The sequence below is a fragment of the Sporolactobacillus sp. CQH2019 genome (assembly GCF_028765345.1).
Taxonomy (GTDB): Bacteria; Bacillota; Bacilli; order Bacillales; family Sporolactobacillaceae; genus Sporolactobacillus.
This window is the reverse complement of the sequence record NZ_JARAJZ010000008.1, coordinates 115,344-173,014: the sequence shown is the minus strand read 5'-3', so window position 1 is coordinate 173,014 and position 57,671 is coordinate 115,344. Positions and strand designations below refer to the sequence as shown.

Genomic DNA, 57,671 nt, shown 5'->3' with positions numbered 1-57,671 from the left:
ACGACAGGGGGCTTTTCTGTGATCGTAAAAATAACGGATATGAAAGAAACGGATTTCCTTCCTTATATGCACCGGATGGTACAGCAATATGCAGTTGAAAAACAGCGGAGCGGAGCGTGGACGGCGGAAGACGCGCCGCATAACGCGATCGACGAGTTCAACCGCCTGCTGCCGCGCGGTTTCTTCACACCCAATAACCATTTTTTTACTTTTCTGGACGGCTTCGGAAGAAAAATCGGGAGGCTGTGGCTTTATTATCATCTGAATGAGTCAAACAGGAACGCCTTCATTTATGACTTCGAGATCTTCGATACCTTTCAGAATCAGGGGCTCGGCCAGGCAGCGCTGAATGCGCTTTGTGATTATTGCCGAAAGGCCGGCCTGGAGAAACTGAGTCTGCATGTCTTTGCCCATAATCAACGTGCGATGCATGTCTACCAAAAGCTGGGCTTTGCGGCAACGGACGTTAACATGCTCAAGTATCTGTAACCCGTCCGGACGGACGCATAATACGGACCCCGGCAGCGCAGCTTATGACCGGGGGGAGGTGTGCTATGCGTGGCTAAAACAAGGGACAAGGAATACAGGACAAATAAGGGAAAAACAGCAACCAGCGTCAATCCTGCAGGACGACCGCCGGATACGTCCGCGGCTCCGGTCTCGAAACTTGAAGATCGTGCACGCAAGGGAAAATAGCAAATGAACGGGTCATAAAAACCGCGATGAACTGATTTCCATCGCGGTTTTTTTATCGGCCCTCTTTCAAATGAGCGCCGGAACGGAATCCCCGTCTTCACTCTGAATATACAAATAGGGATGTTTACTCACACGAATCAGCAGTCTTTCGTTAAAGATAAGCGATCATTCAAAAAAAGATTGCTGCCCCGGGCAGCCAATGATTGACATGCAGATGTGCTGAAAATAAAAGCCCCTTACTGCACCAAACTTAGGAAGCCGAACCCGATGAACGGTTGCCCCGGATCAGAGTCGGGCGATCAAACTGAATTTGAACAGTCGCGCCGAATCAGGCCTAGGTCGCTCCGAATCGGGCTAGACTCGCTCCGAATTGCCAGAAAGTCGCGCCGAATTTCCGAAAACTCGCTCCCAATCGCCGGAAACTTGCTCTGAAGCTGGACGATCGAGCCGCAGCGCCGGGAAGCTTGGTTTATCAATCGTCTGGAACAGTTTATCAGTCGTGGCGCTTGGTTTATCGGCCGTCGGAGGCAGCTTCTCAGTAAGGGACTGTCCGGCAATCAACTCTGCTTGCAAATAGGAGTACGCCTAATCAAGTGCTTCAAGCAGCAGATCGGCAATGTGCACGGCCCGGACCGAACCTGTTTTATTTGCACGTTCAATCCCCAGCTTCATTTCAAGCAGGCAGCCCGGATTTGCCGTGACAATCGTCCGTGCGTGTGTTTTTTCAACCTTTTCCATTTTATGGTCGAGAATCTGCATCGCCATGTCCGGTTCCACAATATTGTAGATACCGGCTGAACCGCAGCATGTATTCGCGCCTTCCATTTCTTCATAGTGCACACCTTCGATCGCCTTCAGAAGCGCGCGCGGTTCTTCGAACGTCTGCATTACGTTGCGCAGGTGGCAGGAATCCTGATACGTGACCGTCTGCTCAGGCAGATGAAGCCTGTTCTTTTTCAGAAAATCCAGATCCATGAGAACCGCAGAAATATCTTTGAGCTTGGAAACAAAACGCTTCGCCCGATCGGCCCACTCAGGCTCGTCCTTTAAAAGGTGATCGTATTCAATCAAAAAGGCGCCGCAGCCGCCGGCATTGGTAACAATGTAATCTGCCTCTTCTTTCTCAAATGCCTCAATATTCTGCTTGGCCATCTGTTTGGCCCTCTCCAGCTCCCCGCCGTGCCCGTGAAGCGCACCGCAGCACAACTGATTTTCGGGAATCACCACGTCGCAGCCCGCTTTCTGAAGCAGCCGGATCGTTGCATTATTTGTAGAAAAGAACATGGTGTCCATCAGACAGCCGGCAAACAGCGCCGCCGTCGCTTTTTTTTCTCCTTCATGTTCAAAGAAACGCGGGCGCCGTTTTATTTCCCTGCGCTTCGGCACTTCCGGCAGCACTTTCTCCATCGTCGCCATGCTGGAAGGAAAGAGTTCCATAAATCCGATCTTGCGGGCCGCTTTGGACAGGCCGCTCCGCTGGTAAAATCCGAGCAGACTGGTCGCCTTCTCCATTCTGTTCTGATGCGGGAACAGTTCTTCAAAAATTCCTTTTCTCAGCATTTTCACCGGTAGCGACTGTTTCTTGTTCGCCTGGATGATACTGCGGGCATCCTCCAGCAGGCGGCCGTATTTTACTCCGGACGGGCAAACCGGTTCACAGGCCCTGCATCCGAGACAAAGATCGAGTGAATGCGCCATGTCGTCGTCCGGTTCAATAATCCCGTCGGCAACGCCCTTCATCAGTGCGATCCGGCCGCGCGGCGAATATTTTTCCTGCCGGCCGGTTTCGATGTAGGTCGGACATGACGGCAGACAAAAACCACAGCGCATACAGTTGAGCAATTCATCATAATCCATCTTTTCTTTGAATTCTTTCTGGATTTTCTTTTTCACCGATGCCGTCATCATTTTGCCGCCGCCATCCTTTCTTTCGATTCTTCCGCAAACACTTTGCCGGGGTTCATAATGTTTTTCGGATCAATCGCCTGCTTGATTCCGCGCATCACTTCAAGCCCCGCTTCCCCGATCTTCCACTTCAGATAGGGCGCTTTCGTCATGCCGATCCCGTGTTCTCCGGTAAGCGTGCCGCCCAGCTCAATCGCCTTCTCGAATATTTCGGCGAAAGCCGACTCGACACGCTGCATCTCCTCTTTGTTCCGTGAATCGGTCAGACAGGTCGGATGGAGATTGCCGTCGCCCGCGTGCCCGAATGTCGAGATCCGTACTTTGTATTTTTCAGCAATTTCCGCAATTGCCCGGACCATCGTTGCGATTTCCGAACGAGGCACCGTGGCGTCTTCCAGAATCGTTGTCGGTTTCAGCCTGGCGAGCGCGCTCAATGCCGACCTTCTCGCCGTCGCCAGTTTTTCCGCCTGTTCTGCGGAAGCGGCAAGCTGAACATCCACGGCCTGCTCGCTGCGGCAGATCTCCGCAATTTTCTTAATGTCCCGGTCGACGATCTCCTGCGGGCCGTCCTGGACGATCAGCAAAATGGCTTTAACATCGGTCGGCAGTCCGATGTGGGCAAAATCTTCGACTGCCCGTAAAGTATCCTGATCGAGAAACTCCAGTGTGACCGGTATCATCTTGTTGGCAATAATCTTGGAAACCGAGCGGCCGGCCGCCTCGATATCCTGGTACAGCGCAAGAATAGTCTTCTGCGATTCCGGTTTGGGGATGAGTTTCAGCGTGGCTTCCGTGATTACGCCCAGCGTCCCCTCCGATCCGATAAAAAGGCGCGTCAGATCATACCCCGCAACGTCTTTGGTCAGCTTTCCCCCCGTGCGGATCAGCTCCCCGTTCGGCAGGGCAACCTGAAGCGCCATGACGTAATCGCGCGTCACGCCGTATTTCAATCCGCGCAGGCCGCCCGAATTTTCACTGATGTTTCCGCCGATTGTCGATACTTTCATGGAACTCGGATCCGGCGGATAGAACAGCCCTTCTTTCTCGACCCTATCGCAGATGGTTTTTGTGATCACGCCCGGCTCTACCGTCACCGCCAGATTTTCTTTATCCAATTCCAATATTTTGTTCATACGTTTAGACAGCAGAACAACCCCGCCTTTGACGGGGCAAGTATCCGCGCATAGATTGGATCCTGATCCTCTTGAATAGACAGGTGTTTCCGTCTCGCTGCACATTTTTAGAACCGCAGCGGTTTCTTCGGCGTTACCGGGTGCGACCACCAGGTCCGGAAGCGACTGATAATTCGGCGTCGCGTCATAGGAATAGACCAGCCTGCCGGTTGTTGTATCGTCGACATTTTCCGTTCCGACAATATCGGCGAGCCCTTCTTTAAGTTTGTTCAGCTTCTTCTGGAATTTTCTTGAAGACATGCTCTCTCCTCCGTTTCTTTACCGTAAAGCTTGTATCCGTCAAATCTTGTTTAATCTATGAATTTTTCATGGCGATATTGTGATTGTTTAGTATTATTATAATTTAATAATCCTGTTTTTTCTATGTGTAAATCGCTAAAAGTAACGCTTTCATTCATGGCATTATTGTCTGATCATCCAAAAAAGTCAGAGCAAGAAAAAGGACGACACGGCTGCGCATATCTTTTGTATCAAGCCCCGTTTCCAGCTGCAGCTTTTTCAAACGATAATGCAGGGTATTGATGTGAATATGCATGACAGCGCTGGTTTCTTTGAATGAAAATCTGTGAGCGAACAGATTTCTCAATGTATCGAGCAGTTCCCGGTCCGACAGTATTTGACCGATCACCCGTTCGGTAAACAGCTGCTTTGTTTCTTTATCCAGGCCGTCGCTGATCATTTCCAGCGTCAGATCTTTGTCATAGATGATCGGCTGCAGTTTACCGGTGACGTTCAGGGCGCGTTTCGCCTGATGGAAGGAATACTTCAGCTTTTTCGCGGGGAGAGCCGAACCGACGCCGATCGTCGGCTGTTTTCCTATCCGCTTTTTAATACGGGACGCCCATTCTTCGATCTGACCCGGCAGATCGCGCCGGCGGTCGGATACGTCGATCAGCAGCAGCAAATGATCGTTCCCCCAGCGAACAAAGATATCGTCCTTATTCGGGCTAAGAAGTTCCCGCAGTACGGCACCGGGCCGGCCGTCTTTCTTTCCGGCCGGCCGGAGGATGCGCACGAATACAACCTGGCGGTCACAGCGGAGATTGATATTCAGTATCTTTGACAGGCTGATAAATGAATCATCCCATTCACGATTGTTCAGCCAGTCAAATACAAATTGTTCAAGCATCCGCTCATGAAAATCCTGTTGTTCCTGATAGTAGCTTTCCTGAATGAGCAGTTCTGTCATTTTCTGCAGAAGATGCCCGTAATGAGCGGCCTTTTCCGGTTCTCCGGTGATGCCGATCACACCGACAACGGCATCCCGGAAAAAAATCGGCAGATTGATGCCGGCCCGGACGCCCTGCCACTGTCCGGCCGTCGCTTGTGTAATAGTCAGCGTTTCCCTTCTGACAATCGCCCGGCGTGCCCCTTCATGAAGCTGCCCCAGCCGTTCCCCGTCGGTGCTTGCAATAATAATGCCGTTCCGATCCGCAATAATGATGCTTTCCTCGGTAAGCAGCCGGACTTCCCCGACGATTTTTTGTGCAAGCTGAGCATCCAGCATCGTCAACCTTGTCCCCCTCCGATTTCTCCTTCTATTATTATATATAGGATAAAACATTTTCCTCCGAATAGAGAGTGCTTTCGGCAAAAAAACAGAGAATAATAGATCAGCGGCGGTTTTTTTACATTAAAAAACGTCTCTCTTGTATGCACGCACGGCATACAAAATAGAGACGTTTTTCCAGCGTGATTTTCCGATTCCGCTATCTTTGCAGCAGTTTATTTAACCACATCATAACCTTGGTCTTCTACAGCGTCTTTCATCTGTTCAAAGCTTACTTTTTTCTCGTCATAACTGACATCCACTTTGCCGGCTGCCAGATCGACAGAAACGGCAGAAACGCCGTCCAATCCATTCAATGCACCCGAAACGGCCATTTTGCAATGGTCGCAGCTCATGCCTTCGACTTCAAGAGTCCTTTCCGCCACCTGTTATCACCTCCTTCCGAACCGCAACGAATCAATGTATCGGATCAGATGCGCATGCGTTTCAATCTCAGACTGTTTGAAACGACCGAGACGGAACTGAAGGCCATCGCTGCTCCGGCTACCCACGGAGCAAGCAGGCCGAGGGCCGCGACGGGAATGCCGATCGCATTGTAGAACAAGGCCCAAAACAGGTTCTGGCGTATGTTCTGCATTGTTTTCCGGCTCAGATCCAGCGCCTTGGCTACATGCTTCAGATCGCCGCCGACCAGCGTTATGTCGGCAGCCTCAATCGCCACATCGGTTCCTGTGCCGATCGCCATGCCGATATCGGCCACAGCCAGGGCGGGAGCGTCGTTGATGCCGTCGCCGACCATGGCCACATTCAGCCCCTGTTTCTGGAGTTCTTTAACTTTTTCCGCCTTTTCTTCAGGAAGAACTTCGGCAATGACATGGCTGATCCCCGCCTTTCGGGCGATCGCCTCCGCCGTTTGCCTGTTATCACCCGTGATCATGTAGACGCCGAGGCCCCGTGCCTTCAGATCGGCAATAGCCTGTCTCGATGAATCCTTGATCGTATCGGCCACGGCAATAATCAGCTGCAGCCGGCCGTCTGCCGCGGCAAACATGACCGTCTTTCCATCGGATTCGAGTCTCCGCGCCTCTTCCGAAGCCATGCGGATATCAGTCTTTTGCTGGCCCATCAATCGCCGGGTGCCGACAGCCAGCTTATGGCCGGCAACTTCGGCGGTAATACCGTACCCGGCGTGCGCCTCAAAATTTTCGGGTGCGGGGAAGGTATAGATGCCCTGATCCTCACCATAAGAAACGATTGCCCGGGCAAGCGGATGCTCGCTGGCGTTTTCCGCCGCCATGACCAGTATCAGCAGCTCGTGCCGATCCATCTCGCCGAAAGGAATGAGATCCGTGACTTCAGGTTTTCCGTTTGTAATCGTTCCGGTCTTGTCAAACATGATTGCCTGAAGATTCTGAGTGGCCTCAAGGTATTCGCCGCCCTTGAAAAGAATACCCTTCTCGGCCCCCTTGCCGGTTCCGACCATGATTGACGTCGGCGTTGCCAGGCCGAGTGCGCACGGGCAGGCAATGACAAGCACGCTGATTGCGGCCGTCAGCGCGGGCGCCAGTTCGCCGGGATAAATAGCCGATATCCAGACGACAAAGACCAGCACTGAAATGGCGATCACAATCGGGACGAAAATGCCCGAGATACTGTCGGCAAGCCGCTGAATCGGCGCTTTCGATCCCTGCGCTTCTTCGACGATCCTGACGATTCCCGCCAGAGCCGTATCCTTGCCGACCCTTTCCGCCTTCATGGTCAATAGGCCATGAGCATTGACGGTGGCGCCGATCACTCTGTCGCCCTCATTTTTTTCTACCGGCAAAGATTCGCCGGTAATCATCGATTCATCCACTGAAGAATGTCCGTCGACGACGATTCCGTCAACGGGAATCTTCTCGCCTGGACGGACCCGGAGCCAATCGCCGCATCTGACTTCATCGACAGATACTTTCCGTTCACGGCCGTTTTCAATCACGGTCGCTTCTTTCGCCTGAAGTTTCATCAAATCGGTGATTGCCGTTGTCGTCTGTTTTTTCGCCAGGGCTTCAAGGTACTTTCCAAGTAAAACAAGCGTAATCAGAATCGCGCTTGTTTCAAAATAGAGAGCGGGATTTTTGACGCCGGCAAGCTGATAGCGGAAAGTCCCGACCACACTGTAAAGGTAGGCCGCACTCGTCCCGAGCGCCACGAGCACATCCATATTGGCGCTTTTATTGAGCAGTGCCCGCGCTCCCCCGCTGTAAAACTGCCAGCCGATATAAAACTGAACGATGCTTGCAAGCAGGAACTGGAACCATGGATTCATCAGCAGCGCCGGCATCGGCATGCCCGTTTGAAAGGGAAGATGCCCGATCATCGTATATAGAAGCGGAAGCGAGAGCAGTGCCGACAGAATCAGCTTGTTCCTTTTCCCAACTAGTTCTTTATTTTTTTCACTGTTTCCCGTATCGTGAAGGGGAACGGCCTCGTAGCCGAGTTTTTTCACTTTATCATATATTGAATCCGGTTCCACAATTCCGGGCTGATAGATAATCGTGCCGGTTTCTGTCGCCAGATTCACCCGGGCGGAAGAGATGCCGGCAATCCGATTCAATCCTTTTTCAATCCGTGCGGCACATGACGCACAGGTCATGCCGTGAATCGCAACATCGAGACGCTTCTCGAGGACGCCGTAACCGAGTTTCCGAATTTTTTCAGCGATATCCTCCGGTTTTGCCTGATCCTCATCCAGAGTGACCTGCGCGTTCTCAAGCGCCAGATTGACATTTGCCGTCACTCCGTCCATCCTATTCAGCACTTTCTCAATTCTATTGGAACAGGATGCGCAGGTCATGCCTGTGATGCCGATCTGCATTTCTTTTTTCTTAGTCACATACACCCCCCCGATCCTCTATATTTAAAAAAGTTTCAGGACTTTTAACAGTTCATTGACCTGATCGGTCCCCCGGCCTTCTTCTATGGCCCGGGAAACGCACGTCCTTGTATGCCGCTCAAGCACGGAATAGCCGATTTTTTTCAGAGCAGCCTCAACGGCGGACAGTTGGATCAGAATATCGACACAATAACGGTCTTCTTCAATCATCTTCTGCAGCCCGCGAACCTGGCCTTCCACGCGCTTCAGCCGGTTGATAATCTTTTGCTTCTCTTCGGCTGTCCGCGGTTCAACGGGCGATTTTCCCGGCTGCATGCCGAGTTCAGTATGGGAGCAGCGGCAGTCTTCATCCTGATTCATCGCTTTTCCCTCCTTTGTATATTTATTATACCCCTGCAGGGTATCTATATCAAGCCGGATCCTCCGCCGCATCCGTCTGAACAGACGAAAGAGCGCCCGTTCTTTTTGAAAGCCCGCCCTCAGCAGGCAAAGATCATCGTCCGGCGCCGGCCGAAAAGATCCGAATAAACACCGATTATAGGCCTATATTGATTTTTTGGGTTTTAACGATAATTGTCAACCGCCGACCGGCAATTTTTGGGGCGCTGCCGCCGATTCTCAGTCGTTTATTACCGTTTCTCGGTCGATTACCGTCGATTTGCGAACTTTTACGGATCGATCGTTCAGAGCCGAAGATCGCTCCGGAATACAAAAAAAGTCCGCAAGAATCACTTTCCCTGCGAACGTTGTCTTATTCTGTTCCGCCGGATCGTTGTCCGTTTCACCGGAACCGGCCGATTTCTCTAATCTTCTGCCCGTTATTTTGCAAAGACAGATCCTGATCCTTTTTTTTACCTGAAATACCCGGCTCTGTCATCTCATAAGGGTTCAGCATTGCATTCAATTCTTCTTCCGAGAGCAGACCGCTTTGAGAGCAGATTTCACGGACCGGTCTTCCTTTCAGAATTGCTTCACGGGCAAGCCGGGAAGCCGCTTCATAACCGATATGCGGACTGAGCGCCGTGATGACCCCCACACTGTTCTCAACGTAGGCTTTCAGACGTTCTTTATTCGCTTCAATCCCGTTCAGGCAATAATTTGTAAATGAAAGAAAGGCATGATCCATAATCGTCAGCGATTGCAGCAGATTGAACACCAGGACCGGTTCCATGACGTTTAATTCCAGCTGCCCGGCTTCGGCGGCCATCGAAATGGTCAGATCGTTGCCGGCTACCTGAAATGCAACCTGATTGATCACTTCGGCAATGACCGGATTGACTTTTCCGGGCATGATCGAGGAGCCCGGCTGGCGGGCGGGCAAGATAATCTCACCGAAACCTGCCCGCGGTCCCGAAGCCATCAGGCGTAAATCGTTGGCTATTTTTGACAGGCTGATCATGCATATCTTCAGCGCCGCCGAGACTTCGGTGTAAACATCTGTATTCTGTGTGGCGTCGACAGGATCCTCGGCTCTTCTTAAAGGCAGGCCGCTGATCTCCGCCAGACGGACCACGACGTGTTCCCTGTACTTCCGATCGGCGTTCAGACCCGTTCCGACCGCTGTCCCGCCTATATTCACCTGATAGAGGCCGTCGGCCAGACCCCTGATCCGTCCGATATCCCGGCCTATGGCCCGGGCATAGGCTTCGAATTCCTGACCGAGCCGGATCGGTACGGCATCCTGCAGATGGGTGCGGCCAAGTTTAATAATCGAGTCAAAGGCCCGCGCTTTTTTAAGAACCGCCTCATGCATCTGCTGCATCGTCTGCAGCAGACGCTTCAGCAGCCGCAGCGAGGCAATATGGGTGGCTGTGGGAAAGACGTCGTTTGTTGATTGGGACATATTGACATGGCTGTTCGGACTGATTACGGCATATTCGCCCTTTGCTTTTCCGATTAATTCAAGGGCCCGGTTTGCAATGACCTCGTTCGCATTCATGTTGATCGACGTTCCCGCCCCGCCCTGAATCGGGTCCACGATAAACTGATCATGCCAGCTGCCGTTAATGATTTCTTCCGCGGCCTGTGCAATAGCCCGGCCAATTTCCGGATTCAGGAGTCCGGCATCCATGTTCGCAAGAGCCGCCGCTTTTTTTACGACAGCCAGAGCTTTAATCAGTTCATCTTGTATTCGATATCCGGTGATTGCGAAATTCTCGGCAGCGCGCAGTGTCTGAATGCCGTAATAGGCATCGGCCGGCACTTCCCGTGCGCCGAGAAAATCGCGCTCCGTCCGCACATTGATCGTTGGCATGGCACTCTTTCCCTTATATAAATTTTATATCAAGTTACATAAAATAGCTTCATCTATCTTCATCAGCAATATACGCGCTCAATATCGCTTCAGTGATTCCCATACGGAAAAAGCGGCAATTTCTCCACGGCTGTTCGGTAAAAAGACAGATCAGGCAAAACAAATACTTCATTATTAAAGTCAAAAGACTTTTAACGGAAGCCAATCCGAAAAAAGGAAGGGGAGGCCCTGTTCCGATGTTACTGAAGAACGAGCGGTGCCCGCTATGCCTATTTAAAAATAAAGGAAGCCGCGACGAAGAGGACAAGAGCAATTCCCGCGGCAATAGTTGTCGGAATCAGCTTCCACCTGCAATAGTCCATGACATCCATATCCATCATGGTGCACAGAGTCACACTGTTGTCACTGAGCGGAGAACAGGTGGCACCGTAAGTCCCGCTTGCAAAGACGGCGCCGATCACCAGAAAAAGATTGGCGCCGGACTGATGGGCCAGTGTGATTCCGAGCGGCATTAAGAGGCCCCATGTTCCCCAGGAAGAGCCAATGAAATAAGAGAGAAAGGCACCGAGGATAAACAGGATCGGAGCGACAAAATGAGGCGGAATCCACCCGCCGACAGAGCCGGTTATATACTGTGAAAAACCTAAATCCGTGGAAACGTCGGAAACACCCCAGATAAGTGTCAGAAGGACAATGACGGACATCAGCTGGTTGCCCCCGTTTATGAAGCGGGTAACCACTTTGGCAGTCGGGAATTTTTGCAGCATGACGAGAACGATTGTCACGATCAGCGTGATCAGCACAGACTCAAGCATGACATCCAGTTCGTCCACTTTCAGGAAGGCATCTACAAATGAATGGGCATGATAATGACCGTTCCACCAGCTCAGAAAAAGTGTCAGAGAAATTAAAAGCAGGATCGGGACCAGCAGATTATACGGCCGCGACGGCTCATTCTCCTCTTCGCCATTCCGATTCCCCGAATCGCTTAGCGCGGAGCGATCGGCCGCGTCCAAATGGCGGGCGTATTCTTCACGATACAATCGCGAATAAGGATTGCCGGTTCCCGGCGGTTTCGGATCAGGCGTATTTAATGAGCGATCGGCTGTTTCCCTCTTTCCGGTTTGACTAATACCGTGCATGGCTTCCGCCGTCGGATCTAACGGTAATGAAGAATCGGACATTTCAGCCTGCCCCGACGCCGGACTGATCCGTTCTGTTTCTGTTTTATTGTATTCATTCGACTGCAAAGCCGTCTGTGCCGTTTTCGGATGACGCCGAGCGGAAAATGCATCTGATTCCGATGCCGCGTCCAAACGCAAATTATCGGCATAGGACTGCACACCGTCTGATTTTTTCCGATTTTGACCGGCCCCGGCGCCCTTTTTATTTTCAGGCTGTGTAAAAAAAGTGTAGTAAAGCCCGACCAGTATGATCGCAAAAGAAAAGAAGTTAAAGGGAATGCTCTTGATATAGACCGTATAGGGCTGTCCGCCGATTCCGTTTTGTTTGAATGAGGTATTGATTAAACTGACCATGTAGCCGACAAAAGCCGTTGCAACCGGGACCAGGGCCACAACGGGGTTCGAGGTCACATCGATGATATAGGCGGCACTTCGCCTGGACATTTTCAGCTTTTCCTGAAGGGCCTTAATAATGGGGGCCACGGTGACAATCCGGAAGTCGGGATCGCTGAAAGTTCCGAGTGTAGAGATCCATATAAGCGCCATGGCGCCTTTTTTCGTTTTAATTTTTTTTGTAACCCAGTCAACAAAGCCCTTAATTCCGCCGGCCATTTTAACGACGCTGAGAAGCCCCGAGAAACCGTACAGGAATAAAATGATTTTCATATTGTTGGGCTTGACAGCGGCCAGGAAGACGTAATCAAGAAATTTATGAATGCCTCCGAAAAGCGTCGGTTCGATGATATAACTGCCGACCAGCAAAGCCACAAATAAACCCGGCTGGACCTGACGTGTAAAAATCGATATCGGAATCACTAAAAAGAACGGGATGAGCGATAACCAGGAGGGATGCATACAGGCCACCTTCCGCAAATAAGATTCTTTAAATAAGTCTGCCATTAAAAATGCGGAATTATGCAATACAGCGGTTCTCCGCCAGTCCTCTCCCATTCTCGGCATCCCTCTGACTAAAAACAAAATAAATGCCCCATCGTCGAAAAATCGATGATGGGACGGCCTTATCAGGCTTTACGATTCATTGACCTCGCTCCCCGGTTTGCAGGTCTTGCTTTCCGGCTCATACACTCCGCCATTCCCTGCGGCCGAAGATTCTCTCGGTTCGGCAAACTGATTTTTATCCTGATCGGCCGGGGTTTGTCTGTCTTTTTCAGCCGCTTTATTCTGCAGGCCTTCTACCGGCAAACACGTCCGAAAGACAAAAAGCCGCACAGCAAAGGGAGAAAACGGTTCTGTTTTTGCAGCCTGATCCGAACTCTGCCCGTTCTTTCAGGCCGGAAAGCGGATGAAAGCCGTCATTGCGGATTTGAGGCCTCGTCAAAAGCGGCTTCCAGCGCTTTTCGATAGCGGAGGGTCTGTTCTTCGCTCCAGGATAATCGGGCAGCCAAAAAATCGATGACGTGTTCCTCCCATTCCCTGGCCCACTCGATGTTAAAGAGCGTCGTACCTGTTCTTCGCGTGAAGTAGTCGACTGGCAAAACAGCCATTTCCTCCGTCACAGCATATTCGAGCGTCGCGTAAATAAGCGGCGGGAGATGGTGCGCCTCCGCTTCGTCACGATGCGAACGGATCAGTTCCAGCAGCAGATCCGTATTGGTTCCGTATTTGCAGGCCAGCCAATGTGCTTCCGCTTCTGTCAGTCCCAGCCCGATTCCTTCCGCGGTTTTCTTCTTAATAAAAGCCGGAAAATGCTCCGCCCCGCCGAAATGGCCGCCGGACAGTTCCACCTGTTTTGTTTCGCATGCCGGATAGTCCTTTGCAGTTTCCCTGTGCAGCTGGCCGACGACTTCATCAACCACACGTTCCGCCATCTTCCGATAACCGGTCAGCTTGCCGCCGGCTATTGAAATCAGTCCCGATTCAGAAAGAAAAATTTCGTCTTTCCGGGAAATTTCGGAAGGAGACTTGCCCTCTTCCTGGATCAGAGGGCGAACGCCGGCCCAGCAGGACTCGACATCGCCGGCCGTCAGATGGACGGACGGAAACATGCCGTTGATCGCTGCAAGGATATAATCCCGGTCCTCCGCCGCCGGCTTGGGATCGATCGGTTTGTCTGTGTAGGTCGTATCCGTGGTACCGGCATACACTTTTCCTTCGCGGGGAATGACAAAAATCATCCGTCCGTCTCCGTTCGTTGTGTCAAAATAGAGAGACTGATCCATCGGGAAGCGCTTGCCGTCAATGACGATGTGTACGCCTTTAGTCAGATGAAGATGCTTGCCTTTCTTTGAATGATCCCTTTCACGGATGGAATCCACCCACGGGCCGGCGGCATTGACAATCTTATTGGCATAGATACTGTATGTCCTGCCTGTCAGGCGGTCGGTGACTCTGACCCCGGTCAGCCGGTGTCCCGAACTGTAAATCAGATCGTCGACTTTCGCGTAATTGACGGCGACAGCACCCCGTCGGACGGCTTCTTTCATGACTTCGATCGTCAGCCGGGCATCGTCCGTTCTGTATTCCACATAATAGCCGCTCCCTTTCAGCCCTTCCTTCTTTAAAAGCGGTTCTTTATCCAGTGTCTCGCTCCGGCTGAGCATGACCCGGCGTTCGCTCTTTTTCACACCCGCCAGATAATCGTAAAGTTTCAGACCGAGCGAGGTAGAAATTCTGCCGAAAGTTCCATGTTTATAGATAGGCAGCATCATTTTCTCGGGACTCGTGACGTGGGGCGCATTTTCATAGACAACGGCCCGTTCCTTGCCGACCTCCGCGACGATTCTGACTTCCAGCTGTTTCAGGTAGCGCAGCCCGCCATGAACCAGTTTCGTCGACCGGCTCGACGTGCCGCCGGCGAAATCCTGCATATCGGCCAGCCCGACTTTCAGTCCGCGCACCGTAGCGTCGAGAGCAATGCCGGCACCGGTAATGCCGCCGCCGATGACAAACAAATCGAGCGGTCCGTCCGCCATTTTATCAAGATACTGTGTCCTGTTCAATGTGGAAAAAGCCATCCGTTCATCCTCCGTTTTTTCAGATTAAATAAAAGCAGACCGCCGGTATACCCCGGTTTCCTGAAAATGACGGATTCTTCGGGCATACTCAGCGGCCGCTCCAGATTCATGACCGATTTATTAACTTTTACATATTCCATTCTCCCGCAAGTCCTTGCAAAATACCAATGAATTGCTCTCAGTCGGCATTCGTAACCGGATTCTTATCGGCAGCGGCCGGCTTAAACACCCGTGTTGCTTCCACTGCCTTTTTCCAGCCGCTGTAAAGTGCCGCACGTTTTTCCACACTCATCTGCACATGAAAGTTTTTGCCCAGTTTCCATATTTTCGCGATCTCGCTGCGGTCTTTCCAGATACCGACGGCAAGCCCTGCCAGATAAGCGGCCCCCAGCGCCGTGGTTTCACTGTTTGTCGGCCGTTCGACCGGTACGCCGAGAATATCGCTCTGAAACTGCATTAAGAAATTATTCAGCGAAGCGCCGCCGTCCGCCCGCAAGGTTTTCAGCTTGATTCCGGAATCTTCCTCCATCGCATTCACCACATCTTTGGTCTGGTAGGCGAGCGATTCGAGCGTGGCCCGGATAAAATGTTCTTTGGTCGTCCCCCGTGTCAGCCCGAATACCGCACCCCGGGCATCACTGTCCCAGTATGGCGTTCCCAGACCGACAAATGCCGGCACGAGGTAAACGCCTTCGGACGATTTGACCCGGACGGCGTACTCTTCGCTTTCCGGCGAAGTCTTAATCATCCGCAGGCCGTCGCGCAGCCATTGGATCGCCGAGCCGGCGACAAAAATACTGCCCTCCAGCGCATAGGTGATTTTGCCGTTCAGGCCCCAGGCAATCGTCGTCAGCAGGCCGTTCTTCGAGCGGACGGCATGTTCTCCGGTGTTCATCAGCATGAAGCAGCCGGTTCCGTACGTATTTTTCACCATTCCTTCATCGTAGCAGGCCTGGCCGAACAGGGCGGACTGCTGATCGCCGGCAATTCCGGCAATCGGCACTTCCGCTCCGAAAAAGTGATACGGAATCGTTTTGCCGTAAACTTCGGACGAAGCATGGACTTCAGGAAGCATTTTTTTCGGGACGCCGAGCATATCCAGCAGTTCATCGTCCCACTTCAGATCATAAATGTTGAACATCAACGTGCGCGAAGCGTTCGTATAATCCGTAACATGGACGCGTCCGCCGGAAAGTTTCCAGATCAGCCATGTATCGATCGTACCGAAAAGCAGTTCGCCGTTCTCTGCTCTTTGTTTTGCGCCGTCCACATGATCCAGAATCCATTTCACTTTTGTTCCGGAGAAATAGGCATCAACCAGCAGCCCGGTCTTGCTGCGGACCATCGGATCATACCCTTTCTCCTTCAGTTCTTTGCATATATCCGCCGTCTGGCGCGACTGCCAGACAATCGCATGATAGATCGGATGGCCTGTTTCTTTGTCCCAGACAACGGTCGTCTCCCGCTGGTTGGTGATGCCGATTCCGGCAATTTCCTGCGGATCGATTTCGCTCGTGGACAGAGAGTCGGCGATCACTGCCAGAATGGACGCCCAGATCTCATTGGCATCCTGCTCAACCCAGCCCGGAGTGGGAAAAAATTGTTTAAACTCTTTCTGCGAAGTCTGAACTATCGCACCGTTTTGATCAAAAATCATTGCCCTTACACTGGTCGTTCCCGCATCAAGCGCCATAATATATCTTTTCATTGCTCATTCTCCTCTCATCTTGATGATTATTGACCCGCAGCGGATTCCTGCGCTGAAACGGTTTCAATCAGCCGCTTTCGTTCACTGACAACGGCTGAAACAACAATAACGGCGACAATCACAGCAAATATCCAAAAAGCAGGTGTCGTTGTGCCGGTAAAAAATGTCTGATAGAACAGAGCCCCGAAAACACCGCCGATGATCGGCCCGAATACGGGGATCCATGCGTATCCCCAATTCGATCCGCCTTTCCCCGGAATCGGCAGCACGGCATGAGCCAGCCGCGGGGCAAAATCACGGGCCGGATTAATTGCATAGCCTGTCGTCCCGCCCAGCGACAGCCCGATGACGACAATTAGAAAACCGACAATCAGCGGATTCAGACCGAAGGCGAATTTATTCGCTCCGATCGACATAATGCCAACGACAAGTACAAATGTTCCGATCACTTCGCTGAGCAGATTCGACCACTTATGCGGAATCGCCGGGCCCGTGCAGAAAACGCCGAGCTTTACGGACGGGCTGTCCGTCTCACGCCAGTGCGGGAGATAGTGGAGATAAACGACGCAGCCGCCGAGGAATGCTCCGATCAGCTGACCGGCCAGATAAGCCGGCACCTTGCTCCATGGAAAAGCGCCCACAGATGCAAGCCCGAGCGTCAATGCGGGGTTGAGGTGCGCGCCGCTGAAACGGCCCACTGCGTATGCGCCGATTGCAACCGCGAGTCCCCAGCCCAACGCGATGACAATCCAGCCGGATCGATTCGCATAGGATTTCTTCAGATTCACGCCGGCGCACACACCGTCTCCAAGAATAATCATGATCATAGTGCCGATTAATTCGCCCAAAAAACCGGACATAAATGCCCCTCCCTTTCATCCTCCGATGAAATCAGGCATAAAAAAACACTCCAGAAAGATGCATGCATTCCAAGAAACGCATGAATAAACTGAAGTGGAGTAACCCGATCTCAACATCCAGAGATTATGAATTAACTTTTCGTAACTAATGATAATCCCTGGTGAAAACGCTGTCAATAATGAGAGCGGAAATTATTTATTTTTTTTTCAGCTTCCTAAAATGATTCCATTGAACCTCTGCCTTTTTACATGAAATCCCACAGCTCTTTGTTCGATGTCGAGACAGCGACCGCTCCCGCGTTAAATGCGTTTTCTACTTCCTCTCTTGTACGGATCAATCCGCCGGCGATCACGGGGATGCCCGTTCGGCGGCGAACCTCGCCGATCATAGAAGGAATCAGCCCCGGAAGCACTTCGACCATATCCGGCCGCATCTGATCGAGCTGGCGATAACTTGTTTCAATCGATCGCGAGTCCAGCAGGAAGATTCTAAGGACCGTGACGAGGCCCCGTTTCTTCGCGACGTCAAGCATCGCGCTTCGCGTCGAAATAATCCCGGCCGGGCGCACATCCTGACAGATAAATTCCGCGGCATAGAGATCGTTCTTCAATCCCTGAATCAGATCGGCGTGCAGGAACAGATGTTTTCGGTGCCGCTTCGCCATACGAACCATCTCAGCAATCTGAGAAACATAACTGTCGAGAACAACAATAGAACGAATCGGCATTTCAAGCAATTTCTCGTAATCTTTCATGTTATTGACTGCCGGTATCACACTTTTTTCCGCAAATAGCATCCTTCATACAGCTCCTTTCGGCCGTTCCTTATCATAGCACACTTAAATATTCTCCTTAAGCGCCGGCCGGGCCTTCTCCGGCATGATTGAATCAAAAAAGCCTCATCATTATTCGATGAGGAAGCCGGATACGGAAGCCCCGGCTTTTCCTGCTTTTTTTATACGGAACGTCTGATCGGCAGACAGCCTGCTCCCGATCAGACGGCCTGCTTTGCCCGTTCATAGGATTCGGCCAGAATCTGCATCGGATGCTTCACGGCTTTGTCCGTCAGCTGATCAAGCTGATTTTTACACATGCCGCATTCCGTCACAGTATAATCCGCATTGAGTTCTTCGACGGATTGAGCCATTGCACGGCCGAGTTTCATCGATACATCGTATTTCTCTTTTTTAAAGCCGAACGTGCCGCATTGTCCGCAGCAGCCTGCGCCCAGATCCTGAACGGTGTATTCGGGGATGAGTTCCAGTATATCCATGGCCGGACTGCCCATCCCCTGATCTTTCATGTGGCAGGGCGCATGATAGCCGGCCGTTTCTTTCAGCGGCGCCAGATTCATGTTCAATTCTCCGTTTTCTTTCAGCATCCGCAAATATTCGCCGGCATCGTACACGTGCGCAGCCAGTTCTCGCGCTTCATCGGTCCCGTCGATCGACAAATATTCCTTTTTGAGCGCAAGGCTGCAGCTCGTACATGTCGCAACGACATCGTACCCCTGACGTACGTAGGGGAGGAGGCTCTTAATATTATAATCCGCATTTTTCCGTGCCTGTTTCATACGGCCGTTGGCCAGCATCGGAATGCCGCAGCATTTCTGACAGGGCCTGACGACTTCAATGCCGTTGAACTTCATCACCTTGACAAAACTCTCAGCCACTTCCGGCGCGTTGTATGTTGCGTAACAGCCGACAAAATAAGCAACTTTTCGTTTGCTGCCAGCCGTTTTATTCTTGTATATCCGCTTAAAATTTTTGAATCGATAGCTTGGAAAACGGCGGTCTTCGGGAATGTCCATCATTTTGTCCATCATTTTGCGTATGGGCTTCATCTTCATGGCCAGGTTGGTAACAGGGGCAAAGGCGGAAGCCATTTTACCGACCAGCTCCGCATTGCTTAAAACAAAATCACGAAAACCGGATCCTGATTTTTTGGTATGAATCGCTTTTGCATAGGCCGTCAGAGTCGAAATATGAACATTTTCAGGGCAGGAAATATCGCAGTTGCCGCATAATGTGCAGAATTCGATCCGTTTATCGTCAATAATCTGCTGATTGTCGATCAGCCTTTTTAATTCCGGACCCATATGCTTCGGGCCGCCGAAATCAAAGGTCACAGCGGAAACAGGACAGCTGGCAACACAGGCATTGCATTTCAGACATTTATCATAGCTGGTCTCCAATTGATTCAGATCAAACATTTTCGACGCCTCCCGCAACGGAGCGGCGAAGTCCGGATACCGCCTCATAACTGGACAATAGGGTGTACGCGCCGCCGACGATTCCCGGGCCTGCCGTCCGCTCTCCCCTGCTCGCACCCGCCGGATGCAGATTGATCGGAGGACGGACTGCTTTCCCGGATGCATCCGTTTCAAGATGCAAGGCGCACTCTTTTATTCCCTGCGAAGTGACTTCCAATCCGCCGCCGAGAATGCCGCCGGTCGCCAGAATAAAGTATTCGCCGCTCAACTCGCTCACGCGGCCCGGCGTTTTGATCTTCACAGATTTGATTGCTTCTCCGTCGATACTGGCTCCGACTACTGTCGTATCGCTGTAGAAGCGGACACCCGACCGGACGGCGGCCCGCTTCAGCCGTTCGTAGAGGCGGACGGCCGTTGCATTCGGCGGCAGGCCGGGCGCTTCCGTCACTCTTGCTCCGAGCTCGATATGAAACTGTCCGATTGTTTCTTCCCATCTGTTTTCCCCAAGAGAAGCAGGAAAAATGAAAAGATCGGGCCGGCCGATATGTTTTTGAGCCATCTGTCTTTTAATCTGCCGAATACAATCTTCACGAATATCTTTACGATCGAGAAGCCGTGCCGCGTCCAGCTGAGTCATCAGGCGCTGTGAATGCATTCCCAAATGGATCCTGATCGATTCAACGGACAGCTGCGGGCGTTCTCTTCGCAGATTTTCCCGGACAAAGAGCGGCTGAAAATCGGCCAGTTCGTCAAACCCGACGACAATCGCCGATCCCCGGTCCGGGACCGGAACAACGGTTTGCGGGTACAAAGCCGTGCGTTTGACGCGGCCCGATCCGGTCACAATCGGTGCAGGATCTTCTATGTCGCCCGTATAAGGATAACCCAATCGATTCATCAGTTTTTGAAACTTTCCGACCGCCTCCGCGAGCTGCAATTGCTGCCGCGGACCGACGTGGTAATGCTCCGTCCACTCTTTCAGTTTTCCGTCCGATCCCGGAATGAGATCGATCACTCCGGTCGACTGCATGATTTTGCCGGCGCCGGCCGCCACCAATGCCGTTCGGCGCCCTTCTTCTCTTGCCCAGATGGCAGACAGCAGACCCGAGAGCCCTTGTCCGATAACGACCACATCATACATGTTGCTGTTCCTCCTCTCTGAAGCCTAAAGAAACCCGGTAGATCGTCTTCATTAAGCACAGTTGCCGGGCGGTTTCCCCCGTCGCGACGACGCCCATTCCCTTTTGCCTTTCAGCAACGGCATCAAGAAGTGCGCGGTCCGCTTCCCCGACCGTGGCCCGCCCTTTTTCAACGGCGAGAGCACTGGCCCGGAAATTACAGAACGTTCCCTGGCACGGCCCCATCCCGAGACGGGTCCTGCGCCGGATATCGCCGAGGCGGAAGCTGCCCTTTTCAGGCATCGCCGCCTCAATTTCCGCCCAGGTAACCTGCTCGCATTCGCAGACAATGTGGCCCGACTCCTCATCCTTCAGAGAGGACTCGATCCTCGCCGCGCGCACACCGGCCCAGTTTTTCAATTTATGTCTTGCCGCCGGTGCGAGATCGGCCTGATCGAACGCGTCCTTTCTCCTTCTATCCGGAATCGGTTCTGTATCCGTCGTGCACTTTGCCTGAATACCCAGTTTTTTACAAACGAGGTCGGCTGTCTTCTCTGCCATGAGCCGGAATGTCGTCAGTTTGCCGCCCGTAATCGTTATAAATCCGTCCAGTCCGTCGCGCTCACGATGATCGAGCAGAGCCATTCCCCGGGTTACGTCTCTGCCGCCGGAATCATGGCCGGCGGATTCCTGATAGAGCGGACGGCTGCCGCTGTAGGCACGGATCAGGCGCATCTCATTGATCGCGGGAATGATGGTCTTCCCGGCGGCCAGCATACGCTCCAGTTCAGGCCTGCTCAGGGAAAAATCGTTCGGATCTTCCGTGTTGATCCCGGTCGTGCCGAAAATCGTTACATCGTGAGCCGGGACAAAAATATCTCCATCGCCCGGCATGCGCAAGCGGTTAATCACCCGCTTATTAAAACGGTGACTGAAAACAACCAGCATCCCTTTATTATTGATAATCTTTAGCGGCACTCCGGCCATTTGAGCAATTTCCATCCCCCAGGGTCCGGCCGCATTGACAACAACGTCGGCACGGATCTCTTTTTCGGTTCCGCTGAGCAGATCGCGGATGCGGACGCCGGCAGCACGGCCCTGTTCGATCAGCACGTTCGTTACTTTGTGATAAGTCAGCGCTTTTGCTCCGCGGCGGACGGCATCGGCAACCACATCCACCAGCAGGGTAAAATCGTCCACGGCTCCGTCGGGCACACGAAAAACAGCCTGAATCTTTTTGTCCAGATAGGGCTCTTCCTGCAGTGACTGCCCGACCGGGATTTCGTCAGCCGGTATACCCAGTTTTTTACAGGATGCCAGCCACTTGCGCGCATATTCATCATCGTCTTCCGGCACTTTGACAAACAGGCCTCCTGTCCCTTCGATGGAACCGGGAACCGTTTTTTTCAGAATCAGATTTTCATGATAACTTTCCGCCGCTGCTTCCGGATCACGGACGGCATAACGGGCTCCGGAGTGCAGCAGCCCGTGATTCCGCGTCGATGTTCCGTGACCGAGATCTCCCTGTTCGATTAAAACGGCCTTGATCCCGCGTAAAGCCAGGTCACGGAGGATTCCTGCGCCGGTGATTCCTCCTCCGATAACAGCCACCTGTGTTTCCAATCTTTCTTCCATTTCTTCTCCCCCACTTTCCCCGGTTTTCATAGGTCCCGGCACAACTTCCTCCAATCAGTCGATTAAACTCTCGGGATGCCGATCCATACGGTAAAATGTAAGCGGATTCACAAATAGAGCGGATCGGCGCTCTGCCGGACTCAGGCCCGACAAAAAAGCACAAAAAAAGCCACAGAAAACACGCCTGGGGTTCGCCCCTCGGCAGTTTTCAAGGCTTTTTCCATATCTCCGAGCCACTTATTATATTTTCCATTTCTATGATACATCAAAAGGCTCTGCCGGTGATAAAATATCGGCTGCAAGTTTTGAACTTTTGATGAATTTTACATAACTTTCGTTTAATAACATGGTTACAAAATAAAGAAGCAGGTGAACGGCCCCATTCGCCGCCGGAATGAAATGAGCCACCGGTTGTGCCGCGGCTTAGAAAGCTTGGCTTCATCCGAATGAAGCCTTTGTTGCGTCAGTCGGTGCAGCTGCAGGACAGAAGGCTGCGTTTATACTATAAAGGCTCTGTACTTTTAACACAAAAAAAGCGGCATCAGGCTGCCGCCTTTTTTGCTTCGTATGAGTGAGAGGAGAGTGGAACGGCGCCGGTCTGAAATTCATATCCATTTTCGGCAACCGTCATGAGGAAGAAGATAGTGATTTACAGGCTGCAGGAGAATCTTTCGGACGCTGAATGCCGGGCGCTACACGGTCCCGGGTCCTCGCCGGCCACGTGATTCTGAGCTTCGCCCCTCCGGCACTGTACCTGACTTCTTTTTGTTGAACCGGACAAGACCGTTTGGCCGGTCGAGCCGCTGGAAAACATACATCGCTTTCAGGCGCTGCTTCAGGCCTCGTGATCTCTCGTTCATCGGCGGATCATTGCTGCTGCAAAAAACAATGACGCGCCGGCAAATGTTCAGGGTGAGTTCTTTTACAAGTATTTGCCGTATCTGGGTTCCCCGCTTCGAAATTCCCGGCCGGCGGACAGCTCCCTTATTCAGTGCCGGCCGCTTCCTGCCTATTGATCATAACCGGACAGCCATGGGCGTGCAAAGCCGCAGATTACGAATTATTGCCGCATCCAGGGCCGTTCTTCTTTTATTATTTCATTTTCAGCAAGGTAAAAATAGCATTTTTAATCATTTCCACCCTTTTCGATCTCATGAATAATCAATCCGGAAAGGAAATCATAGCCGGCACTGGAAAAATGCAAGCCATCGGCCTGCAGCATCGGCCTGTAATCCGCTTTTTCCAGCATACGGCGCTGCAGATCGACCAGCGCACTTCCCGTTTCCGCAGCAACGCGCCGAACCGCTTCGGCGTATATTGAGATCCGGCCATTCGTTCTTTTTCCCTTCTGCCTTTCTTCAATGACCGGGGAAGGGGTAATCAGAATCGTCCTTCCGCTTCCGCAGCTCTTGGCCATGATAGTCATATTGTCCATAAATTTTTCTAGAGAGATCCCCTTATGAAGAGAAGAATCATTAGCGCCGAATAAGATCGTCACCCGGTTATAATTCCGGCTCAGGACATCTTTGTCGATTCTTGTCAGCGCCTGCTCCGTCGTTTCCCCGGGGACGCCGGCGTTGCGGATCAGCCATTTAAGTCCTTTTTCCAGCCTTCTTGTCAGTGCGGGCCGTTCCCTGCTGCCGTCCCAGCCCGCGGTAATGCTGTCCCCGAAACAAATTAATTTTTTTTTCAAAGTTTATTTCCCTCATTTCAAGATTCATCCGTTACCGCCTGATGAAAAGCCCCGTGGCCGCTCTTTTCATCCGTTATTTTACACGTTTCGCCGGCTGATCTCCAATCATTGAGGGGACGGTTGCGCACGATCTGTAACGCCGTGCGCAACGAATTTTTTGATTCTGCCTGCTTTCTCCCTTTATAATAAATAATAAAGGGAGAATGAAAATTTTTCAGAAAACAGAGGCGATCTGTTTGGAAAGAACGACAATTTCGGGAACGATGCAGTAGCCGCGCGTTGCTCCCGGAAGGTGGGCAATCGGAGAATGGATGCGGGGCGGACGACAAAGAACCGATACGGCTCCGACCTACGGACAGGGACACGCCGAGAAGGTTGGCAGCCGGGCACTGAAAGAATCCGGAAAGCGCGGCGACAGGGGGGGATCGCGCAAAGGTCTGCCCTGACTGGGCCGGAACGGATCTGCAAAGAGATCGACGACTCGCTGACCAGGCCTGACACGGATTATATCGATATCTATCAGGTTCACCGGCCGGACCCCGCCCGTTCCTATTGAAGAAACGGTATAAGCAATGGGCGGGCTGTACAAAGAGGGTAAAATCCGTGCCAGCGGCGTCAGCAATTTTACGGCCGAACAAATGCGGCATTTCGCAAAGCTGCGCCGATCCACACCGTTCAGCCCCCTTAGTCTATTTGAAAGAAAGATCCTGCCTTACAGTCAGGAACACGAATTAACGGCACTCTATCTATTACGGGAATCTGTGCAGAGCCCTGCCGAGCGGAAAAATGGCGGGAGACCGCACGTTCACAGGGGACGATCTCCGGCTTGCCGCTCCGAAATTCCGAGCACACCCATTTGGTGCATTACCTCGCAGCCGTGCAGGATCCGGAAAATTATGCGGAGGAACGCTATAACAGATCCGCTCGCGTGCCGGCCATCCGCTGAATTTTCGATCAGGGCATCGCTCGGCGGCGCACGCCATCCCGAGCCAATCACGGCGGCGGCCGAAGCGGCGGATTTCAAACGGGACGAACAGGCATTGGACGCTATCGACAGCATTCTTGAAAGGCATATTAAAAAAGCCATTAAGCTCTGAGCTTATGGCTTCCCCGACTCGCCGGGAATATGAACAACACCGCGGTTAAAGAACGTCTTTCTCATTTATTCCATCGATTTCATTGGCCGGCAGCGGGTGCTGCCGGGCAGCGCTATTATTTGCCGGTTTTTTAAACTGTTTACCGACTCAGTCCTCTTCGAAGAAACCGGCCGGAACATCTGTGCAGACAGCCGGCTGCCTTTACACTCCATCATAATCATCGAAAGGTGCGATTCCGAATATGGAAAAAGAAGATACTGCTGCCCAGACAGCATTGATGCAAAAGCAGCAGCATAAAAAATTGACCGTTCATCAACTTATTCTGCGTTTTTTATTAATTATCATCGGTGTCACGCTTGATGCAATTGCTCTTGAGGCCTTCCTCGTTCCCAATAAAATCATTGACGGCGGAGTAGTCGGCATCTCGATTATGCTCGCTCAACTGTCAAGTCTGCCGATCGGCATTTATTTACTGGTCATCAATCTCCCCTTCTTTGTGATCGGCTACAAGCAAATGGGGAAAACATTCACCATTACATCCATTGGCGGTGTCACTCTGCTCGCCGTCCTGACCTCTCTGTTCGGCCGGATTCCGACATTTACCCACGATCTGCTGCTCGCCGCTGTGTTTGGCGGAGTGATTATGGGAATAGGGGTCGGCCTGATCCTCCGAAACGGCGGTTCCTCCGACGGCACAGAAATCCTCGCTGTGCTCTTTAACGAAAAGGTTCCCTTTTCCGTCGGTGAAACGGTCATGTTTTTCAACATTTTCATTCTAGGTTCAGCAGGTTTTGTTTTCGGCTGGAACTATGCCATGTACTCATTGATTGCCTACTTCGTTGCATTCAAGATGATCGATGTGACGACGACCGGCCTCGAGTCCTCTAAAGCGGTCTGGATTATCAGCGACCGCCATACCGAAATCGGCGATGCGCTCAACGACCGGCTCGGGCGAGGCGTCACCTATCTGAACGGATCGGGGGCCTACACCGGGGACGACAAAAATGTCATTTTCACCGTTATCAGCCGTCTTGAGGAGGCAAAAGTAAGAAGCATCGTCGATTCGCTTGATAGAAACGCCTTTCTCGCCATCAGCGACATTCATGACGTCAAGGGCGGCCGTTTTAAAAAACGGCGCATTCACTGACGGGCAGGCATTTTCCTGCCCGTTCCGGAAAAGATCGTACTACCGGAACCGGGCTTCGACCCGTTTCCCTTTTTTGGCCAGATGAGCGGACACGACGACCCAGCCGGCGTTAAGAAAGAGGAGCGCGCTTGTCGAAAAAAAGACATACTTCATCCCGAATTGGGCAGCCATATGTCCGCCGAGCAGCGCTCCCCCCAGAGTGCCGAGAAACTGGGCCGACTGATTATAACCGAACAGCTGGCCGGTAATAGCTGGCGGAGCCATTTTCTTGACGATGGTATTAATCGACGGCAGGATGCCGGCAATCGCCAGGCCCATCAGGAAGCGAAGACCCATCAGCTGCCACGGGCTGGAGACAAAAGCCTGGGGAATGAAAATAAAACCGATAAAAATCAGTGCACTAAGCAGGACGCGGCGCGGGCCGATCCTGTCGGACAGCTTGCCGAGCAGCGGTGCGGAAATTACGCTCGCCAGTCCGGCGGCAGAAACAACGATTCCCGAAATCATTTCAAGATTCCGGGAAGAAGGCATGAGGATCTTTACGTACACAGTGATAATCGGCTCAATCGACATATTGGCCAATTGAACCATGAACGTCGTGATAAACATAGCGACAAACATGCCGGGGCTGGGAACGATCTTCCATACCTCGCGAAAGGACGGCATTTTTTTCTCTGTACGGACAAATTTTTCTTTGATAAAAAACAGCGAGGCGAGAAATGCGCAAAAAAGCAGAATGCTTGTGTCGATGAAAACCATGCGCATCCCCATGAATTGCGAGAGGAAGCCGCCGATCAGCGGGCCGACCAGCGAACCGCCGATGCCTCCCGTCGAAAGCATGCCGAGCGCCCAGCCTGAATGGCTTCTCGGAGTCTGAGTCGCAACAAGAATAATGGAGGCGGGAATGAACCCGGAAACCAGTCCCATAATCAGGCGCAGTGCAAACAGTTCATAGACATTCTGCACAAAGGCCATGGACAGCACGACCAGGCTCATGCCAAGGCCGGCGCGGATCAGCATCGGTTTTCGTCCGTATTTGTCCGCAAGCGATCCCCAGATCGGCGACACAATGGCCGACACGAGAAATGTCGCACCAAAAATCAGACCTGCCCATCTTTCGATATCCGACGTATTATGGACCCCAAGTTGTTCAATGAAAAGCGGAAGAAACGGAACAATCTGGCTCATCCCCGCTGCCGTCGCAAATGCGCCGAACCAGCATACATAGAGATTTCTTTTCCATAAAGGAAATGACATGAAAAAAACACCTTGCTTCTATTTTCCAAAGCTTTATAAAATGACTTTGTCGGCTTTTGAACACAGCCTTTTTTAAATTGTAAACAGAAAGAAATAACGCCCTGTTCGTAAGAAGGGCACTTTTTACACAGTCTTAATAATAGACACAACTGTTCATTTAAACCAATATATATATTATTATAAAAGCATAGGTCGTAAGCTATATAATAGCTGTTCATAACCGGTTTCAACCCCAGCCAAAAGGAAGGATGTATGATGGAGCTGCTCCAGCTTAAATATTTTCAGACCGTCGCCCGCCTCGAACACATGACGCGTGCCGCAAAGGAACTGTCCATTGCGCAGCCGTCCCTGAGCCAGACGATTAAACGTCTTGAGAACGAAATCGGCGTTCCGCTTTTCGATCGGAAAGGGCGCCGCATCAAACTGAATAGTTATGGCAAATTATTTTTAAAAAAGGTGGAAACGGCCCTGTCCATTCTGCAGGAAGGCAAACGGGAAGTGTCCGACCTCGCGCAGGTGAAAAATGACCGCATTGCTCTCGCCGTTATGAGAACGCCGATTGTTCCCGATCTGCTCAGCAGTTTCCGTAAAAAGCATCCTTATGTCCGTTTCCGGGTCAAACAGATTTCCCGCGACACCGTTAACAGGCAGCTGGAAAACGGAGACATCGATATCTGCATCACACCTTATTATCGTGAAAGAGAAAGCCGGTTCAGCTGGCGGGAACTGATGAACGACGAGATCTATCTTGCCGTGCCGAAATCACATCCTCTGGCTTCGGAAGAAAGCGTCAGCCTCAGAGAAATCGCTCATGAACCCTTCATTCTGAAGTCAGGAGGAGCATTCCGTGAAACAACAGATGCTTATTGCCGGATGGCCGGGTTTCAGCCGGACATCGCTTTTGAAGTCGATGATTCACTTTCAATCCGCGGTCTCGTCAGGGAAGGGCTGGGCGTGGCTTTTTTTTCCTCGCTGACCCTGCGGACGATCAGGGATTCGTCGATTGTCCCGCTAAGAATCAGTCAGCCGCACTGTTTCCGCACCATCAGCCTCGTCTGGAACGAGGACCGTTATCATTCGCCGATTGCCGCGCAGTTCCGGCAATTCGTTATCCACTATTTTGCGGCCCTGAATCATTCATAATCAGGCAATGCCGTACGCGGCTGCAGCGTCCGCCTAAAAAGAAAAAATCGGCAGGCCGGGCCAGACCGCCGGCGAGCCTTCGTTTTTCTAATACTGCATTCCGCTCATCTTTTTATACTTTTTTATTTGTATAAACTTAGACAGCCCGATTCCGCCTTTCGACCTGCGCCTTTTTTTTCTGGCTTCTCCATCCCGAATACAGAACGGCTGCAATAATGACAATGATGACGGGCCACTTCACCCAGGCCTCCAGGCTGCCGAGCAGATTAATGAAGACCGGCTCGGCAAACAGCATCCGTCCCGCGGTCAGAGCAAGGATGGCCGCGCCCAGAAAAACAAGCCACTGGAACCGATTGATCAGCGCCAGGATGATCGCGCTGCCGCCCATAAGAAGCGGGACGCTGATCAGCAGGCCGAAAATAACAAGAAGCGGGTCGCTCTGTGCGGCTCCTGCCACGGCCAGCACGTTATCCAGGCCCATCAGCGCGTCGGCAACGATAATTGTGCGGACGGCCGCCCAGATACTGGTTTCCGCCTTGACCTTTTTCTTCTTTCCCTTGTCACTTTCCGGGCGAAGAAGGCGATAGGCAATCCAGATCAGCAGCAGGCCTCCGACAAAATGAAGGCCGGGAATCATCAGCAGATAGACGACGATCAAAGTACAGAGTGCACGCAGCACAACCGCCCCTGCCGTCCCGTAAAGAATGGCGCGCGAACGCTGGCGGTCGGGGAGCCGGCGGGCAGCCATCGCGATCACAATCGCATTGTCTCCGGCAAGAAACAAATCGATGCCGACGATGATAGCAAGAGAATACCAGAATTCCGGTGTCAAAAACTCCATAAACAAACAGTCCTCCTGTCATGTTATCTGAACCATTCAAATGAAACAACGGATGACCGGTCTCTCTTAAGAAAGCGCCGGTCAATCGGCCCCATACGGCAACGGGCTGTTTTCTCAATAAAAAGACAGCCGCTCCACCGTCTGATGGAAAGGCTGTCTGTATTTAAAAACCTTTGCCCATTTCATCCGATCGAGGCAAAGGTCTCGCCAGCAGCATGACTGCTGCCAAAGAAGGCCGGGGATACTCCCGTAATGACGGCGCTTCTTTGCAGGCTACTCCCCTTTTATAGAGAGATGATTCATTTGTTAAGATTATCTTATAATAATTGTTCCGTTCTGTCAATGAAAATTTTCATCCTATTCATCCGGAAAAAGATGATTCCGATAAGCATAGATAGCCGCCTGCGTGCGGTCTGAAACGCCTAGTTTTCCGAAGATGCTGCTGACATGCGTCTTGACTGTCTTGATTCCGATAAATAACAGCATGCTGATTTCGGCATTGCTCTTTCCGGACGCAATCAGCCGCAGGACCTCGCGCTCCCTTTCTGTCAGCTGTTCGAACGGCTGCGGCTCTTTATGCAGACCCGCGACGAGCTTCCGCGCCACTTTTCCGTCAATGACCGTCCCGCCCGCGTGGGCCTTGCGGATGGCCTGTATAATTTCTTCCGCAGATGCCGTTTTTAAGAGATAGCTGATTGCTCCCGCTTCGATAGCCGGAAATACTTGCGCATCATCATAGAAACTTGTCAGAATAATAATTTTTCGTCCCGGATCCCTCGCCAGAATAGTCTTCGTCGCTGTAATGCCATCGCCGTTTTCCATGATCAGATCCATCAGAATGATTTCGGGTGCGATTTTTTGATCAAACAGAACCGCTTCCTTCCCGTCGGATGCCTCACCGACCACTTCGATGTCGTTTTCCGTCGACAGAAAGGCTTTCAGCCCTTTTCTTACCATATCATGATCATCGACAACCATTACCCGGATTTTATCCATCTTGGCCAACCCTTTCTTCTTGTATCGGGACACGGATATGAATGGAAGTTCCTTCCCCTTCCTGCGTCGTCAGTATAAAGTGTCCGCCGATTTCCTCTGTCCGCTCGCGCATCGTTTTCAGTCCGTAGGACGCAATCTTTTCTTTTGCCGGATTAAAGCCGCGGCCATTATCAAATATGTTCAAGACAACGGATTGCTCCTTCGCATAAAGCGTCAGCCTGACTTTTGTCGCCTCCGAATGTCTCAGCGCATTGGAAAGGGCCTCCTGGCTGAGCAGGAACAGATGATTTTCGATCCCTTTCGATAAGCCGGCAATCGGATCGACCGAAGCTTCGAAGTGAATCGGCGTCTTGCCGTCAAGCTCGGCGATCAGACGCTCAAGCCCCTTATCAAGCGACTCGCCGCGCAAACGGACCGGACGCAGATGAAGCAGCAAGGCGCGCATCTCCCCCTGTGCTTTGCCGGCTATATCCGATACATCCGCTATATTTTCGGCAGCCTTGTCCGGATTGGTGAAAACCGATTTTTTCGCCGCCGACGCAAACATGGACAGGGCAAACAGCTGCTGGCTTACCGCGTCGTGCAAATCTCTCGCGATCCTCTGCCTCTCCTCGATCACCGCCGCATTCCTGACCTTTGCATTGATCTCGACATTTTCATTGATCAGTTTTTGCAGAAATTTCACCTGTGTATCAATCTTATCCGCTAGTTCGTTCAGCGATTGTTCGACCTGCGAAATTGTTCCTTCGCTCTCCGTTTTTATCCGGGCGGATAATTTTCCGGACGAGAGCGTTCTGACAAACAGATCGATGTTCTCGATCCGATTCTTGATCAGGCGATAATCCTTTGTAACGAGCAGTGTCCCGATAAACAGATTGATCAGAAAGCTCAGGAAAAATGCCAAGGCACTGATCAGCAGCCCGTGAGGGTCGGAAATATAGAAAAAAAACAGCTGCAGCATGCCAAAAAGCAGCACGGAGGAGAAAAAGCTCGACGCGATCTGAATTTTAGCGACCCGGATTCGATAGTTGGACATTGGCTTCACACCTGACTGATCGTCAAATCGATCACTTGAAAATCAAATTTAAAATCAATCCTGCGGACCGCCTGATCGTAATGGACCGTTTGATAATCGATATTTCTCAGGCTGCCGCTCTGTTCATCGCCGTCAATTCTGACATCGCCGACGGTCGCTCTGACACTGACCCGAAAGGGAACGTCCTCGGGAACAATGATCTTGATGTCCCCGACCCAGCCCGATATCGTGACCGGAATGGTTTCTTCAGGAATAAAGGCTTTTGTAAAATCGAAATTGTAGTTCGCGATTCTTACCCGCTCATGGACCGGCCGGGCCTTCCAATTTTCTTCCTTATACGACGCATCACGGATAAAATGGAATGTCCTGTCCGGCCGATCATCCCAGAATCGATTTTCCTCACCGTCATCCATAAAGTTGCGCATTCTGTGTATTCTGTTCCTATGTTTCCTGTGCGCGGTCGTCAACGGTTCTCCGAACAGCATCATCAGTCCAAAATAGACGACCAGATACGGCCACAGTTTCCAAAAATCCCGCCAGGTAAAAACCAGCAGTCCCCAATTGCCTGCCAGAATCAGGCCGCCGTATATCAGAAAGAACAGTCCCCAGAAAAAGCCCGGCCTTTTTCGGTGCACCAGCGGCACAATGATCAGCAGCATGCCTAATAGAATGAATAGATAGGGCAAAATTTCGACGGGCATCGCCATTATTCCCGGGGAAATAAGATTCAGACTGCTGAGAAGCCAGTAACACCCGAGCAGTATCACCATTAAGGCGATTAAAATTTTACCAAACGGCATTCAGCTCAATCCTTTCAGTTAGGAAACCTCTATTCCTACTATATAAAGAGCCATTGCATATTTCCACAGACTGAAAGCGTTTTTTCCCTCCGCCTTGAGACGGATTAGCAGCAATGAGATTCGCCCTCTCTTTTCCATAATGCAGCGGGTCCGATCGACCCTGAATCACCGGACGGCCTTCTAGCGAACGTCTTCTTTCTCAAGCCTTTGTTTGGTATAGGCCACGGTGAACAGCCAGCCGGCCGCCATTCCGGCAGCAAGAAAAAGCAGGAACCCGATCGGGCTGCGGCTGCCGAGCGCACCGGCGAGACTCATAATCAGGCTCTGCAGCGCAAACAGTGAAAAGATAAGCTTGAGGAAACTCCTTCTCCTGAGGCGTCCGGCGATCGGATACAGGCCGGCCAGCGCCTGCGGAAAGGGATGATACCACAGCGGCAGCAGCTGCAGACCGGTCAGATAAACGAACGCCGCCGTTGCAAGCGCCGTATAATAGCCGTTATTGACAAAAAAACAGACGAGCGCCCCGATTGCGGTGAGTCTTAGATAAATGCCGAAATAGTCGTCCGCGCGCAGAAATGTCTTAATAAACAGCTGTCGGTAGACGCTTTCTTCGTCAAATGAACGTACAGGGAAAAGGGCACTGATCAGCCTTCTTGCTTTGACGCGGTGCCTTAGGCGCGGTACGTCTGTAAAAAGGTTGGCAAAGCGGAGAAACTGCATTTCCTGTTTATTATCCATATCGATGACCCGATCCCATTTTAAGAGGGAGCGGCCGGACGGACGGCGGAACAGGAAAATGCTGGAAAGCAGCATGGCAGCCGCACAGACGGCCGGCACTGCCAGGTTCAGTCCGCCTGCAAAACCGTATAAAAACAGGAATGAAAACCCAAAACGAATGATTTTCAGCGGCACGGTGCCGTCGATCGACTGTTCCTGCCAGCGGCAGTCGATGTTCCAGCCCTTGACTGCAATCGCCGCGGCGGCGACAATCCAATAAGATGCGGCGCCGGCGGAACTCTTGGCGTAAAGCGGCGCGCAAATCAGCAGAAAAAAAATAAGAAACAGGCTTTGAAAAATAAAGCTGTACATTCTGCTCATTCGGAAATAGCCGCCGAGTTCCGCTTCAACCGGAAGCAGGAACACCTTGTCCGCAGGCTGCATAAATGTGCGGATCGGCGAACGGACGGCAGGGACGGACAAAACGGCGGTCACCGCCAGGGCCGCAGGAAAAGCTTGCGGCAGAACGTCAAGCCAGCGTTTATAGTAAAACCCGCCGATAATGACGGCCGCATAAAGAACAAACATCAGGCCGCTGTTTTTGCCGATCAGATTCCAATAACGCAGCTGCATTTGAAAATTGTCGGCGCGGCGCCGGCGCCAAAGCCGGATCAGTTCAGCCATTCTGTCCTCCCCCTTGCCACAGCCAGATAAATATCATGCAGCGATGCCCTGTCGTCGCCGTAGCGGCGCCTGATTGTATCGATCGTTCCCTGAATGGCGATTCTGCCCTCGTGAAGAATAATAAACCGGTCGCAGTACTGTTCAGCCGTCGACAGGATATGAGTCGACATCAGTATCGCCGCTCCGCGGCGTTTCATATCCTCCATCAGATCGAGAAGAGACTGGATTCCGAGCGGATCAAGGCCGACAAAAGGTTCATCGACGATATACAATTCCGGCCGAATCAGAAAGGCACACATGATCATCACCTTCTGGCGCATGCCCTTCGAGAAATGAGTCGGAAACCAGTGCTGCTTCTTCTCCATGTGAAAGAGTTCCAGCAGACGGCCGCTCCGTTCCTCATAGGTCTTCCTGTCAAGGTGATAAGCCATTGCGCTCAGTTTCAGATGTTCTTCCAATGTCAGCTGCTCATACAGTTCAGGCATCTCGGGGACATAGGCCATTTTCTGCCGATAGGCGAGCTTGTCCTCATGGATCGTCCGTCCGTTGACCCGGATTTCGCCCGCGAACGGCTGAAGCAGGCCGAGAATATGTTTGATTGTCGTGCTCTTGCCTGCTCCGTTCAGGCCGACCAGGCCGACAAGTTCGCCGGCTTTCATTTCAAAAGAAACATCGTGCAGCACAGGGCGCTGTCGCGAATAGCCGCCGCTGAGATGCTCCACGGTCAAGATTGTATCCATGTGTTCACACCTGCCGTTTATTTACTTTGAATAAGTTTAATCTTTTCTTCTTTTACCAGTCTAACAAAAAAAAGCACCGGCCGTAAATGTTCTGAAATCTTGATCCTTTGAGATGATTATAGGCAGCCCCTTCCTCAGATGTGTTAAAATGAAGACAATTCATTGGGATCTTTTAGCAGGCCGCAAGACGATTAAAATGAGAAAAAGAAGGGATGAGCCAACATGTCAGATGAATCAAACTGCATTTTCTGTAAAATTATTAACGGCGAGATTCCGAGCGCAAAGGTATACGAGGATGAAGACGTCTACGCCTTCCTCGATCTCAGTCAGGTTACGAAAGGGCATACGCTGATTATTCCGAAAGTGCATCAAAAAGATATTTTTAACCTGAGCCCGGACGTCGCCGCAGAACTGTTCCGCCGTGTTCCGCTCATCGCTGCCGCCATCAACAGGGCTTTTCATCCGATAGGACTGAATCTATTGAATAATAACGGCACTCTGGCGGGGCAGAGTATTTTTCATTATCATATCCATCTCATTCCGCGCTACGGCAAGACAGATACATTTACGTTCGGCTTTCAATCGCACGCGGAAGACTACACAAATGAACAGCGCTCGGCCATCGCCGCAACAATTGCTGAAAATATAAGGGAAGCATAATCCGGGCCGGTTCTGATAAGTTTGCTTTTTCAAAAAAAGAAGTGTATATTTTTAGTAAAATCCTGCGGCAGACCATAAGAGTACTGCCGGGGATGATCAGCTTAGTTTGAGGAGAGATGAGCATGAAACTTCAGAATTTAATCATTGTCGCTTTATTTTTAGCAATCGGGACAGTCCTTCACACAGTTGTACCCGGGCTTCTGTTCGGAATGAAAGCCGATCTTCTGCTTGTGATGTTGTTCCTTGCCCTTTATTTCTTTGCCGACAGGAAAAGCTTTCTTGTCATCGGCCTTGTTGCCGGGATTCTGGCCGGATTGACGACAAACATGCCGGGCGGATTTTTCCCGAGCGTGATTGACAAATTCGTAACCTCAGCAGTTGTTTTTCCTCTGTTCTCAGTCGCCGGGCACTACTTTTCAAGGCCTGCCAAATATATTGCGGGCATCGTGCTGGCCGGTTTAGGAACGGCACTGAGCGGTGCAGTGTTCCTTTCGATGATGATTCTTCTGGCCGGATTGAACCCCGCAACCTTTACCAGCCTTTTCGTCGTATTAGTTCTTCCGACAGCGGCTGTAAATGCTGTTCTGACGGCCGTTCTTTTTCCGCTCATTAGCCGAATCGCCGGGCGCAGCGCGGCTTTCCGTACCGGAAGAACGTTAAACTGACGGGCAGAGTGAGGGCGGCAATCGCAAGATCGTGAATTTCTCCCCCGAAGCGGGACAGTCAAAATCCGCTTCGGGGTTTTTTAATGTGCCGGCAGAGTGATAATCGGATCCGGCTGGGTTATAATAATAGTAAGTTTAGATATCTGAAGAGGTGAAACGCTATGGGAAAATTTATATCGTATACGATCGGAGCCGCAATCGGCGGACTTGTCGGCGGAACGGTTGTACTTCTCGTAACGCCGAAAAAGGGCGAGGACGTCAGAAATGATATTTGGCAGAAGGCTTCCTCTATTCAGCAGCCGCTCAAGGATGCCGCCAGCAATCTGAATACAGTCAAAGACCGCGTTTTATCATTGAAGGATGAGAGCCTGCCGGTATTGAAATCGACGATGTCGGATATCGGCGACCTGCTGAAAGGGTGGAAGGAAGACGTCCAGCCCTATCTGACAAAAATTAAAAATAACGTCGTTCAGCTCGAAGCGGCAAAAGAAAAACTGAGCAATAAACTCAAGTCCAACGCACCGGAAAAGAAGCCAGGCGAAGAAGAAACACCTCCTTCTCTTTAATTTACAGCTCTTGCCGAAACAAGCACGATCATCCGGTCCGGAACAGGAATCCGCGGAATCTTGAGGTCCGCCGGTCCATCCATTTTTAAAAAGAGGCATCTCAAAGTCGCAAAACGACCGGCGAGATGTCTCCTGTTTTTTATTCTCTTGAATGCGCGATCCCCGGCTGACGGCGGACAGTCTGCAGAAAGATTAAAGTGCCCAGACACCGTTCCGAAAAACAGCTTCCCATGCGCCTGTCTCTGTCTGGCCGTCAATATTCAGCCGGCCTGAGCCGATCATAAAATCTACGTGAATCAGGCTGTTATTCGCACCGTGTGCCTCAAGCTCCTTCCCGGACATTTCAGCACCGCCGTCGAGACAAGTCGGATAGGCTTTCCCGATAGCCAGATGGCAGGAAGCATTTTCATCAAAAAGCGTCGTATAAAAAATCAGGCCGGATTGGGAAATGGGGGAATCATTCGGCACGAGCGCCACCTCTCCGAGATAATGAGAGCCCTCATCCGTGTCGATCAGATGCCGGATTACATCTTGTCCCTTTTCAGCGTTCGCCTGAACAATCCGGCCGTCCCGGAACGTCAGAGACAGTTTTTCAATCAATGTTCCTCCGTAATTTAATGGTTTGGTACTGGTCACCGTGCCATTGACGCCTGTCTTCATAGGGAGGGTGTATACTTCTTCCGTCGGAATATTGGCAACGAATCTTGTTCCGCGGCTGTTAATCGACGCACCGCCGTCCCAATGAGCAGCCGGATCAAAAGCGATCTCCAGATCCGTACCCGGCGCCTGATAATGCAGCTTGCGGTATTTTTTTCGATTCAGCACCGACCGCTTGTCTGCCAGATTTTTCTGATGATCCTTCCATGCCTGGATCGGATCTTCAAGATCGATTCTTGTCATTTTAAAGATGACATTCCACAGGTCTTTCATAGCAAGTTCCCTTATTTTCCCGGGGAACATCTTTTTCGCCCACCTGACGGTCGGGTAAATCAGGATCGTCCAGCTGACGCGATCAGACATGCGGTAATCATAGTACGTATTCAAGGCTTTCCATTCCGTCTGCTGATCGACGGCCAACTTGTGCGGATCGATGCCGTCAGTAATGCCGATGCCCGGCGTGCGGATGTCGATGCAGGCCGCGCCCCTTTGCACCAGGGTTTCAAGACCCGCCGCTTTCCATGCCGGATAATCACGGAGCACATCTTCAGCAGCATATTTTAAACGCAAATGATCGAGCCGATCATCCGTCCAGTTAAAAAAAACGCGTTTTGCACCTGCCTCATAAGCTTTCTCCGTCACGATCCTGACGAGTTCCGCCGCATCGACCGGAGCCTTAATAATCACTTCCTGCCCTCTCTGAACATTTGCCCCGACATTAACGGCAAGATCAGCATATTTTTCCAGCTTCTGTGCAAAAGTTTTCATTTTTCCCGCCCTCCATATGATTGAACTGACAAACAGACGGCCGCCCCCCCTTATTCCAATGTATCGACATTATTTTATCACTTTATCGATAAATATACGCAAAAAGGACAGCGGTTTCATAACCCATCCGGATATGTTTAAGGCTTCTGATGAACGGTGAAAGCGACGACGTTCTTTGGAAGATCGATGGTCTCCGCCTGAAGATAGAGGCCGTTCTGTATGCTGATCTTCGACAGATCAATATAAATCTGCTGCTTGTCCGGTTGGAAAACAACCCAGTCCGGAAAGCCGGCGCTGACTTTTAAGAAATTCAGGACTTCTTTGTCGGGAAGTTCCAGGCTGCCGACGCGTACATTGGATTCTTTCAAAATAATCGCTCCGTGACTGACAACGGGATCAAATGTCAGTGTGAACGGAATGCCCGTAAACAGCAGTTTATAAGTCCCCTTCAAAACAACCCGGTTGCCGATCGCCACTTGGTAAGACAGCCGGTTGTTCCCGTTCCTGCTTATTTGATCATTAATCATATTCTGCAGCTGCCGCTTATTGGCCTGAACGGTGAAAATAGCCTGTCCATCCGTCAATCTCGAAGGGACGGTTTGCGATGTGCCGGAGAATCCCGACGTCAGCAGGCTGAAAAGCAGCAAAACAAATAGTAAAAAAATGAAAAGCAACGCAAAAAAAGCAGCTTTCCATAAATTTTTCCGCTTTTTTTCATTTAATGTTTGCCTTTTCTCGATCAATGCAGCTGCTCCTTTCCATGCATGCGCCCCTTTGATTAGACTCCTCTTGCAGTATCTTCAAGAAATCAGAGGGAAATACGTTTCAAATTGATTAATTATAGCATAGCGCATTTCTTTGTGCTTTCCGAGCATTGACAAAATCTTTATATTTTTTCAGAAGCGTTTGCTATTGACCCATTCTCGATATTTTCGAATCAGCCGAACGGACGAATCATTGAATATCCTCGACAAGCCGGCCTTCTTTCGGGTAGAATGGACAGTGTTAACAGGAAGCAGTCCGCGCACATGCTTTTCAGCAGCCGACCTGTTTTTCGCGGCGGGTGCGACGGATTAAAATAAGTCTCTTCGAAAATTTTGTAAATGAAGGGACTAATTCAAATAGGAGTGGACGCAGTGAAGAAATTTATCATTGTTCTTGCCGCATTGCTGGGCCTTTCCGGTCTCGCGGCATGCGGGAACAGCAGTTTGGGCAGCGCCGTTGTCGTCCAGACTAAAAGCGGCAATATTACAGAGCAGGATTTCTACAATGAACTGAAAACAAGCAGTAACGGCAGCCAGATTCTTCAAAACCTGGTGTATGAAAAATTGCTGTCAAGCAAATACAATGTGTCGCAAAAAGAAGTCGATGCAAAGTATAATCAGGTTTTAAAATCTTTCTCCGACAAGCAGTCTTTTGAAACGGCACTCTCTCAGAACGGATTGACCGACAGCCAGTTCAAACGCAACATCAAAGACTCCCTGATGATGACCAAGGCACAGCAGGCCGGCATCAAGGTGACCGACAAAGATCTCGTTGACTATTATAATAAAAATAAGGCCTCGCTGACTCAGCTGAAAGCAAGCCATATTTTGGTCAAGGATCAGAAAACAGCGCAGTCTATTGTCCAGCAGTTGAAAAAGGGAGGCGACTTTGCTGCACTCGCCAAGAAGTATTCAACCGATACGGGGACAAACTCGAAGGGCGGCGAGCTTGGCTGGTTCCAGGCGTCGTCGATGGTTTCTGAGTTCAGCACTGCCGCGCTGAAATTAAAAGTCGGCGAGATCAGCAGTCCTGTCTATTCGAAGACGGACGGCGGCTATCACATCATCAAACTGGAAGGGAAAAAAGATGCCTACAATCAGATTAAGTCGGAAGTCAAATCCGCTTATCTGACAAGTAAAGAAAAGTCCCAGAGTGAAGTAATGCAGACACTGATTAAAAATGCCGACGTTCAGGTCAAAGACAAATCTTTCTCGAACTTGTTCAATTCAACGACGACTTCATCATCCTCAACCGCACAATAATGTGAACAAAAAAAAAGCAGCCGCTGAAACGGTAATTAACCGTCAGCGGCTTTTTTTCAGGATCGTTTTTCCTTGGCCCGGCCAGCCGGGCGAATCATCAGCGGCTTCAGTCGAAAAAAAATCCGAAAGCCCCCCGCTCGTCAAAGCATCGCCTTCGGATCCTTGTTGCGATCGCGCCGTTCTTTTTCCGCCTCTATCCTTTTCATATAAATGTTTCCCTGCTTCTCGACCCATTCGTCATCGAGTTCCTTATCTTCTCGGGAAATGGAAAATGCCCGGTAACCGCTGAACAGAATACCGGCGATTAACAGATATACCCACCAGGGCACACTTTCAATTCCGGAAAGAATCGGATCAATCAAACCGAGCTGCTGCATCATAAACAGCATGAACAGCAGGACAACGGCATATAGAGAACGTCTTGCCTGTTTCATTTTCCGACCTCCTCTGCACAATTTCAAGTTTTCCGGTCATCCGAATCTTCCGGATGACGTCTTGTACTCTATTTTTATGCACAGGCCCGCACAAATAGTACAATCTGTCACTGTTTGTGCTCTAAACCGGACGAAAGGGCAGAGGTCTCATTTCCGTCGTCCCGATCAAAGGACGGGCGATACAGCGAACGGTTGTTCAGCGCAAAGACGCGCTCTGAGAATTCTCCCGGCCGCGTTTTCCGGATCGCCCGTGTCATGATGTTCATTTTAGCATCCAGATCATCAAGTATATGAAGAATTTCCGCCTCTTTGAAAAGCGGCGGTTTAGGACTGCCCCACTCAGGATTCTCGTGATGGCTGAGCACCATATGCTGCAGAAGAAGCACTTCTTCCCGATCGCCTATTCCCATCTCGCCGGCTGCTCTGCCGATTTCATCAATCATAATTGAAATGTGGCCGAGCAGGTTGCCCGGAAGCGTGTAGCTGGTTGATGTCACGCCGGATAATTCCTTCAGTTTGCCCATATCATGCAGAATGATGCCCGCATAAAGCAAATCGCGGTTTACTTCCGGATAAAGCCCGACAATCGCCTTGGCCATGTCCAGCATGCAGCACACATGGTAGGCAAGGCCGGAAAGAAAATTATGATGAATGCTTGTTGCCGCCGGATATTCAAAAAATGCACGGTGGTGTTTTTTCAGGAGCGCACGCGTCAGCCTCTGGATCACCGGATTTTTAATCTCAAAAAGATACTGGGTCACTTTTTCATCGAGAGCCTCCGCAGAAAGCGGGGCGGCCATCACGAGTTCGGATTTTTTAACCGCATCATGCTCGTCCGCGAGACGGATTGTGCGGATTTTAAACTGATTTCTTCCCCGGTAAGTCGTAATATCTCCTTCCGCCAATACGACTGCCCCGGGAATATAATTCGACTCGTCCTCCGACGTGCTTCCCCACAGTTTCGATTCAATATCTCCGGACTTATCCTGCAAAACAATGGTGAGAAAGGGTTTCCCATTGCTCGCCGTTCCCCTTGTTACTGTTTTAATCAGCAAGTAGTCGCGGACATGCTCGCCTTCTTTATAAAACGCAATTCCTTTCAATTTCCCCATTCCCTTCATAAGTGGGCCGCAGCCGGATACTGACGGTTCAATCCGCACGAAGGCGGGCGGCAAGCTCCCCTCCGAGCCGAGGAATCACCTAGTCCGCCTGAGCGGGCGGTAAGCGTTTATCTTTCGGCGGTGCGGGCACAGTGATTATAAAGGCCACTCCGTTCGCGCTGTTTTCTACTCTGATCCCGCCCCGATGATGCAGGACAATACGTTTGACAATGGCCAGGCCGAGACCGAACTGGCCTTTTTCCCCTTTTTTAAAGGGTTCAAACATCGCTTCCATTTCGTTCTCGGGGATCTTCCGGCCGTCGTTCTCGACAACCATGATTGTCTCGCCGTTCCGTTCCTCCGCGGTCACCCATATATTTTGTTTCGCATAACGCAGCCCGTTCTCCACCAGATTTTCGAAAACGGTCTGCCACTGTTCTTTATCTCCCCACACGGCCGTTTCTTCTCCCGAGACATGAATCCTGATATCCGGGCGCTGGGTCTTCAGCCGTTTCTTAATGAACAGGGCAATATCGCCGAAAGCCATCCGCGTAAAATGAATCTTCTGGTCGCGAAGAGAATCAAAGCGTGTAAAGTAGAGCAGCTTTCTGACTCTTTTCTCCATCTGTTCCGATTCATGGATAATGACATCCATAGAATCCATCAGATCCCCTTTGGGATAAATCCCGTCTTTTACGGACTGGGCGTAGCTGTGCACGACCATGATCGGCGTCTTCAGTTCGTGAGACGCCTGCTGGAGAAATACTTTCTGCGACTCGTCGTACCGCATCAGATTCAGACGCATTTTTTCAAACTGCGAAGAAAGGCGTTCAAATTCATAGTCCCCTTTCCATTCAAAAGGTTTTTCCCAGTTCAGCCGTGAAATCTCTTCGAAACGGCTGCCCAGTATATCCAGGGGACGTTTTAAATAGCGTGCCAGCCAGAATGCGATAAAAAGACCGAGAATGCCCGTCAGGACGAAGATAAAGATCAGCCTGGCCCACAGTTTATGCATCAGTTCATTAGTATAAGTATTCCACATATAGGAAATGAGATAACCGGTTTCCATATTGACGTTCACCCGTCTGACGACATAATACAACGTCGACCCGCGGTAAACCAGTTCGTAACGCTGAATGCTCGCTTTCTGCTGTTTGATATGGCCTTTCATCTCGTTGAAAACAGAAGCCGGAATCGAATTGCCGAGAATCTGGCGGTAATTCGAATCAATCAGCAGGTTGCCGACCGATTTAACCGCCTGCTGACGATCCAGAAAACCGGAGCCTGAGTTGTCCACCCCGTAGTTTCCCGCATCCTGATGCAGCACATTCTGCAGCTGCTCCTGCTCAATCGTCTCATAAGAATCCTCTTTCAAAGCGCTTTGAATGGAGTAAGGATAGACGACGACCATAATGATGCCGATAATCATTACAAGAAGAGCGAACGACAGCCAGATACGCTTCGCCAATGTCCATCTGAACATTAGGACACGACCCTGTACCCGGAGCCGTAAACTGTTTCAAGGGACAGGCGGCTCAGTTTTCTGCGGATTCGCCGGACCACGTCGTCGACTGCACGATCCGATCCGACATAATCCTCACCCCATACCTCTTTGAGTATATCTCTTCGCGATTTAGCAACGTTGGCATTCTCGACAAGATATAACAGGACATCGAACTCCTTTGACGTCAGATCGATGACCGATTTTTCTTCGTCAAAAACTTTTCGGCGGACCACATCGATCTGATACTTGGAAATAGACAGAAGATTTTCGTGAAGTCCGCCGCCGTAAACACGGTGCAACAATTTTTTAGCGCGAATCACCAGCTCTTTGGGCAGAAAAGGCTTGGCCAGGTAGTCGTCGCTGCCGAGTTCCAGCCCGATAATTTTGTCAAGATCCTGATCTCTGGCTGAAATAAAAATGACGGGCTGTTCTGAATGATTTTCCTTAATCTTCCGGATCAGATCATAGCCGGACATTCCCGGAAGCATAATATCAAGAATCCAGAGATGCACGCCGTTATGCAGGAATTTGATCGCTTCCTCGCCTGTCCGAAAAACGGAAACATTCCATCCTTCCCTTTCCATATAAACCTTCAGAATGGAAGCAAGGCTTTCTTCATCTTCGACAAGATTAATTTGAAAGACAGTTCCGCTCATATACACTCATCCTTATTTCGTTCAAAATTCCCATACTGTCCATTTATTATACCATGAGGCCTTACAGCGCGTGATAAATGAAACAATTTTCATTATTCCCGGACACGAGTGCCGGACTCTTGTACGCCGTGCGGCTCATTCAGACGGCCGTCTGCCGGCTCTGTCCGGAAAGTGAAAGAACGCAGGAAGGGTGATCCTTCAGAAAGGCCGAATCGTGGCAGGTGAAAAGGATCACCTGGCGCCGGTCCGATATTTTTTTCAGCAGCGAATAAACACGCTCGGCCCTCGGGCGGTCAAAATTGACAAACCCTTCATCAATGATCAGGGGCAGCGATTCGCCGCCGTCAAAAACATCCGTCAAAGCCAGGCGAAGCGACAAATATAACTGTTCGGCGGTTCCCCTGCTCAGTTCGCCGGCCAGAAAGATCCGGCCGTCCCTGCGTTCTGCGACGAACCCGTCGTCATCATTGAGATTAAGGGAAATATAGGCCCCGTCCGTCACCTGTTTAAAATAGCGTTCGGCTTCTTTCAGGACTTTAGGCAGCCTCTGTTTCCGGTAACTGTCCTTAGTTCTGGCTATTGCCCATTCGGCCATCCGGAAGACGGTCCATTCCCTTGCTTTGCCGTTGACTTCGGCCAGCAGTGAATGATAACGATCCAGTGCGTCGCGGTAAGAATCGTCATCGGCCGCACTCCGGTACTCTGTCTGTTTCTGGATCACATATTCTCTGGCCTTTTGCAGCCCTTCCTCCAGATCCGCCAGACGGTTTTTGAGCGCATCTTCCGTGACTCCGTCCCACCTGCCTGCATCGAGATCGTGAAAATAGCGCCGCAGATTTTCTTCATTCTCAGCCAGTTCGCGCATATGGATCAGCCGATCATCTCTTTTTTCTATCAGTTTCCGGAACCGATCAGAGCGATCGGCGAGCGCAAAAAATTGCTGTTCATCGGCGGCGCCGGTGCGTTCAAGCAGCCGATCCCGCTCTCCGTAAAAACGATCCAGCTTTTTTTTCAGTATTTGTGCCTGTTTCAGATAAATATCCCTCTGCTTCTTCAGATCCCGGGCCTGCTGCTGCCTTTCTTTCTCCGTATTGTATCGTTTTTCGATAAAAGCGGCATTTCCTCCCGGCACATGAAGAATCTCCGCGAGCCGCTGCCTCTCCCGTTCAAACGATTCGTGTTCCTTACGCCTGTCGCGGATGCGCGCTTCAAGCGCCTCTATCCTGTTCAGAACAGTCCGCGCCTCATCAACCAGCCGCACAATATCCGCGGCCCACTCCGTCCGCTCAACGCTGTAGCCGTTCGCAGCCAGCCATTCCTGAAACAGGCGTCTTTCTTCGCCCAGACTTTTTTCAAGATCCCCGGCGGCCGAACGCGCCTGCTCACAGGCCTTCTCAGTCTTGACAATTTGTTCACGCGTAAAACTCATTTCCGCTTCATAACGACGATCAACGGCCGCTTCCGTTTCCGCCCCGGCGGACGGCCGAACGGCGCGCCGCAGCGCAAGCCGGGAAGTGTAAAGAAACAGGCCGCCGAGCAGCAGCCCGAACAGAAAAACGAGAACAGCCGCAGCCGGCGCGATCAGAAAATAAGAGAGTACCGCCGCTAAGACCGTCGCTAAAAATGCGGGAACGATCACCGAAGCGGAAAACGGGCCTGCCCCGGTCCGGTCTTCCCGTTTCTGCGCTCCTCCGTTCTCTTCCCTATGTCCGCCTTTCAGCTCTTCCAGACGTTTCTTCAGCTGCAGGACCTCTGCTTCCCGCTCCTCAAGATTCCGGAAAGCGGCGGATTTCTCCTCCGCCGATTCCTTCAATCGCTCTGTTTTTTCCTGCAGGCGGCGTTTGAAGGCAAGGTTCGCAGAAGCTCCGCGCAATTTATCCGCATCCCAGCCGGGCCCGAGATTCTTCAGTACACCCGCGTATTCATTCTGATTTTTCCGCCGGTCATCCTCCAGCAGGGCTGTCTCTCTCAGATTCTGTTCGTCTTTTACTGCTTCGCGAAACAGCGCCGTCAGATTTCCTTCTTCGGAAAACCACGCATCATCGACGCGAATCGACCGGATCGATTCGTCCAGCTGATCGATCCGGTCGGCGAGGCCGGCCGCTTCGTCCTCCGCAGCGGCGATCTGCCTGCGCCAGTCATTATATTGAATCTTGCCGTCTTCCGGGAAACGGGCGATGTCCCCCATACTTTTGATTTCATTCTCCAGCGCGCGGTAACTGACGATAACCGGCCGGATCGCGGAGAATGCGGCCCATTCCCGCTGACGCTGCAGGACATCTTTTTTGTTCTGCTCCAGCAGCCGGATTTTCCCGCCCGTCCGATCGATTTCTTCCTCAATCTGCTTGAAACCTTCCAGCTTTCTCTCATGGTCCCTTATTTCGGTCCGCAGCTTGTCCAATTCGTTCAGCAGATGATTGATTTCAGGATTTCTTCCGCCTTTTTTGAAGAGGGCGCTGCACTTTTTTTCCAGTTCCTGCTGCGCTTCCGCAAGTTTCCGGCTCCCGATCATCCCTGCTCCAAGCAGGAAGTCGTTCAGATCGGAAGGTTTCATTTTCTCGATGCCTTTCAGCCCCTCAAGGTCGAAACAAAAGACGCTCTGATATAACAAACGGTCCACTCCGTGAAACAGTGCATTCACGTCGCCCGTTCCGCTGCTGCCGATAAAAAGGCGGGGAGACGCTTTCTCTTTGAACATTCTCTCAAGCCTGAACTCGCGCCCGTCTTCTCCGAGAAAAGTCAGCGATCCGCCGAGACGGTTCTCCTCATTGTTCCTCAGCCACCTGACCAGCGCATTTTTCTGAGGATATCCGAACAGCGTATCCAGCATAAAATGCATCAACGTTGATTTTCCCGCTTCGTTCCTTCCATAGACGATCACGAAAGAAGAATCCGGCAAAATGATTTTCCGATTTTCAAAACGGCCGAATTGGTTGATGTCCAATGTTCTGATTTTCATTTGTCCGGCGGTTCTGTTTTACCAGGCCGCTCCGCACCCTCCTTTAACCCTGACGGACGAGACGCTCCTTTGCGTTTCCGCTTTTTTCTGCAGCGCCGTTCTCGTCAGTTCTTTCTGCGGACATCCGGAAGAAGCCTTTCAACAAGCAGCCGCTCCGCTTCTCGTTTGATTTTTTCCTTCTCTTCATCGGTCGGCGGGCTGAGAAAGCGCCTGCCGGCATGATGGCTGTAAAGGAGGGCGGCCGCTTCCTCCATGGCCCCGTTCGTTTCAATCAGCCTGAAGAGATCGCCGATAAAATGCGGGCTCCGCAGAAGCTCCTCACGGTTCCAGTCCGTTCCGACCCGCATCTCGCCAGGGTTCAGCCAGACGAAATCATTCCGTTCCTCTTCACCGTCGTTCATCGCTTCAGTAAATTCCTGAATCAGATCACTCAGCTCGTCCCGATCCTGATCTGTATCGGAAAAAGAAAAATCCGTTGTCAGAAAAACACCGTATTGGCCGCTGCGTACTTCTTCCTTGGCACGGTCAATTGCTTTTCCCAGATTTTCGGCCGTGACCGGACCTTTTAAAACGATTTCCTGCCTTTTCCACAAAATATCGGCTGTGGGAATGAAACGGACACGGGATCCCTGCTCGTCCAATTCGACAAGCAGCGCTCCTTTTTCCCCTGTTTCCTTTACGGACAGTCCCTGGATATCGCCCGGATACCAGATAGGCAGGGGCGGGGAGAGCTGCTGCCGTTTGTGGATATGGCCGAGAGCCCAATAGTCAAACGCTTTTTCCGCCAGTTCCCCGATCGCAAAAGGGGCATAACGATCATCGCCGGCAGCCGTCCGCTCCGCACCGTGGAGAATGCCGATCTGATAATCGGCGCCGTCTTTTCTGACATATTTCGCGGCCATGTCTTCGGTCACCCCGCGCTGAGCGTAGCTGAACCCATATAAATGGACAAGCCGGCCGTCCCGCGTCCTGTACGGAATCATCGTCGGAAAAGCCGGGAAAACATGGACGTTTTCCGGAAAATCAAGCCGGTTCCACGGATCATCCAGGTGGTCATGATTTCCGAACACCAGAAATGCCTCAATTCCGGCCGCCTGAAGACGTTCCATGGCTTGAATAAATCGTTTCTGTGCCTTAAGGCTCCGATGGCTGTCATCAAAAATATCGCCGGCAATAATCAAAAAGTCCGCCTTTTCCGCCAGCGTTCGGTCGATCAGCCGCGCAAGAGCCGTAAACGTGCTCGTCTTCACACGTGCATGCAGAGGCGCGGGGAGTTCCGAAAGCCCTTCAAAAGGCCGGTCCAGATGCAGGTCGGCGGCATGAATGAAACGAATCATATCATGCTCCCTCTCCTTCATTCGTATTTGTCTTATATTTTAGCATATCTTCCGACCGATCACACGTTCTCTTATAATGTGAAAGAGAATGATTCTTAAAAAGAATCCTCTGCCCTTTCTAGGATCGGATAAAATGGATGGATCAACGTTAACGGGCTTGCCCTGCAGCCGAAAAGTCGACTGTGGGGCAAGCCCGTTAAGTGATCGGTTTCGTTCTTCGCTTCACCCGTCCGCTCCCTTCATTTTCTGATCCGGATTTACGGCGCCCTCTTCAGACGGAAATCCCGGTGACGGCGAACGTGCTCCAGCCTTTATGGGTGGTCAGGCCCCTGTCAGTGAACGCGCAGCTGTTTCCGAAACACTTCCCTGACCACGTAAGCGACACCGTCCATTTCATTTGTCCGTGTCACCCAGTCCGCTTTTGCTTTCACATCGGGAGAGGCATTCCTCATCGCAACGCCGAGCCCTGCTTTTTCAATCATTTCCGCATCTTCCGGACCGTCGCCGACCGCCACAATTTCATGAAGAGGAATGCCAAGCTGCCCGGCAAAGAAAAGCAGCCCGTTAAACTTTGACGTTCCCTGGCGCACCAGTGTGATGTCGTGAATCGACGGCCTGCTGACTGCGAGCGAAGGAAAATAATCGTCTATTGCTTGTTCGATGTCGTTCATCACTTTCTCATCTTTCAATTTGACTTTTACATCCGTCGCACTCTCATAATTCTCTAAAAGATACTGGCTGAGTGTATCCACGTAGGTCACCGGATAAAACAGCGGCTCATTCATGCCGATCGTCATTTTGGCGATCAGATTTTTCTGACGCGGCCTGTTGCTGATCGACAGCCGTTCGTGAGAAACCTGAATCTGACACGGATAGGTTTCCAGAAATTCAACAAGCTGCAGCAGGACGCTATGTTCGATTTTGCTTGTGTAGACCGGGTTATCCATTGAGGAAGACACGAAGGCCCCATTATGCGTAATAATCGGATGAGTCAGTCTGAGTAAACGGGCCACTTTTGCTGCTGAGTGAAAATGGCGTTCGGAAACAAGGGTAACGACAACACCTTTTTTCCGGGCGTACTGAACGGCATCTTTTGTGCGCCGGTCCAGTCTGTTGCTGTTGTTCAGAAGGGTTCCATCGATGTCCAATGCCAGTAAGCGATATACCAAGGTCCTCCCCCTTTTTGGAATCCAGAATATCCCTTATTCCTGTTCTAAACATATGAAGCGCACCGGCCGAATAGAACAAGACCCGGGAAGGATTTCCCGGCTCAGACCACCCCATGCTTTTCTGGCACAAAAAGAGCGGCTTGACAGCCGCCCTTCCGTATATTTCCTCTAACCGTTTCATTGCTTATTTCTGATAGCCGCCGAATTGAGACTGAGCCTGAGCGACCAGACGTTTGGTAATTTCTCCCCCAACCGAGCCGTTCGCTCTGGAAGTCGTATCGGCCCCGAGGCTGACGCCGAATTCGCGGGCAATTTCCACTTTCAGCTGATCAAGCGCCTGCTGTACACCCGGCACAACTAATTGATTTGAATTTGCCATGTGTCTCACCTCCCTTGTAAGCCTATTGTGCGCTGCTTTCAGATTCTATATTCCGATCAGCGATTGGAAATTGTTAGCGGACATAGCACTGAAAAGAGGCTTGGCCGACGGCAGGCGGATTAAGAAAAAAGGATACGGTCAGCTTTAACCGGCCGGTTTTAATTCGCCGGTTTTCGGATCAATAACCAGGCCGTAAACAGGCGTTCCTTTCGGAAGCAGCGGATGATTCTTCACGATCGACACGCTTTTCCTGACCTGTGCTTCAACCGATTGAAAGCCGCACAGCCATTCCTTCACGTCAATGCCGTCGTTTTCAAGGCCAGCAAAAGTTTCTTCTCCGATTCCGCGATTCTTCATGTCACGGATCATTTTATCCGCTTCGAGGCCGTGCATGCCGCATCCGCTGTGGCCGATCACGTAAACCGCTTCAGATCCCAGCTCGTACAGAGAAACAAGAATGCTTTTCATGACGCTGCCGTATGGGCGCTCCACCATGCCCCCGGCACTTTTAATTATAATAGCGTCGCCGTTTTTAATATTTAACGCTTTCGGAAGCAGTTCAATCAGGCGGCAATCCATACAGGCCACCAGGGTCATCTTTTTTACCGGGCGGCTTCCCGCCTGATAGGGAGCGTAAGCCCTTTCTTTGACAAATTTTTCATTATACTTCAAAATTTCTTTTAACTGCTCCATTTTTATTTTCCCCCGTCGGTCATCATGCATCCCCAACTATCATAAGGAAATATAAAGGTTTCATCCAGCTTATTGCTCCGTCCCGCTTATAGAAACGGGCGAAACGGCAGAATAAAAGCGGCAGCCGCAAAAAATCGGCAGCAACCAAAAGCAGCCGTGCAGACATCGGCATATGAACCGCTGCGGCCCGATCCGTTCGGCGTCATTCCGTCTGAACGGGGCATAGGAACCCATCCGAATATTCAGATCCGCCCGACTGAAAATAAAAAGGGGCGCGAAGCCCTCCTGCGGAGAAAAGAACCGAAACAGCGGGCCGCTCCCTGTCAGCTAATGTTCCTGAAGTACATGAAGAATTTTCTCAAGGTCTTCCATTTTCCGTGCATACAGCAGGATCCTGCGGTGTCCGTTATCAATAACCAGCACCCCGTCTTCCGAGAGCTTTATATTCTTAATCTGATCGTATGCAGTGTACGACAGGCCGTAATAAAAACCGTTTTCCTTGAACCTGGCTTTCGGGGCATAAATGAGTACGCCGTACAGCAGGATCAGTGCAAGACAGATGAGCAGCAGGCCGGTTAATCCGCCGCTGTCTCCGCGCACCTTGCTCGCAATGTAAATAATGACGACAAGGCCGGCAAGAATCAGCTGATCGACATAATTTCTTTTTCTCATCCTGACCGCCAGAAGGGTCTTTCCCCAGAAAAGCGGGAGAATCAGACCGTCCGTCAGAAGATAGCCTCCATAGGCAATAATAATTAATAACAGAATAATATCGGTAATATGCATATCACAGGCCTCCGATTTTCTCGTAGTGCCGCATATTTCCAGCGGCATGGGAGCGATCATAGTTATTTTATACCCTATGGCGTTTCAGGCAAAGAGCCAATATCCCGGCCATACTAAAAAAACAGGAGAGCCGGCAAAAACGGCCGGCTCTCCGGGATTCAGAATACATTTTATTTGAACAAGCCTATCCAGTACCCCAAAATGCCGAGAACGAAGAATCCAAGGATAATGACCAGAGGATTGACCTTTTTTCTGAGCAGCCACATGCAGATGAATGTCAGAAGCAAAGGTACCAGCCCGGGCATCAGCGAATCCAGTACACTTTGAACGGTTGTCGTCGTGTAGCCTCCGCCTGTCGGGTTTTTGACTTTGGAAATAACCACCGGAATATCGACTTTCGTCCACTTATTGACCAGTGCGCCCATGACGAACAAACCGAGTATTGAAGCGCCTTCGGTTACCTTCTGCAGAAGTCCGCCGCTCATGTCCTGAACAACATCGACACCTTTCCGATAACCGTATGAAACGCCCCACCATCTGAACCAGAGACGAACAACGTTCCAAAGGACGAAGAAGAGAATCGGCCCGAGAATATTGCCCTGCATCGCGATGCCGGCACCTAATGCCGCAAAGATCGGACGCAATGTGCCCCACCAGATCGGGTCGCCGACGCCGGCCAGCGGCCCCATCAGGCCGACTTTAATGCCGTTGATCGCGGCATCTTCAACCGGCTTGCCGTTCGCTTTCTCTTCCTCAAGAGCCAGAGCAACGCCGGTGATCGGCGCAGCCATCGCCGGAGTCGTGTTGAAGAATTCATTATGCCGTTTCATTGCCTGTTTCCGTTCCTCGCTGCCTGCCGGATAGAGTCTGCGGATCGCCGGAGTCATCGAGAAAGCGAATCCAAGAGCCTGCATTCTTTCGAAATTCCATGAACCTTGAAGTAAATTCGATCTGACGAATACCCAGAACAAATCTTTTTTAGTCAGCTTTTTTTCATTCTTATCTGCTGCTACTGCGGCTGTTTCATTACTCATTTTCTTTTCCCTCCTTTAATCCAATTCATCGTCATTATCGGATGATTCTGCCGGTCCGCCAGCCGTTGCCACCTGTTTGTTGTATTTCGGATTCAGCTGGATATAGACAATGGCAAGTACCAGGCCGATAACGCCAAGGGCAACGAGGTTGAAATTCGTAAACGCAGCGACAACAAAACCAAGGAAGAAGAGTGGCATTAAATAGCCCGCACGCATCATGTTAACAACCATCGCATATCCGACAACGACCAGCATGCCGCCTGCGACATTCAGGCCGCCGGTAATAACTTGCGGAATTGCGGTCAGCATATGCTGTACGGACGAAGTTCCGACCGTAATGACGACGAGCAGTGCGGGAATAGCGATACGCATCGCCTGCAGCAGCAAGGCCGACATATGCCACCAGTCCATCGCTCTCAGATTGCCGGTCTCACACGCCCGGTCGGCCCCGTGCTGGAACCCGACGGTAAGCGTACGGACAACAATCGTCAGCACCTGTCCTGCAGCCGCCAGCGGAATCGCTAGGGCAATGCCGGCACCGACGCTTTGATGGCCTGCTATAACCAGAATCGTTGAAATGATCGAGGCAAGGGCGGCATCAGGAGCGACTGCTGCGCCGATGTTCATCCAGCCGAGAGCGATCATTTCCAACGTACCACCGACAATAATACCCGTTGTCACGTTGCCGAGCACAAGGCCGATCAGCGTGCAGGCGATCAGTGGTCTGTGGGTCTGGAATTCATCAAGGATCGATCCCATCCCCGAAATACACGAAACGATAAAGACCAAGATGATCTGAATTAAAGATATGGTCATCTTCTTTCCCCCCTAAAAATTCGAATTGGTTATATGAATTTCATTAAACCCATCTTTAAGAAAAGCATGTGTTTATTTGTTCTCCAGTTTTTTCAGCAAGGGCATGATATCTTCCTTTCTATCCGAAGGAACCTTGCGAATTTCAAGTTCAATCCCGCGGCCGTGAAGGCTGTTAAACGCTTCGATATCGTCTTTGCCGACCGCTACGGCATTTGTAATCATCGTCTTGCCCTCTGCAAAAGCGATGCTGCCAATATTGATTGACTGAATGTCCACGCCCTCTTCAATCACACGGAGAACATCCGTCGGGTTCTCAAACAGGAGCAGAACCGGATCCTTTGCGTATTTCGGATTGTTGTAAACCCTAACGGCTTTATCAACACTGACGACATGTGCCGTGACCCCCGGAGGAGCCACCTGCTTCAGAAGAGTGCTCCGGACTTTATCCCCTGCCACTCCGTCGCTGACAACAATCAATCGTTTCGCACCGGTTTCCTTCGTCCACACGGTTGCCACCTGGCCGTGGATCAATCGTGAATCGATTCTAGCCAATCTAATGATCATTTAAAATTCCTCCCCTGAATCTTCTGATGTTTCCTCAAGTGTCTTTCTCAGTGACTTCACACCTTCAACCGCCGTTTTTCCGATGGTATCGACCAGCCGCTTTAGACCCAGAGTATTGCGTTGTGCAAAGCATTCAATCAACATAGGCAGATTCACACCGGTCATAACGTCCATATTTTCTTTATCGGCCACAAGATTCGACGCGGCGTTAAAGGGGCTTCCTCCGAATAAATCGACCAGAAAAAGCACACCGTCGCTTGTATCCAAGTTCTGAAGAGCCTGATCATATTTTTTTCTGAGGTCATCCGGCCCTTCATTGGATGTAAATTCAACCGTCGCCAGATTATCCTGCTTGCCGAAGATCATTTCTGCAGATTTAACGATTTCTCTTGAAAATGCGCCATGAGTAGCAACAATCAGTGCGACCATCTTCTCCCCCCCTTGCCATCACATTATCCAGCACTTTTCTAGTATGCAATTTCTGTGCCAATTTATGTATTAAAATCCCCGGTTATTTAAAATAAGTAAAAATCCTCTTTTCATAGGCCGAAAAGAGGATGATTAAGAGCATATTCTTTTATTTTAATACACTATATTTATTGAAACCGTTTCAACATAATCTATACCGCAAAAATAATACACTTCAGACATTTAAACACCCATTTAATACACTTCTATCCGGCAGCGCTCAGTCGGCTTCGACGCTTTTTGCTTTTTGCAGCCGGTCCGGAAACTCATCCTGAAGCAGATCAACAAGATAGAAAAGTTCATCCTCGGGCAGCTGGATATTCATTTCCTTTTCGATGACCTGCGAAGCGTTTCTGACCCTGGCAAGTACCGCCCTTTTTTCATCCGTGACCGGATTACTGTAATGCAGGACCTCGCCCCTGACCGCGCGTTCCATAGCAAAGGCACTGTGGACCACTACCCGGAGCGTGGTCGTATTTTTAAAATGAACATCCCATTCTTTCTGCAGGTTATCGCAGAAGTGCAGCAAGGTTGAAATGGCCCGATAGGGATTCAGATAGGTCAGCATCATTTTTAAGCTGTCTTCGCACAACCCGCGGACGATCTTGTCGGATTGCCCGCTTTTGCCGTTTTTAATTTGAATGTGCTTGTTCCTGATGGCCTGCTCAATTGTCAGCTGGCCTTCTCCCTCGATGAAGTGTTCCAGTGAGATGAAAGGAGCGTTGACCTTTGGCTTTCTGACCCCGATCGAAGCGATGATCGTATATTTCTTTTCCAGCTCCTGTACGGTTTGATTCATTCCGATGACAGATATCGGAATGATGTGGATCTCCTCATCGGTAATGTCGCTGATAAAGGTTCTAAGCAGTTCTTCCATTTTTTTCGCCGTTCCCTGGCCGCTGGAGCAGATGGTCAGTATCGCTTTCGGTTTTCCGCGATTTTTGGACACCTGAATGATTTCCTCTTCCACGGAGTTCTGCGGGTTTCTCAGAGAGGCAATGATCGATTTCAGGTCCATGTCCAGAAAATTGGCTTTGCGCACGGCATCGAGAACCATCGGCGTCGATACCATATCGACGGCCTTCACTTCAATACCGGATTTTTCGCCGATTTTTTCTTCAAAGTAATAAAGCGATCCCATATCGACCAGCATCAATACCCCTTCCCCGCGATCCACCTTCCTGACTACCGATACAATTTCATCGAGAACGACCTTAAAGCTGACGTCAAGAGGCATATCGACAGCCTGAATATTATAATCGCCGAGCAGCTCCTTCGTTACATTGACGATCGACGTCGCCGTACTATTTCCATGAGCCGCAACCACAATGCCGACTTTCCCTTTCTGATTCAGTTCATTGGCAGAAACCAGCAGGATTGCCAGGTACATTACTTCAACCTTCGGCAGTCTGACTCTCAGTTTTTCTTCAATCATCTCCTTCATTTTCAAAGCGACCTGGTATTCAGGCTCGTTCTCATCAACCAGCCTTTCATACGAAGTCGGCGCACCCGCACTCAGCCTGTTTTTTCTCTTGAGAAAACCGTCGATATGAAGACTGATGAAATAAAGAAATTTATCATTAAAGGTTTTGTTCAGCATACTCTCGGCCAGCGACCGCAATTCTTCCGCCAGATCGATTACACGCCCGTCCACCAGTTTGGACAATTTCATGTTGGGGCGTTTGGTGACCTGCTGGTAAAAACTTTTGATGTGCAGTTTGATATCCGTCGCTACAAAACGATTGATTTCGGCCGGATCCACATTCTCCTGCTTAAGCAGGCTCGCCTTATCCTCAATGATTTTGTACATGTCAAAAGGAAGTTCGTAAACATCGTCATCAACCAGTTCCTTCGTTCCCTCGTCTGTAATTACCGTCACCTTGCCTACGTAATTCGATATTTCCTCGTTTTCCCTGGCATTTCTCGAAATGAGGCTGAGTCCTTCTTTCATCTCTTCGGGCAGCATTTTGACATACAGATTCACATACGGACTGTCCATACTGTCAAGGAATCCCTGCGCGCAGACAAATTGAATATTTGATTTCAGCTGTCCGACATTGCCGAAAGTGACACTGCCGATCAGCGCCTTGATCACGTCTTCATTCACTTTAATGTTTTTATGAATCCGCTTTGCTTCCTTCGACAGCAGATATTTGGTCAGATCCACTTTTTCTCTCGTCTGCCGTTCATGAAACGACGGCATTGTGATCGTAATCGGGATCCGCCGCAGGAACGTCTGCAGAAACGAGGAAGACGGATCTTCGGTAGTCGCTGCAATAATCAGAACCTGGGCCTGTCTTCTTTTCTCTGTCTCGCCCAGCCTGTTGTAGCGCCCCGTATCCATAAAATAGAAGATCATTTCCTGTCCTTCGGGCGGAAGGCGATGGACCTCATCGAGAAACAGAATGCCGCCGTCCGCTTTCTCCACCAGACCCTGTTTATCGTTTTCCGCTCCTGTAAAAGCGCCCTTGGCATGGCCGAAAATTTGTGAAATCAGAAGCTGCGGATTGTTATAGTAGTCCGCACAGTTAAACACAATAAAGGGAGAGTCCTTATCCATTCTCTTCATATAGATAGCGTAATTGTGCATCATATGGGCAAACAATGTCTTTCCTGAACCGGTCGGTCCGAGGATCAGCGTATGCAGGCCGCGCGGAGGATAAACAACAGCCGCCTTGGCCTGGCTTGTCAGTTTCTTCAGACTCCCTTCCGAACCAATCAGCAGGCTGAACGGATCTTCATCCTTGTCAATGTCCGCCTTCTCTTTGGCCTGGTAGAGTTCCTTCAATGATGGAATGTCCAGAATGGTATTGTCGATGATATAGCCGTAATTTTTCTTTACCGTGTCCCGGGGAATATACAATACGGGGCGTTTTTTTATTTTAATGACCTTTCCCAGCCGAACAAGATTGTTCAGTTCAAGGCTGACGTTGTTTCTCAGCATTTCCAGATCGTCCGCGAGCTCATTTGCCGAAAAACCCTCACGGTCCAGCAGCTGATCTTTCGTCAAAGTATCGCACTTTTCCTCCAGTTGTTGATAAATGCGGTCGATTCTTTTCATTTTGATTCCTCCGCAGTGAAAAATTTATTTCTGAAAACACCGTTTCCGAATCATTTAGACTATACGGGCTGAAATGATTTCACTGTTATTTTAACATAAGACACTTTTAGTGTATCAATTGTGAAACAGAACAGCCAAAATACTTATATAAGCGTAATGTTTTAAAATAAATGCTTAAAATCGCTTGATAAAAAAGGCATTATGAATTACAATTGCTTAGCAGGGAGATGAATGCTGTGTATCAAGAAGAACGTCTGGTCAGTATTCTCGATTATTTGAAAACCCATCAAAGTATGTCCGTAAACGAGATATGCGCCCACCTTCATATTTCGCGCGACACAGCCAGGAGAGACATTGTCAAACTGACCGAGCAGGGCGCGGCAATCCGGACGCACGGCGGCATTGCCTTGCCCGATTTACAAAACACAGTATTGGCATACCGGGAAAGACTTCAAACTTTTTCCGACGAGAAGACACGGATTGGATCAACGGCTCTTTCGTTCATTCACGAGAAGGGCCACTATTTCTTTGATACATCGACCACCGTGTCAGCGATGGCAAGACAGCTCGACATAGAAACCGCCGTATACACCCACTCCCTGGATATTGCCGAAATATTGTCCGATCGGGCCCGATCGACCGTCTTTCTCTTTGGCGGGGCGCTCAACAAGACAAATCGTTATCTGTTTGATAGCGAAAGTGCCCGTCAGCTTGAGCGGATCCGCTTTGACTGTTCCTTTCTCGGCGCGGCGGCGATAGCGGAAGACGGTTTTTACTATCACGATAAAGATGACGCTTTTATAAAAGGAACAGCCGCTGCCCGGTCCGACCGGACCATCGTCCTTGCCGACAGCAAGAAATTCACAAAAGTGAGCCGTTTTAAAGGACTCGGCTGGGAAAACGTCGATACACTGATCACCAGCGAAAGACCGCCCGCACCCTTCATGCATACTTTATCGCTGTACGGGACGGAACTCATGATTGCGAAATAGCCGGAAACGCTGTCTAAAAGCGCCCAAAATAAATATTCGAAGGAGATAAAATGTCTATTAAACTTGTCTTCAGCGACATCGACGGAACACTGCTCAACTC

General features: G+C 50.8%; 52 protein-coding genes (1 of these 52 only partly in view). 12 read left to right on the top strand and 40 right to left on the bottom strand.

Annotated elements, in window-relative coordinates; translation table 11 throughout:
- The first annotated feature begins 18 nt into the window (after positions 1–18).
- Together OYT88_RS13030 and OYT88_RS13025 are read left to right on the top strand one after the other, a co-directional pair.
- Positions 19–489: a GNAT family N-acetyltransferase gene (locus tag OYT88_RS13030; protein WP_274400600.1), complete on the top strand. Its 471-nt coding sequence runs from the start codon at positions 19–21 to the stop codon at positions 487–489.
- Between the two features lie 69 nt (positions 490–558).
- Complete coding sequence (locus OYT88_RS13025; protein WP_274400599.1) at positions 559–696, top strand: small, acid-soluble spore protein L; 138 nt, start codon at positions 559–561, stop codon at positions 694–696.
- Positions 697–1,281: 585 nt separating this feature from the next.
- On the opposite strand, the gene OYT88_RS13020 is transcribed toward OYT88_RS13025, so the two are convergent.
- From OYT88_RS13020 to OYT88_RS12945, 16 genes are all read right to left on the bottom strand, one after another.
- Positions 1,282–2,604, bottom strand: coding sequence for a (Fe-S)-binding protein (locus tag OYT88_RS13020; RefSeq protein ID WP_274400598.1), 1,323 nt, complete (start codon positions 2,602–2,604; stop codon positions 1,282–1,284).
- Entirely contained in the window at positions 2,601–4,034 is a 1,434-nt protein-coding gene (glcD, locus tag OYT88_RS13015) for a glycolate oxidase subunit GlcD (RefSeq protein ID WP_274400597.1), read from the bottom strand. Before glcD ends, OYT88_RS13020 begins: the two co-directional genes overlap by 4 nt.
- Positions 4,035–4,188: 154 nt before the next feature.
- Entirely contained in the window at positions 4,189–5,301 is a 1,113-nt protein-coding gene (locus OYT88_RS13010; RefSeq protein WP_274400685.1) for a CdaR family transcriptional regulator, read from the bottom strand.
- Positions 5,302–5,519: 218 nt separating this feature from the next.
- A complete protein-coding gene (gene copZ, locus OYT88_RS13005) occupies positions 5,520–5,729 on the bottom strand; it encodes a copper chaperone CopZ (protein ID WP_274400596.1) in 210 nt (69 codons plus the stop codon).
- Positions 5,730–5,773: 44 nt separating this feature from the next.
- Positions 5,774–8,179 carry a heavy metal translocating P-type ATPase gene (locus OYT88_RS13000; RefSeq protein ID WP_527194297.1) on the bottom strand — a complete coding sequence of 802 codons (2,406 nt, stop codon included), beginning with the start codon at positions 8,177–8,179 and terminating at the stop codon, positions 5,774–5,776.
- Between the two features lie 24 nt (positions 8,180–8,203).
- Positions 8,204–8,539: a metal-sensitive transcriptional regulator gene (locus OYT88_RS12995; RefSeq protein WP_274400595.1), complete on the bottom strand. Its 336-nt coding sequence runs from the start codon at positions 8,537–8,539 to the stop codon at positions 8,204–8,206.
- A 421-nt stretch (positions 8,540–8,960) separates the two neighbouring features.
- Positions 8,961–10,433: an aspartate ammonia-lyase gene (gene aspA / locus OYT88_RS12990; RefSeq protein WP_274400594.1), complete on the bottom strand. Its 1,473-nt coding sequence runs from the start codon at positions 10,431–10,433 to the stop codon at positions 8,961–8,963.
- A gap of 269 nt (positions 10,434–10,702) precedes the next feature.
- Entirely contained in the window at positions 10,703–12,472 is a 1,770-nt protein-coding gene (locus OYT88_RS12985; RefSeq protein ID WP_274400592.1) for a Na+/H+ antiporter NhaC family protein, read from the bottom strand.
- Positions 12,473–12,930: 458 nt separating this feature from the next.
- Positions 12,931–14,592 (bottom strand): glycerol-3-phosphate dehydrogenase/oxidase, encoded by a 1,662-nt coding sequence (locus OYT88_RS12980; protein ID WP_274400591.1) that lies wholly within the window; start codon positions 14,590–14,592, stop codon positions 12,931–12,933.
- 178 nt (positions 14,593–14,770) lie between these two features.
- Positions 14,771–16,300, bottom strand: a complete 1,530-nt coding sequence (gene glpK / locus OYT88_RS12975) for a glycerol kinase GlpK (protein ID WP_274400590.1) — start codon at positions 16,298–16,300, stop codon at positions 14,771–14,773.
- Between the two features lie 26 nt (positions 16,301–16,326).
- Complete coding sequence (locus OYT88_RS12970) at positions 16,327–17,160, bottom strand: MIP/aquaporin family protein (protein WP_274400589.1); 834 nt, start codon at positions 17,158–17,160, stop codon at positions 16,327–16,329.
- Between the two features lie 245 nt (positions 17,161–17,405).
- The gene (locus OYT88_RS12965; RefSeq protein WP_274400588.1) at positions 17,406–17,957 is read right to left on the bottom strand and encodes a glycerol-3-phosphate responsive antiterminator; all 552 of its coding nucleotides are present in this window, start codon (positions 17,955–17,957) and stop codon (positions 17,406–17,408) included.
- Between the two features lie 197 nt (positions 17,958–18,154).
- Entirely contained in the window at positions 18,155–19,372 is a 1,218-nt protein-coding gene (locus OYT88_RS12960) for an anaerobic glycerol-3-phosphate dehydrogenase subunit C (protein ID WP_274400586.1), read from the bottom strand.
- A complete protein-coding gene (locus OYT88_RS12955; RefSeq protein ID WP_274400585.1) occupies positions 19,365–20,513 on the bottom strand; it encodes an FAD-binding protein in 1,149 nt (382 codons plus the stop codon). Before OYT88_RS12955 ends, OYT88_RS12960 begins: the two co-directional genes overlap by 8 nt.
- A complete protein-coding gene (gene glpA, locus OYT88_RS12950; protein ID WP_274400583.1) occupies positions 20,506–22,125 on the bottom strand; it encodes an anaerobic glycerol-3-phosphate dehydrogenase subunit GlpA in 1,620 nt (539 codons plus the stop codon). The genes OYT88_RS12955 and glpA overlap by 8 nt, the downstream gene beginning before the upstream one ends.
- A gap of 1,126 nt (positions 22,126–23,251) precedes the next feature.
- Positions 23,252–23,818, bottom strand: a complete 567-nt coding sequence (locus OYT88_RS12945; protein ID WP_274400582.1) for a GDSL-type esterase/lipase family protein — start codon at positions 23,816–23,818, stop codon at positions 23,252–23,254.
- A gap of 307 nt (positions 23,819–24,125) precedes the next feature.
- On the opposite strand from OYT88_RS12945, the gene OYT88_RS20945 reads away from it, so the two are divergent.
- The 3 genes from OYT88_RS20945 to OYT88_RS12930 all read left to right on the top strand — a co-directional run bounded on the left by OYT88_RS20945 (position 24,126) and on the right by OYT88_RS12930 (position 26,062).
- Positions 24,126–24,374: an aldo/keto reductase gene (locus tag OYT88_RS20945; RefSeq protein WP_274400581.1), complete on the top strand. Its 249-nt coding sequence runs from the start codon at positions 24,126–24,128 to the stop codon at positions 24,372–24,374.
- A 340-nt stretch (positions 24,375–24,714) separates the two neighbouring features.
- Complete coding sequence (locus tag OYT88_RS12935; protein WP_274400580.1) at positions 24,715–24,915, top strand: hypothetical protein; 201 nt, start codon at positions 24,715–24,717, stop codon at positions 24,913–24,915.
- Between the two features lie 241 nt (positions 24,916–25,156).
- Positions 25,157–26,062, top strand: coding sequence for a YitT family protein (locus OYT88_RS12930; RefSeq protein ID WP_274400579.1), 906 nt, complete (start codon positions 25,157–25,159; stop codon positions 26,060–26,062).
- Positions 26,063–26,101: 39 nt separating this feature from the next.
- Here OYT88_RS12930 and OYT88_RS12925 read toward each other — a convergent pair whose 3' ends face one another.
- Complete coding sequence (locus tag OYT88_RS12925; protein WP_274400577.1) at positions 26,102–27,319, bottom strand: multidrug efflux MFS transporter; 1,218 nt, start codon at positions 27,317–27,319, stop codon at positions 26,102–26,104.
- Positions 27,320–27,574: 255 nt separating this feature from the next.
- On the opposite strand from OYT88_RS12925, the gene OYT88_RS12920 reads away from it, so the two are divergent.
- Positions 27,575–28,462 carry a LysR family transcriptional regulator gene (locus OYT88_RS12920; RefSeq protein ID WP_274400574.1) on the top strand — a complete coding sequence of 296 codons (888 nt, stop codon included), beginning with the start codon at positions 27,575–27,577 and terminating at the stop codon, positions 28,460–28,462.
- Positions 28,463–28,598: 136 nt separating this feature from the next.
- Here OYT88_RS12920 and OYT88_RS12915 read toward each other — a convergent pair whose 3' ends face one another.
- The 6 genes from OYT88_RS12915 to OYT88_RS12890 form a co-directional block, all read right to left on the bottom strand.
- Complete coding sequence (locus OYT88_RS12915) at positions 28,599–29,303, bottom strand: TerC family protein (protein WP_274400572.1); 705 nt, start codon at positions 29,301–29,303, stop codon at positions 28,599–28,601.
- Between the two features lie 357 nt (positions 29,304–29,660).
- On the bottom strand, positions 29,661–30,299 hold the full coding sequence (locus OYT88_RS12910) for a response regulator (RefSeq protein ID WP_274400570.1): 639 nt from the start codon (positions 30,297–30,299) through the stop codon (positions 29,661–29,663).
- On the bottom strand, positions 30,292–31,335 hold the full coding sequence (locus OYT88_RS12905) for a sensor histidine kinase (RefSeq protein WP_274400569.1): 1,044 nt from the start codon (positions 31,333–31,335) through the stop codon (positions 30,292–30,294). The genes OYT88_RS12910 and OYT88_RS12905 overlap by 8 nt, the downstream gene beginning before the upstream one ends.
- Before the next feature lie 5 nt (positions 31,336–31,340).
- Positions 31,341–32,135 (bottom strand): cell wall-active antibiotics response protein LiaF, encoded by a 795-nt coding sequence (gene liaF / locus OYT88_RS12900; RefSeq protein ID WP_274400568.1) that lies wholly within the window; start codon positions 32,133–32,135, stop codon positions 31,341–31,343.
- Positions 32,136–32,315: 180 nt separating this feature from the next.
- Positions 32,316–33,536 carry an ABC transporter permease gene (locus OYT88_RS12895; RefSeq protein WP_274400567.1) on the bottom strand — a complete coding sequence of 407 codons (1,221 nt, stop codon included), beginning with the start codon at positions 33,534–33,536 and terminating at the stop codon, positions 32,316–32,318.
- Entirely contained in the window at positions 33,524–34,276 is a 753-nt protein-coding gene (locus tag OYT88_RS12890; protein WP_274400566.1) for an ABC transporter ATP-binding protein, read from the bottom strand. The genes OYT88_RS12895 and OYT88_RS12890 overlap by 13 nt, the downstream gene beginning before the upstream one ends.
- A 222-nt stretch (positions 34,277–34,498) precedes the next feature.
- Between OYT88_RS12890 and OYT88_RS12885 the strand changes: the two genes are divergently transcribed.
- The 3 genes from OYT88_RS12885 to OYT88_RS12875 all read left to right on the top strand — a co-directional run bounded on the left by OYT88_RS12885 (position 34,499) and on the right by OYT88_RS12875 (position 36,167).
- The gene (locus tag OYT88_RS12885; RefSeq protein ID WP_274400565.1) at positions 34,499–34,936 is read left to right on the top strand and encodes an HIT family protein; all 438 of its coding nucleotides are present in this window, start codon (positions 34,499–34,501) and stop codon (positions 34,934–34,936) included.
- A 122-nt stretch (positions 34,937–35,058) separates the two neighbouring features.
- Complete coding sequence (locus OYT88_RS12880; protein WP_274400564.1) at positions 35,059–35,601, top strand: tryptophan transporter; 543 nt, start codon at positions 35,059–35,061, stop codon at positions 35,599–35,601.
- Positions 35,602–35,762: 161 nt separating this feature from the next.
- Positions 35,763–36,167 (top strand): YtxH domain-containing protein, encoded by a 405-nt coding sequence (locus OYT88_RS12875; RefSeq protein ID WP_274400563.1) that lies wholly within the window; start codon positions 35,763–35,765, stop codon positions 36,165–36,167.
- Positions 36,168–36,359: 192 nt separating this feature from the next.
- Here the strand turns inward: OYT88_RS12875 and OYT88_RS12870 are convergent, their stop codons facing one another.
- Entirely contained in the window at positions 36,360–37,592 is a 1,233-nt protein-coding gene (locus OYT88_RS12870; protein WP_274400561.1) for an aminopeptidase, read from the bottom strand.
- Positions 37,593–37,729: 137 nt separating this feature from the next.
- The gene (locus OYT88_RS12865) at positions 37,730–38,335 is read right to left on the bottom strand and encodes a YpmS family protein (protein WP_274400559.1); all 606 of its coding nucleotides are present in this window, start codon (positions 38,333–38,335) and stop codon (positions 37,730–37,732) included.
- A 393-nt stretch (positions 38,336–38,728) separates the two neighbouring features.
- Between OYT88_RS12865 and OYT88_RS12860 the strand changes: the two genes are divergently transcribed.
- Positions 38,729–39,619 carry a peptidylprolyl isomerase gene (locus OYT88_RS12860; protein ID WP_274400558.1) on the top strand — a complete coding sequence of 297 codons (891 nt, stop codon included), beginning with the start codon at positions 38,729–38,731 and terminating at the stop codon, positions 39,617–39,619.
- Between the two features lie 140 nt (positions 39,620–39,759).
- On the opposite strand, the gene OYT88_RS12855 is transcribed toward OYT88_RS12860, so the two are convergent.
- The 15 genes from OYT88_RS12855 to OYT88_RS12785 all read right to left on the bottom strand — a co-directional run bounded on the left by OYT88_RS12855 (position 39,760) and on the right by OYT88_RS12785 (position 56,579).
- Positions 39,760–40,053 carry a sporulation YhaL family protein gene (locus OYT88_RS12855; RefSeq protein WP_274400557.1) on the bottom strand — a complete coding sequence of 98 codons (294 nt, stop codon included), beginning with the start codon at positions 40,051–40,053 and terminating at the stop codon, positions 39,760–39,762.
- Between the two features lie 107 nt (positions 40,054–40,160).
- Positions 40,161–41,156, bottom strand: coding sequence for a 3'-5' exoribonuclease YhaM (gene yhaM / locus OYT88_RS12850; RefSeq protein ID WP_443029759.1), 996 nt, complete (start codon positions 41,154–41,156; stop codon positions 40,161–40,163).
- Between the two features lie 97 nt (positions 41,157–41,253).
- Positions 41,254–42,636 carry a HAMP domain-containing sensor histidine kinase gene (locus OYT88_RS12845; protein WP_274400553.1) on the bottom strand — a complete coding sequence of 461 codons (1,383 nt, stop codon included), beginning with the start codon at positions 42,634–42,636 and terminating at the stop codon, positions 41,254–41,256.
- Complete coding sequence (locus OYT88_RS12840; protein WP_274400551.1) at positions 42,636–43,313, bottom strand: response regulator transcription factor; 678 nt, start codon at positions 43,311–43,313, stop codon at positions 42,636–42,638. Before OYT88_RS12840 ends, OYT88_RS12845 begins: the two co-directional genes overlap by 1 nt.
- A gap of 139 nt (positions 43,314–43,452) precedes the next feature.
- Complete coding sequence (locus OYT88_RS12835; RefSeq protein WP_274400549.1) at positions 43,453–46,272, bottom strand: ATP-binding protein; 2,820 nt, start codon at positions 46,270–46,272, stop codon at positions 43,453–43,455.
- 104 nt (positions 46,273–46,376) lie between these two features.
- Positions 46,377–47,609 (bottom strand): metallophosphoesterase family protein, encoded by a 1,233-nt coding sequence (locus OYT88_RS12830; RefSeq protein ID WP_274400547.1) that lies wholly within the window; start codon positions 47,607–47,609, stop codon positions 46,377–46,379.
- A 332-nt stretch (positions 47,610–47,941) separates the two neighbouring features.
- Positions 47,942–48,778 carry a Cof-type HAD-IIB family hydrolase gene (locus tag OYT88_RS12825; RefSeq protein ID WP_274400546.1) on the bottom strand — a complete coding sequence of 279 codons (837 nt, stop codon included), beginning with the start codon at positions 48,776–48,778 and terminating at the stop codon, positions 47,942–47,944.
- Between the two features lie 184 nt (positions 48,779–48,962).
- Complete coding sequence (locus tag OYT88_RS12820; RefSeq protein ID WP_274400544.1) at positions 48,963–49,157, bottom strand: alpha/beta-type small acid-soluble spore protein; 195 nt, start codon at positions 49,155–49,157, stop codon at positions 48,963–48,965.
- A gap of 144 nt (positions 49,158–49,301) precedes the next feature.
- Complete coding sequence (locus OYT88_RS12815; RefSeq protein ID WP_274400542.1) at positions 49,302–49,850, bottom strand: beta-class carbonic anhydrase; 549 nt, start codon at positions 49,848–49,850, stop codon at positions 49,302–49,304.
- A 327-nt stretch (positions 49,851–50,177) separates the two neighbouring features.
- Positions 50,178–50,636, bottom strand: a complete 459-nt coding sequence (locus OYT88_RS12810; RefSeq protein WP_274400540.1) for a DUF986 family protein — start codon at positions 50,634–50,636, stop codon at positions 50,178–50,180.
- Between the two features lie 170 nt (positions 50,637–50,806).
- Positions 50,807–51,670 (bottom strand): PTS mannose transporter subunit IID, encoded by an 864-nt coding sequence (locus OYT88_RS12805; RefSeq protein ID WP_274400538.1) that lies wholly within the window; start codon positions 51,668–51,670, stop codon positions 50,807–50,809.
- 15 nt (positions 51,671–51,685) lie between these two features.
- On the bottom strand, positions 51,686–52,480 hold the full coding sequence (locus OYT88_RS12800) for a PTS mannose/fructose/sorbose transporter subunit IIC (protein WP_274400682.1): 795 nt from the start codon (positions 52,478–52,480) through the stop codon (positions 51,686–51,688).
- 78 nt (positions 52,481–52,558) lie between these two features.
- The gene (locus OYT88_RS12795) at positions 52,559–53,050 is read right to left on the bottom strand and encodes a mannose/fructose/sorbose PTS transporter subunit IIB (RefSeq protein WP_274400537.1); all 492 of its coding nucleotides are present in this window, start codon (positions 53,048–53,050) and stop codon (positions 52,559–52,561) included.
- Positions 53,051–53,479 carry a PTS sugar transporter subunit IIA gene (locus OYT88_RS12790; RefSeq protein ID WP_274400534.1) on the bottom strand — a complete coding sequence of 143 codons (429 nt, stop codon included), beginning with the start codon at positions 53,477–53,479 and terminating at the stop codon, positions 53,051–53,053.
- Between the two features lie 259 nt (positions 53,480–53,738).
- Entirely contained in the window at positions 53,739–56,579 is a 2,841-nt protein-coding gene (locus OYT88_RS12785; RefSeq protein WP_274400532.1) for a sigma-54-dependent transcriptional regulator, read from the bottom strand.
- A gap of 236 nt (positions 56,580–56,815) precedes the next feature.
- Here OYT88_RS12785 and OYT88_RS12780 point away from each other — a divergent pair, with 236 nt between their 5' ends.
- Together OYT88_RS12780 and OYT88_RS12775 are read left to right on the top strand one after the other, a co-directional pair.
- Positions 56,816–57,571 (top strand): DeoR/GlpR family DNA-binding transcription regulator, encoded by a 756-nt coding sequence (locus tag OYT88_RS12780; protein ID WP_274400530.1) that lies wholly within the window; start codon positions 56,816–56,818, stop codon positions 57,569–57,571.
- A 50-nt stretch (positions 57,572–57,621) separates the two neighbouring features.
- On the top strand, positions 57,622–57,671 hold the 5' portion of the coding sequence (locus tag OYT88_RS12775; RefSeq protein WP_274400528.1) for a Cof-type HAD-IIB family hydrolase. 775 nt of this gene lie beyond the right edge of the window; only the first 50 of its 825 coding nucleotides appear in the window; the start codon lies at positions 57,622–57,624; its stop codon lies off the right edge, out of view.

What these genes read in the sequence shown, in the direction of transcription:
- OYT88_RS12895 (WP_274400567.1), bottom strand. Translation starts at nt 33,536, where the DNA reads ATGGCTGAACTGATCCGGCTTTGGCGCCGGCGCCGCGCCGACAATTTT.
- glpK (WP_274400590.1), bottom strand. Translation starts at nt 16,300, where the DNA reads ATGAAAAGATATATTATGGCGCTTGATGCGGGAACGACCAGTGTAAGG.
- OYT88_RS13010 (WP_274400685.1), bottom strand. Translation starts at nt 5,301, where the DNA reads ATGCTGGATGCTCAGCTTGCACAAAAAATCGTCGGGGAAGTCCGGCTG.
- OYT88_RS12890 (WP_274400566.1), bottom strand. Translation starts at nt 34,276, where the DNA reads ATGGATACAATCTTGACCGTGGAGCATCTCAGCGGCGGCTATTCGCGA.
- OYT88_RS12790 (WP_274400534.1), bottom strand. Translation starts at nt 53,479, where the DNA reads ATGGTCGCACTGATTGTTGCTACTCATGGCGCATTTTCAAGAGAAATC.
- OYT88_RS20945 (WP_274400581.1), top strand. Translation starts at nt 24,126, where the DNA reads ATGGATGCGGGGCGGACGACAAAGAACCGATACGGCTCCGACCTACGG.
- OYT88_RS12820 (WP_274400544.1), bottom strand. Translation starts at nt 49,157, where the DNA reads ATGGCAAATTCAAATCAATTAGTTGTGCCGGGTGTACAGCAGGCGCTT.
- OYT88_RS12915 (WP_274400572.1), bottom strand. Translation starts at nt 29,303, where the DNA reads ATGGAGTTTTTGACACCGGAATTCTGGTATTCTCTTGCTATCATCGTC.
- OYT88_RS12930 (WP_274400579.1), top strand. Translation starts at nt 25,157, where the DNA reads ATGGAAAAAGAAGATACTGCTGCCCAGACAGCATTGATGCAAAAGCAG.
- OYT88_RS12795 (WP_274400537.1), bottom strand. Translation starts at nt 53,050, where the DNA reads ATGATCATTAGATTGGCTAGAATCGATTCACGATTGATCCACGGCCAG.
- OYT88_RS12830 (WP_274400547.1), bottom strand. Translation starts at nt 47,609, where the DNA reads ATGATTCGTTTCATTCATGCCGCCGACCTGCATCTGGACCGGCCTTTT.
- OYT88_RS12870 (WP_274400561.1), bottom strand. Translation starts at nt 37,592, where the DNA reads ATGAAAACTTTTGCACAGAAGCTGGAAAAATATGCTGATCTTGCCGTT.
- OYT88_RS12815 (WP_274400542.1), bottom strand. Translation starts at nt 49,850, where the DNA reads ATGGAGCAGTTAAAAGAAATTTTGAAGTATAATGAAAAATTTGTCAAA.
- OYT88_RS12880 (WP_274400564.1), top strand. Translation starts at nt 35,059, where the DNA reads ATGAAACTTCAGAATTTAATCATTGTCGCTTTATTTTTAGCAATCGGG.
- OYT88_RS12875 (WP_274400563.1), top strand. Translation starts at nt 35,763, where the DNA reads ATGGGAAAATTTATATCGTATACGATCGGAGCCGCAATCGGCGGACTT.
- OYT88_RS12960 (WP_274400586.1), bottom strand. Translation starts at nt 19,372, where the DNA reads ATGTTTGATCTGAATCAATTGGAGACCAGCTATGATAAATGTCTGAAA.
- OYT88_RS12905 (WP_274400569.1), bottom strand. Translation starts at nt 31,335, where the DNA reads ATGTCCAACTATCGAATCCGGGTCGCTAAAATTCAGATCGCGTCGAGC.
- OYT88_RS12995 (WP_274400595.1), bottom strand. Translation starts at nt 8,539, where the DNA reads ATGAATCAGGATGAAGACTGCCGCTGCTCCCATACTGAACTCGGCATG.
- OYT88_RS12985 (WP_274400592.1), bottom strand. Translation starts at nt 12,472, where the DNA reads ATGCATCCCTCCTGGTTATCGCTCATCCCGTTCTTTTTAGTGATTCCG.
- OYT88_RS12970 (WP_274400589.1), bottom strand. Translation starts at nt 17,160, where the DNA reads ATGTCCGGTTTTTTGGGCGAATTAATCGGCACTATGATCATGATTATT.
- OYT88_RS12980 (WP_274400591.1), bottom strand. Translation starts at nt 14,592, where the DNA reads ATGGCTTTTTCCACATTGAACAGGACACAGTATCTTGATAAAATGGCG.
- glpA (WP_274400583.1), bottom strand. Translation starts at nt 22,125, where the DNA reads ATGGAAGAAAGATTGGAAACACAGGTGGCTGTTATCGGAGGAGGAATC.
- OYT88_RS12910 (WP_274400570.1), bottom strand. Translation starts at nt 30,299, where the DNA reads ATGGATAAAATCCGGGTAATGGTTGTCGATGATCATGATATGGTAAGA.
- liaF (WP_274400568.1), bottom strand. Translation starts at nt 32,135, where the DNA reads ATGCCGTTTGGTAAAATTTTAATCGCCTTAATGGTGATACTGCTCGGG.
- OYT88_RS12855 (WP_274400557.1), bottom strand. Translation starts at nt 40,053, where the DNA reads ATGAAACAGGCAAGACGTTCTCTATATGCCGTTGTCCTGCTGTTCATG.
- aspA (WP_274400594.1), bottom strand. Translation starts at nt 10,433, where the DNA reads ATGCCAACGATCAATGTGCGGACGGAGCGCGATTTTCTCGGCGCACGG.
- OYT88_RS12885 (WP_274400565.1), top strand. Translation starts at nt 34,499, where the DNA reads ATGTCAGATGAATCAAACTGCATTTTCTGTAAAATTATTAACGGCGAG.
- OYT88_RS12810 (WP_274400540.1), bottom strand. Translation starts at nt 50,636, where the DNA reads ATGCATATTACCGATATTATTCTGTTATTAATTATTATTGCCTATGGA.
- OYT88_RS12955 (WP_274400585.1), bottom strand. Translation starts at nt 20,513, where the DNA reads ATGTATGATGTGGTCGTTATCGGACAAGGGCTCTCGGGTCTGCTGTCT.
- OYT88_RS12835 (WP_274400549.1), bottom strand. Translation starts at nt 46,272, where the DNA reads ATGAAAATCAGAACATTGGACATCAACCAATTCGGCCGTTTTGAAAAT.
- OYT88_RS12925 (WP_274400577.1), bottom strand. Translation starts at nt 27,319, where the DNA reads ATGTCATTTCCTTTATGGAAAAGAAATCTCTATGTATGCTGGTTCGGC.
- OYT88_RS12920 (WP_274400574.1), top strand. Translation starts at nt 27,575, where the DNA reads ATGGAGCTGCTCCAGCTTAAATATTTTCAGACCGTCGCCCGCCTCGAA.
- OYT88_RS12935 (WP_274400580.1), top strand. Translation starts at nt 24,715, where the DNA reads ATGCGGAGGAACGCTATAACAGATCCGCTCGCGTGCCGGCCATCCGCT.
- OYT88_RS12785 (WP_274400532.1), bottom strand. Translation starts at nt 56,579, where the DNA reads ATGAAAAGAATCGACCGCATTTATCAACAACTGGAGGAAAAGTGCGAT.
- OYT88_RS12840 (WP_274400551.1), bottom strand. Translation starts at nt 43,313, where the DNA reads ATGAGCGGAACTGTCTTTCAAATTAATCTTGTCGAAGATGAAGAAAGC.
- OYT88_RS13020 (WP_274400598.1), bottom strand. Translation starts at nt 2,604, where the DNA reads ATGATGACGGCATCGGTGAAAAAGAAAATCCAGAAAGAATTCAAAGAA.
- OYT88_RS12845 (WP_274400553.1), bottom strand. Translation starts at nt 42,636, where the DNA reads ATGTTCAGATGGACATTGGCGAAGCGTATCTGGCTGTCGTTCGCTCTT.
- glcD (WP_274400597.1), bottom strand. Translation starts at nt 4,034, where the DNA reads ATGTCTTCAAGAAAATTCCAGAAGAAGCTGAACAAACTTAAAGAAGGG.
- OYT88_RS12965 (WP_274400588.1), bottom strand. Translation starts at nt 17,957, where the DNA reads ATGCTATTTGCGGAAAAAAGTGTGATACCGGCAGTCAATAACATGAAA.
- OYT88_RS12805 (WP_274400538.1), bottom strand. Translation starts at nt 51,670, where the DNA reads ATGAGTAATGAAACAGCCGCAGTAGCAGCAGATAAGAATGAAAAAAAG.